The sequence below is a fragment of the Burkholderia ubonensis genome (genome assembly GCF_902833085.1).
GTDB classification, from domain to species: Bacteria; Pseudomonadota; Gammaproteobacteria; order Burkholderiales; family Burkholderiaceae; genus Burkholderia; species Burkholderia ubonensis.
Genome location: NZ_CADFEB010000009.1, coordinates 56679 through 113037, shown reverse-complemented (window position 1 = coordinate 113037; position 56359 = coordinate 56679). Strand labels below are relative to the sequence as shown.

Sequence of the window (56359 nt, the reverse complement as noted above, 5' to 3'; positions counted from 1 at the left end):
CGCAAGCAGCCGCTGCACAACGAGACGATCGACGTGGGGCAGTGGGTCGGCACCTGCCGCGAACTGCTGAAGACGTCGCTCGGCTCGAAGTCGTCGCTGACCGTCGCGATCGAGCCCGGCGTATGGCCGATCCGCGTGGACGTGGCGGAGCTCGAGCTCGCGGTCATCAACCTCGCCGTCAATGCGCGCGACGCGATGCCGATCGGCGGCCGCTTCACCGTCGGCGCGCGCAACGTGACGCTGCGCCGTGAGGACGGCTTTCCGCTGACCGGCGATTTCGTGCAGATCTCGCTCGACGACACGGGCTCGGGCATGGCGCCCGACGTGCTCGCGCGCGCATTCGAGCCGTTGTTCACGACGAAGCCGCACGGGATGGGCACGGGGCTCGGGCTGCCGCAGGTGTTCGCGTTCTGCGAGCGTTCGGGCGGACTCGCGACGATCGACAGCGCGGTGGGCGCGGGCACGTCGGTGCGGCTCTATCTGCCGCGCGCGAACCCGCTGGAAGTGACCGCCGCCCGGCCGCCGGCCCCCGTCGTGGTGCCGGTGCAGGACGCGAGCCCGCCGGCGGGCCTGCACGTGCTGCTCGTCGAGGACAACGGCGAAGTCGCCGCCGGAACGGAGGCGCTGCTCACGCTGCTGGGGCACCGCGTGACCTACGCGGCGACCGCCGACGACGCGCTGAGCCTCGTCGAAGCAGCGCCGGCGAACGACGGCTTCGATCTCGTGATTTCGGACATTCACATGCCCGGCCGCCTGAACGGCATCGATCTCGCCGAAACGATCGGGCGGCGGCCGGAGAAGCTGGCCGTGATCCTCGTGACGGGGTATGCGGAGGAGCTCGACCGCACGCGCGGCGTGAACGTGCGCGTGCTGTCGAAGCCGTTCGACATTGCGCTGCTCGACGAGATCCTGCACGGCATCCGCGACGCGCGCGATGCGCGGCACGAGGCCGGCGTCTAACGGAACGCGCCGGCCCGCGGCCGGCGCTTCCCTGACCTCAGGCCCCCTTGTTCAGGCGCACCCACGTGGCGTAGCGGTCGACGAAGCCCTGCAGGAACTTGCGCGTATCGTCGCTGACGATCCTGCCCTCGTCGTCGATGCGCGTCGGGTCGTGCTTGATGAACATCTCCGGCTGCCCGAGCGTCGCGACGTCGAGATACGCGAGCACGTTGCGCAGATGCTGCTGCGACAGGGCCGTGCCGGTCGCGCCCGGCGACGTGCCGAGCACCGCGCCCGGCTTGCCCGCCCACGAGTTCGCGCCCCACGGGCGCGAGCCCCAGTCGATCGCGTTCTTCAGCACGCCGGGAATCGACCGGTTGTATTCCGGCGTGACGAACAGCAGGCCGTCGGCCGCTTCGATCGCCTGCTTGAAACGCTTGGCGACTTCCGGGAAGTCCGCGTCGTAGTCCTGGCTGTACAGCGGCAACTCGCCGATCTCGACGAATTCGAACGCAAGGTCGGCCGGCGCGAGCGAGATCACTGCGCGTGCGAGCGCGCGGTTCCAGGATCCGCGTCGCAGGCTGCCGACGATGACCGCAATGCGATGTGCCATGACTGTCTCCTTCCGATGGGTGTGGAATGAAATCGATTGCTTCAGGATAGGCGGCAAAGGTCTGTTTATAGGCAGGCCAGCCCGCGAGCCGTCCCACGGGGCCATCCGGCCGACTTTCCACAAGGTTTTCCACAGAAATTGTGGATAACTTTGTCGACATGCCCGGCTGTTGCACATGACCGGTCGCGCGCCAACGTTTGCGCGACGCCAACCTGTCGGCAAGCATAGCGCACGAATTCAGGAACAATGACACGGATTGCGGGCAGGCGCGACGCCCAGTAAGCTGCTCGCACCGCGCGGCGCGGCGACCTGTGGCGCGCGCGGCTTCCTCCCGAGAGATTCCCGACGATGCCGTCCGCGTACGACGAACCCGCCTATCTTGCACAACTGCGGCACGACCTGCTGCGTTTCGCGCGCCTGCAGCTGCGCGACGCCGATGCGGCCGAGGACGCAGTGCAGGAAGCGCTGACCGCCGCGTGGACGCATGCGGGGGATTTCGCCGGCCTGTCCGCGCACAAGACCTGGGTGTTCGGCATTCTGCGCAACAAGCTGATCGACGTGCTGCGCGCGCGGCAGCGGACGGTGAACCTGTCCGCGCTCGACGCCGAACTCGACGGCGAATCCGCGCTCGAGCGCGAACTCTTCAAGGACAACGGACACTGGGCCGCGCATGCGAAACCGCGGCCGTGGCCTCGACCGGAGACGCTGCTGCAGCAACAGCAGTTCTGGATGCTGTTCGAGATCTGCCTGAACCATCTTCCGGAGCAGATCGGACGCGTGTTCATGATGCGCGAGTTTCTCGATGTCGAGATCGACGACATCTGCAGCGAGTTGACGTTGACGACCAATCATTGCAGCGTGCTGCTGTACCGCGCGCGCACGCGCTTGCGCACCTGCCTGAGCGAAAAGGGGCTGACGACCGAAGATGCTACCGGGGAAATGTAAGGATGTGACGCGCCTGTTGTCGGATGCGCTCGACCGGCGTCTGACGGTCCACGAGCGCGTGCAGGTGCGCGTGCATTTGCCGACCTGCAGCGGCTGCCGGCAATACCGCGAGCAGATCGCGCTGCTGCGCACGGCGGCGAAGGCCGCGGCGGGGCAGGGGGACGAGGAGGCGTGACGGCTTCGCCGGCTTCGGGCTGACGCCGGCGGTCGAGAAACGCGACGTGCGCATCGGCGTTGGTCGTCGAGCGACGCTGCCGGTGATTCCTGCCGTTGACGCGTGCCGGCGTGATACCCGCCGCGTATCGCGCCGATAGATCGCGGTGTCGACGCAGCCGATCCGGCCGCACGTCGAGCACGCATCGATCATCCGGAGCATCCGCGCCGGTTCGGCACAATAAGAAAAATACGCGAAATTAGAATTATTCGAACAATTCGCGCACCGATTCAGGCGGGCGCCCGATGGCGGCCTTGCCCTTGTACACGACGATCGGACGCTGAAGCAGGATCGGATGCGCGGCGATCGCCTCATAGGCTTGCACATCGGTCAAATTCGCGCGACCGAGATCGAGCGCCTTGTACGGCTCCTCGTTGTCACGCAGCATGTCGCGAACCGGACGCGCGAGCTGACGATGCAGCGTTTCCAACTCCTCGACCGTCGGAGGCGTCTTCAGATACTCGATGACATTCACGGGCATGCCGCTCGGATTCAGCGCCTCGACAAGCGCCAGCGTCTCGCGCGATTTCGAGCATCGGGGGTTGTGGTAGATCGTGATCATCATTCGGACCTGGGTGATAGGGTCTCGTATTGTAGCCAGTCCTCACAGCGTGCTGGACGCGAGGAGTAAGGTTGCCGCACTCCGCATCGACGTCTTGGACGCTTGCTGGTTGCCTGCTCTCGATTCCAATGCGGGGCCACGGAATGTCGGGACATTCAATAGTGTCCCTTCTCTTTATGCGCATAAACCCAACGATGCGTGATGCCCTCTATCGCCGTGGAAGGATTGCGTGGCGTGCGATCGTGTCCGGCAGGGGAGTGTGCGTCTGGCACCGTCCGATGGTCTCGAGTCGCAGCACCGTGGCTCGACTGCCTGTTACACCACGACTGAGAGGACGCTGATCGGTGGCCGGTTTATGCGCATAAACGACATATGGACCACACAAGGCCTGACACGCGCCGCGCCAATGCCATACGTGAGAGCCGCTCACCAGTCTGAGGTCCGCTCGTGGGGCTGCTCCACCGGGGCGATCGTCACGAATCCCCCCAATGCATGAGTGGAAGGGCGCCTTCGATTTATGCGCATAAACTCCGTCGGCCGTTGCCACACGATGATTCCGTTACACGTCGACGCGTGGCACGCATCGACCGATTGACCTGCCAATGACCTGACCACCGTTCGCCACGCCGTTCGCATACCTCAGAGCGACAAAACCATGCGGCCATCTTCACGCGCCACCCCGGCAAGCGCGCCCATCCCCGGCCTCCACCGGGTCATCGGTTTATGCGCATAAATCGCTCGTCCGAACGGCCAACGCGTAGTTGACGAACAACAGTTTCATTGAAATATAAATATCGTCCTGTAGAATTCCAACGACCAAAAACAGGAGTGAAAATTGGCCGCGGAAATCATTGCAGTCACTCAACAAAAAGGCGGGGTCGGCAAAAGCACGATCGCCATGCACCTCGGCGCCGCATTTCACGAAAAAGGGAAGCGCGTCCTCGTCGTCGACGCCGATGGTCAGAACACCCTGATCCACTGGTCCAGCGCATCGGGCGACAGCGAAACCGGCATCCCTTTCCCTGTCGTGAATCTTGCCGAAGCTGGCGGCCAGATCCACCGCGAGATCAAGAAGTTCATCAACGACTACGACGTCATCGTCGTGGATTGCCCGCCGTCGATCACCGAGAAGGTCTCCGGCGTCGTCTTGCTCGCAGCATCGATCGCCGTCATCCCGACTTCGTCGTCGCCGGCCGATTACTGGTCGAGTGTTGGCCTGGTCAAGCTGATCCAGCAAGCGCAGGTCATGAACGAAGACCTGCGCGCCGTATTCCTGCTGAACAAGACCGAAGAGAAGCGCATGCTGACCCGCGAACTCAAGCGGGCGCTCGAGGAACTCGGCTTCCCGTTGCTCAAGACGCAAATCCCGACGCGGGAAGCGTACAAGCAGGCGATGGCACTCGGTCAGACCGTCCTGCAGATGAACGATCGCGGCGCGAAGCTCGCCGCCGCGGAAATTCGCGCATGCGCCGACGAGATCGTCGCGCTGCTGCCCTGACTTTATGCGCATAAAGGACTCGCATGAAACCTTCCCAATTCGCTAAAGGATTCCAGGCGCGACCGGATATGACGACGAGTGAAAAGCGCACGGCCCTCGATCGGCTGAATGCGATCGACGGTCTCGTCAAATCGGAAACGCCCGCACCTGCAGCACCGAAATCAGCCAAGAAAGACAGCGTCACACCGTCGGCGCCGGACATCACCCTCGATGTGTCGACGGACGAATCGTCCCAATACCGTGCGTGGCGTCTCGAGAACCGCTATGCGCCCGGACAGGTGATCGAACTCTCGCTGAAGGCGATCAAGCACAGCCCGTTCAACCCGCGGCACTTTTATCTGAAATCGTCGATTGCCGAGCTCGCGGTCAACCTTGCGAAGCAGGGGCAGCAACAGGCGATTCACGTGATTCCCGATTACGACAATCCGGGCATGTATTTCGTCAGCGACGGCGGCCGCCGCGTGCGTGCGCTGAAGGAAGCGAACAAGGAATCGGTCAAGGCGATCGTGATTGATCTGCCGATCGGCATCCAGAGCTACAAGCTCGGCTACGACCTGAACGTCCAGCGCGATTCGCAGACCGTGTTCGACAACGCGGTCGTGTGGCGCCGATTCCTCGACGACAAGCACTTCCTGAGTCAAAAGGAACTGGCCGAACATCTCGGGCTCGACGAGTCGACGGTCGCCGTCGCGCTGTCGATCGGCAAGCTGCCGGAAGCGATCATGCAGGAAATGGTCGCGCGCCCCGATCGCTTCGGTTCGAACATGGCGTATCAGGTCGGGCGCTATCACAACGCGCGCGGCACGGATGCGACGCTGCGGCTGATCAACAAGATCGTGTCGGACGACCTGAGCACACGCCAGGTGTCCGACATCGTGAAAGGTCGAGCGGCCGCCCAGGAAACGCCGAAACCCGCCAGCCGTCAGCGCTATGCGCAACGGCTCGAGATCAAGCTCGGCGGCAAGTCGGTCGGCGATCTGAAGTCGTATGGGGAAGACCGCATCGAATTGCGGCTGCGCGGGCTGCCGAAGGAAAAGCGTGACGCGATTCTCGAGCAGCTCGAGCGGATGCTGTTGTCGGACTGATCAGACGCGGCGGGCGCCCGGCGATGCCGGCGCCGCCGCAGGCAGGACGGGCGGCTCAGGCCGCCCGGGATTGATTCAGCGTAAAGGAAAGCAGATCGCCGTCGGTCGGCTCGCCCCAGGTCTTCCGGGCCAGCCAGTCGAAGAAAGCCGTCTCGGTCAGCTTGGAGTCGAGGCCGCGCTTGCGCCAATCGTCGCGCAGATGCGAGCCCATCGTCGGCAGTGCTTCCGATTCGAACGACTCGCGCGCCACCTCGCGCTCCGCTTCACCCTGCTCGTCGTACAGCGCCTTCGCTTCCTTGCGCCGGTACGCGGCATATTCGCTCAGCAGCCGCGCCTTCAGATCGTCCGGCTGCGCCGCGGCAGCCTTGCCCGGCGTCGCGCCGGCCGGCAACGCGTCGACGGCCTCCACCGGCGGCGCATAGCCCTTCTTCAGCGCATCCTTGAACAGCGCAGCCGCGCTGCGCACCGGCGGCAGCGACGTGCTGCGCATCCGCTGCTCCGTCATCTGCAGCGCCGCACGGATGCGGTTTTCTTCGCTATCCGCATACAGCGTCTGCGCTTCCTTCAACGGAATGCCGAGCTTCACCATCCGGTCGACCAGCGTGCTGTCGAACACGTTCGGATGCTCGTCGAGCGCCAGCATCGGCTGCTTGCGTTCGGTGACGCGGAACTGGATCTCCGCGACCCGCCGACCTTCACGATGCTCGATCAGCTCGACGAAGATGTTCGTGACCGCGTTGACCTCCGCAATCGCGGGACGCAGGTAGTCGCGCTTGAAGTACTTGTATTCGCGCTTCGCTTCGTCGCCGGCTTCGGTGTCGGGCGTGCCCGACAGGATCGGTCGCCACCATTCCCACGGCTCGCGCATCGTCAGGTGGCTCGGGTTCGTCAGGTAGCGCACGCAGATCTCGTATAGCGCGAGGCCCGCGCTGCTGCGCAGCTGGCTCTGGAACTGGAGGCTCAGGCGCGCGTACTGGACCGGGTCGAGCAGCTTCTTCTTGATCTTCGGTGCGAACGAGAATTCGACCCACACGCGACGCGTGGCCGGGTCTTCGAGAATTTCCGCATCCGCGATCAGTGTCGAGATCCCCCACTTGCGGCCGGGCTTCTGGCTCGACGTACCGGTGCTCCATTCGACCTGCACCGACACCATGCGGCGCAGGTGTTCCTTCACGAGCGCCGTATCGTTCGAATCGAAGGCGGAGTTGGCAACGATATCCGACAGCAGCGCGCGATAAGTATCGCCCGAGTCGTCGGCCTGTTGGGCCACGGCCAGCAGGACATTGAACAGCTTGCGAGTCAGGAGGGTGATCTTGCCGCTTTTCGGCTGAATGGCGATCGCCTCGACGGCCTTTCGCAATTCGGCTGAACTGGCACTCACCACATCCACATCGGTTTTCTTGGCGCGCTTCGTGGCCATGCGTCTGGTCGGAGGAGAAGTTTCCCGGAAGGATAGCGCCTGTGGTGATGCGCGTCCAGAACGGCATGCTCACCATAGCCGGTGATGCGCGCCGGCAAAACGGCACTCACCCCAATCGGTTCCCGTAAAGGCTCACCAGTCCAGAATCGGCCTGTGCGGGACTCACCTTTACGCGTCGCGGGAGACGCGGAATCACAGTTTTTCGCCTGTGCACGATACGTGCGCCGCACCTTCCCGTATCGGCTCACCTGTGATCTTGTCGCAAATTTGCGACTGCCTTTCGTGAGCGCCGCACAGCGTTTTCACTGCGCCTGACCGAGCGCAGCAAACCTGTGCACAACCGCCTGTATGCATGTACAGGCAAAGCCGGTCGGGCGATCGGCACAGCGTCAGAAGTCCGGACAGACACACGCATTCGGCGCATGAACGACCAGATCCGGCATGGCCTGTGCGTGTTTCGATGCCCATCGCCACCCTGCTTCGACAGCCCGGGCGCGCATTGTACAGTGCACCATCGTCAAAGGCTCCCGAAAACTCTCACCCTCGCCCCCCACAGCCCTGGTGGCCGATCTGTGGCGAACGCCCGTCGCGCGCGGGATCGACCGTTTGCGCCTCCTGCAAACCCTCACCTTACCGACAAAAACGCCACGAAAGCAGACATTCGGACGACTCCCGAAAAACCTCACCGTAACCTCCGCGGTTTCAAAAAACCCAATGCTCTCCGATACTTAGCGAGATTTTCCGATGCCCGCCCCAATGCCAGCAGCCCCCGAAAAGCCTCACCTATCCACAGCGCCCATTCGTACGACAGCTGCGTGACGAGCCCCGAAAAATCTCACCTTTGCCAAAAAAACGCCTGTGAGAACGGGCTCACCATCCAGTGCCGGCGGGGATTTCAGCGGAAGTGGACGCTCACAGCTCCCGAAAAACCTCACCATTGACCATTTTTCGAGCAAATACCGTTCCCGAAAACGCTCACCTTTGGGTCTACAGGCCATTCTTCATTCACGCCCCGAAAAAGCTCACCTCAAGCCGATCCGGCCGGGGAATCCGCCGTTTTGCTCCCGAAAACACTCACCTTTTGGGGATCACAGGTCCACAAATGGACTTTTGCGGTGCAAAATCGCGTTCGCGTCCCGGATGTCCTCACATCAAAACTGTGTGGAATCCCGTGGAATCTCACCTTTCATCCAAATTGCCTAAAAGAAGGGCAGAATCGGCAGGAAACGAAGGTCCCGAAAAGGCTCACCGACACCCTCACAGGCAAAAAACTGTGCTCTCAGGCACAGCAGGCGTTTCGTGGCTGTGAAGCCCCGAAAACCCTCACCTTTGGAAAATCCTGTGATTCACTGTGGTCCTGAATCCGCTCACGACCTTTCCTGCAAGGGCTCACGCAGCCCCCCGAACCCCATCACGTAAGCTCCCGGAGAAGATCACCTTGATTCCCGTAAAGCTTCACCTTTCCGGTCTGAAACCCTTGCTACATAAGGCTGTGCCGTGGCGTTAACGTTTTTAACTAAGGGTTCAAAGGTGTTTACTTCTATTACTCTCAACACTTCGGGGATGGAGTTTTCCACAGACACCCCTTACCCCAATACCCACCGATCCTTGGGACCTGCCGTCATGTGAAACAACGCTGAATTTTCGGTATTGGTTAAAAAACGCTTTCGATACAATCGCTTAGCTCATTTTCTTCGCTTTGTTTCACGGAATCTGCACCCTTCGTCGGTCACAGACGGCCATAGCAGCGCTTTCTGTGCACATCGACGCAAATTCGCAACGTCTGTCAAAAATCAGTATCAATCACTACGTATTTCGTTATGATTGCGACACTCAATGCTTGTGAGAGACGTCATGACCCTGGACGAGATGCGTCAAGTCATCCGAGAAGAGCTGGAATCGTTGCGCGCTGCCGGCGCACGACGCCAGGAGTTGTCGCTGCATGCGTGCAAGCGGCTGTTTTTCGATCTCGGCATCCGGCCGTCAGCCGCCAATGTCCGCGATCTCACCCAGACCGGCAGTGCCAGCGACATTCCGAAGGACATCGACCATTTCTGGGAGCGGATCCGCTCGGCATCGAAGGTTCGTCTGGAAGGCGCCGCGATTCCGAAGGCCGTCGAGGAAAAAGCCGGTGCGCTGCTCGGCACACTCTATGAAGAAGCACTGAAAGTTGCACGCGACAGTCTCGACGCGGACCGTGAACAGGTGCGCACCGACGTCGCGCAGGCTGAACAGCAGTTGCGCGACGCGGCCGTTCGCCAGGAAACGCTCGAAGCGGCCATCGCACGCGGCGAAACCCGCAATGAACAGCTTCAGGCGCGGGTGACCGAGCTCGAAGTTCAGCTAGCGTCCCAAAACACCCACGGTTCGGCAAACGAGGCCACGCTGCTCACCACAGTCAACCGTCTGGAAAAGGATCTGGCAGCGGCCACCGGCCGCGTCGATGCCGAACAGACGCAGAACGCCGCGCTGCGCGACCGCATCGATGCGCTGCAAGCCGAGTTGCAGCAACGAACCGAGCATTACGCGCAGCAGATCAAGGATGCGGTGGCCGAGGCCGAGCGCCGGGTCAAGCCGATGTTGGTCGAGCTGGACTCGTTGCGCAGCATGGCGTCGACGTATCAGGCCGGGCTGCGTGACGTGCAGCGCAAGGAATTCGATTTTCTGCAGCAATTGAGTGCTGCGAAGACTCGCGCGGACCGCCTCGAGGAACAACTGCGCAGCCAGAGCGACGAATTGGCCGCGGCGACGCGCGAAATGAACACGCTGCGTGCGAATCGCGGGATGAATCCGGAAATTGCCGGGTTGATCCGGCGCCTGGCCGATGCCGGCAAGCTCGACGCCGACGCATTCACAGTGATCGGCACGGCACTGGACTCCGATATCCCCGTGCCGAACCAGTGTCCGCACTGCGACGGCGAACCGGAGTTGTCTCACACGGATGAGGGTTTCGAAGTGTCGTGCCCGGAGTGTGAATACGCATCAGGCTCGTGGCCCTCGCGCTTCGAAGCCGTCACCCGTTTTGGAAGCAATTGACCGCGTTCAATCCGGACGCACAGTCAGAGGTGAGGTTTTTCGGGAGGCTTGAGGTGAGGTTTTCCGGGATCGATGAAACGGTGAGGCCCTGCTGCGCAAGGCGCTCACACATCGCTGGCTGCGTCCGGCAAGATCCGGATCAGTGAGATTCGGGCTCGGACGGCACCTCACCCTCGATCAGGCTGTCACGCCAGTTTTTCCACGCACGGTGCAGACGATTCGACGAGATCGGCTGCACGAAGCCCAGCCACGTGCCGACCCGCTCGGGCGGCACGTCGTTCTCGAACAATTCCGCGGCATAGGTGTTGCGCAAGGTCTGCGGGCTTGCGCGCGCGGTGCGCGACGTCGCGATGTCTGCCGCTTCGACGATTGCGTCGACTGCGCGCAACATCGTCGCCTTGTGCATCGGACGCCCCACGTGCGATGCCGGAAAGACGAGGTCGCCCGGAATGTCCTGACGCTTGCGTTCCGCGAGCCACGCATCGAACAGCGCGATCGCGAATGACGCCAGGTGCGTTTCCCGTGCGAAATCGGGATGTGTCGACGGAATCTGCAGCGACATGCCGCCCGGGTTGATGCAACTAATCGTAAGCACGCGGGCTTCGCCGGTCTTCACGCCGGCGCCGAGAAACGCGGCAACGAGCGCGCGGTCGCGACGCTCTTTCCAGTGCGCGGCGCCGGTTACGCCGATCGGTGAAAACAGGTAGGCAAGCAGCTTCGCGCGCTCGGCCGGCGCGAGAAAGCCGGTCGGCTCGTTGTCGCGCGCCTTGCGCCAGGTCGCTTCGCCATCCTGAGCAATGAAGCGTGCCGGGTTGGTCGATCCGAATTCGCTGCGCCGGATATGATCGAGCACGCGCTCGATCAGCCTCAAGTAGCGCATTCGCTGCGTTTTCTTGATCGGCAGCTCGCCGACGAAGTGGGCGATCGACGCGGTGTCGACCGATGCGAGATTTTTCTGATGCGTGCGCAGCCAGGTCAGAAACGCCCCCCACTGCGCGCGATAGACGTCGGCGGACGACTGGCGGTAGTCCTGCATGGCAAGCCATGCGTCGAACGCGGCTTCGGGCGATGCGATCCAGTCCGATGCGTGACGGTCGAACAAATCCTTTTCTTCCGTTGGCAATGGCGTGTGCGTGGATGAAGGAAGGGACATGTTAATTTTTCCGTTAGTTGCGTGCATGGTAGCTCTTTTTGCAAACCCCGGGCGGGATGAGCGGAAAGGCTCGACACACGGGACGCGCATCCGTCGCCGCACTGCATGGCGCTCACTCACTCGACCGCATCGACGGTTGCCGGCAAGCCGCGCCCGGCCCGCAATCAGCCGCGCCAACCCTTGGCCACGCGCGCGGTTTTGACGGACGGGGGACGCACGTCGCGCTTGCTTGCCGCGGCCTCATACGCGATGACCGCGAACGAGAATACGGCCGGCAGCGCGTTGGACTTGCCGAAGTCGGTCGGGTCGTCCGTTTCGGGAAACGTCATGTCCGACGGCCGTTCGAACAATTGACGCATGCCGGCCTCGTGCCGGCTGGCAAACCCGAGATCCGCCAATGCCTCGGCTTCGATCGCGTGCAGCAGGCGCCACGTCAGTGGCACCTGCTGCCGGATGTAGCGCCCGGCAATATGCCGAACGATCTGTTCGAGGTCATGCGCAGCAGCCTTGAAGCTGAGCGCGGCCAAATCTTGTTCTTCGGTCATCGCAGGCTCCTGTCGGCCGGAGTTGGTGCTATAGCGCCTTACGCCGGCCCCATGCTTTGCGGTCGGCCGGAGTGGGCGCTTTAGCGCCTGGGGTGGCCCCATGCTTCGCACTCTGGCCGACGCATATCGGAATGTCCGTATACTGTACAAACATACAGTATTTTCCGCAACTGGCCGTTTGGCTGACTCGACGGCCCGTCAGCGATGAATCACGATCAACAACGCTCTCGCTTCGGCCTTGCCGGGATTGCGGATCGCGTGCGGCGCGTCGGCCGGGTAGCGTGCGGTATCGCCGCTCTTCAGGCGGCGCACGGCCGCCGCGGCCTCGATTTCCATCGTGCCCTGCAGCACGGTCAGGTGCTCGCGCGTACCTGGCTCGTGCGCGTTCGAGACGAGCGCGCCACCGCCCGGCAGCGTCAGTTCGTACCACTCGAACCGGCCGGCGAGATCGATCGGGCCCCAGACGCGCAGCTGGTATCGGCCGTCGTGGCCGGCGAGCGTCGGGATGTCGTGCGGACCGTCGACGCGGATCGTCTCCTGCGACTTCGGCTGCGAGAACAATTCGTCGAGCGTGATGCCGAGCGCGTTCGTCAGCCGCCACGCGACGGCGATCGTCGGGTTCGCCTTGTCGCGCTCGATCTCGGAGAGCATCGACTTCGACACGCCGGCCGCGCGCGACAGGTCGTCGAGCGTGAGCTTGCGTTCGTTGCGCAGGCGCTGGATCTGTTCGCCGACGCGCGGCGGCGTCGCGGCGGCCGGCGGCGGTGCGGCCTCGGCGGGTGTGCGCCGCGAACCGGAGGAGCTTGCCATTTGAATTCCGTTCGCTTAGAGTTGTTCGGTATTTCGAATTTTAGTTCGGAATAACGGAAAAGAGCGGTCAACCGAACGACCGACTATAACAGTAGCAGGCTGCCGGGCCGCCGCCACGAGCGGCGGCCGGCGGGTTGCGATTCATGTCAGGAGCTTTGCGATGCGTGATGCCTTTCTCGCCCAGGTGCGCGGGACGCTCGACCAGATCCGCGCGGACGGTTTCTACAAGACCGAGCGCGAGATCGCGAGCCCGCAGGCGGCAGCCGTGCGGCTCGCCGGCGGCGCCGGCGTGCTGAATTTCTGTGCGAACAACTATCTCGGTCTGGCCAACGATGCGCGCCTGATCGCCGCGGCCAAGGCCGGTCTCGACCAGGACGGGTTCGGGATGGCATCGGTGCGCTTCATCTGCGGCACGCAGACCGTGCACAAGCAGCTGGAAAGCGCGCTTGCCGCATTCCTCGGCACCGACGACAGCATCCTCTATTCGAGCTGCTTCGACGCGAACGGCGGGCTGTTCGAAACGCTGCTCGACGAGAAAGACGCCGTGATCAGCGACGAGCTGAATCACGCGAGCATCATCGACGGCATCCGCCTCTGCAAGGCGCAGCGGTATCGCTACAAGAACAACGACCTCGCGGATCTCGAAGCGAAGCTCAAGGAAGCCGACGCGGCGGGCGTGCGCCACAAGCTGATCGCGACCGACGGCGTGTTCTCGATGGACGGCATCATCGCCGACCTGAAGGGCATCTGCGATCTGGCCGACCGCTACGGCGCACTCGTGATGGTCGACGATTCGCATGCGGTCGGCTTCATCGGCAAGCATGGGCGCGGCACGCCCGAATACTGCGGCGTCGAGGGGCGCATCGACATCATCACCGGCACGCTCGGCAAGGCGCTGGGTGGCGCCTCGGGCGGCTACGTCGCCGCGCGGCGGGAGGTCGTGGAGCTGCTGCGCCAGCGCTCACGCCCATACCTGTTCTCGAATACGCTCACGCCGAGCATCGCCGCGGCGTCGCTCGAGGTGCTCGAGCTGCTCGGCAGCGACGAAGGTGCGAAATTGCGCGAGCGCGTGCGCGAGAACGGCGCGCGCTTTCGCCAGCAGATGACCGAGGCCGGCTTCACGCTGGTGCCGGGCGCGCATCCGATCATCCCGGTGATGCTCGGCGATGCGCAGCTCGCGACGAACATGGCCGATGCGCTGCTCGCCGAAGGCGTCTACGTGATCGGCTTCTCGTTCCCGGTCGTGCCGCGCGGGCGCGCGCGCATCCGCACGCAGATGAGCGCTGCGCATACGCCCGAACAGATCGACCAGGCGGTCGCCGCGTTCGTGCGCGTCGGCAAGTCGCTCGGCATCGTCTGACGGAGACCGCCCATGAAAGCACTTGCAAAGCTCGAACGCGGTCCCGGCCTGTCGCTCACGCGCGTGAAGCGCCCCGAGGTCGGGCACAACGACGTGCTGATCAAGATCCGCCGCACGGCGATCTGCGGCACTGACATCCACATCTGGAAGTGGGACGACTGGGCGCAGAAGACGATTCCCGTGCCGATGCACGTCGGTCACGAATACGTCGGCGAGATCGTCGAGATGGGGCAGGAAGTGCGCGGCTTCGCGATCGGCGATCGCGTGTCCGGCGAAGGCCACATTACCTGCGGCTTCTGCCGGAACTGCCGCGCGGGGCGCCGGCACCTGTGCCGCAACACGATCGGCGTCGGCGTCAATCGCGAGGGCGCGTTCGCCGAATACCTGGCGATTCCCGCGTTCAACGCGTTCAAGATTCCGCCGGAGATTTCCGATGATCTCGCGGCGATCTTCGACCCGTTCGGCAACGCGACGCACACGGCACTGTCGTTCAACCTCGTCGGCGAGGACGTGCTGATCACCGGCGCCGGCCCGATCGGCATCATGGCCGTCGCGATCGCGAAGCACGTCGGCGCGCGCAACGTCGTGATCACCGACATCAACGACTACCGGCTCGAACTGGCGCGCAAGATGGGCGCGACGCGCGCGGTCAACGTCGCGCGCGAGTCGCTGCGCGACGTGATGACCGACCTGCACATGACCGAAGGGTTCGACGTCGGGCTCGAGATGTCCGGCGTGCCGAGCGCGTTCACGAGCATGCTCGAGGCGATGAACCACGGCGGCAAGGTCGCGCTGCTCGGCATTCCGCCCGCGCAGACCGCGATCGACTGGAACCAGGTGATCTTCAAGGGGCTGGAGATCAAGGGCATCTACGGCCGCGAAATGTTCGAGACCTGGTACAAGATGGTCGCGATGCTGCAAAGCGGTCTCGACCTGTCGCCGATCATCACGCACCGCTATGCCGTCGACGATTACGAGCAGGGCTTCGCGGCGATGCTGTCCGGCGAAAGCGGCAAGGTGATTCTCGACTGGACGGCCTGAACGCGTTCCCTGCATTGCGTGCGTCGTCGCGCCTCGCGGCGCGGCATCGGCCGGGGGCACGGAAGCGTCACCGGCCGGCCGTCATCGCAAGATGCTCGGCGATCGGGCCGAGCGCGAGCGCCGGCAGGAACGTCAGCAGCGTGACCAGCACCACGGTCGAGAGCAGCATGCAGACGAACAGCGGCCCGTGCGTCGGCAGCGTGCCGGCGCCGGCCGCGCGTCGCTGCTTGGCCGCGAGGGAGCCCGCGATCGCCAGCACCGGCACGATGACCGTGAAGCGGCCGAACCACATCGCGGCGGCCAGTGACGTGTTGTAGAACGTCGTGTTCGCCGACAGGCCCGCAAACGCGCTGCCGTTGTTGTTCGCGGCGGACGAGAACGCGTAGAGCATCTCGCCGAAGCCGTGCGCGCCCGGATTGCCGAGTCCGGCGACGCCGGCCGGCGTCACGGCCGCGATTGCGGTGCCGACCAGCACGATCGCCGGCGTCGCGAGAATCGCGATCGACACCATCTTCATTTCGTACGCTTCGATCTTCTTGCCGACGTATTCGGGGGCGCGCCCGATCATCAGCCCGGCGACGAACACCGCGAGCAGTACCACCATCAGCATGCTGTACAGGCCCGAACCGGGGCCGCCGAACACGACTTCGCCGGTCTGCATCAGCGCCATCGGCACGAGGCCTCCGAGCGGCGTGAACGAATCGTGCATCGCATCGACTGCGCCGTCGCCGCTGCTCGTCGACACCGTTGCGTACAGGGCCGACGACACGATCCCGAAGCGCGTCTCCTTTCCTTCCATGTTGCCGCCCGGCTGGCTCGCCGACGCGACCGTATCGATGCCGGGCGCATTCAGCGCCGGACCGGCAGCCTGCTCCGCCCGGATCGCCATCGCGGCGGCGGCGACGAACAGCGTCAGCATCGCGGCGTAGATCGCCCATCCCTGCCGGCGGTCCTGAATCATCGTGCCGAACGTGTGGCAGAGCGCGGCCGGAATGATCAGCATCGCCAGCATCTGCAGGAAATTCGCGAACGGTGTCGGGTTCTCGTACGGATGCGCGGAGTTCGCGTTGAAGAATCCGCCGCCGTCGCCGCTCATCAGCTTGATCGATTCCTGCGACGCGACGGGCCCCATCGGCAGCGTCTGCGTGTTGACGACAGACAACTGCGCCGTTTGCGCGGGCGTGTTCGAGGCGGGCGTCGTGCGGTACGGCTGCACGATCGCGACGTCGCGATTCGGCGTGAAATTCTGCACCACGCCCTGCCCGATGAACGCCGCCGCGAACAGGGCCGCCAGCGGAACCAGCACGTAGAGCGTCATGCGCGTCAGGTCGATCCAGACATTGCCGATCGTTTTGCTGCCCCGGCGCACGAGCCCACGAATCAGCGCAAGCATGACGGCCATCCCGCTCGCCGCCGACAGGAACGCCTGCACGCCGATGCCGAGCATCTGCGTCAGGTGGCTGAGCGTCGTCTCGCCCGCATACGCCTGCCAGCTCGTATTCGTCGCGAAGCTGACGGCCGTGTTGAACGCGAGCCCCGGCTCGACGTTCGGCAAGTGCTGCGGATTGAGCGGCAGCCAGACCTGGATGCGCTGCAGCAGGTAAAGCGCAACCGCGCCGAGCGCGTTGAATGCGACGAGCGCGACCGCATAGCGCTTCCAGTCCATTTCCTCGTCGCGGGCGACGCCCGCCAGCCGGTAAATCGCGTGTTCGATGGCGGCGACGCGCCGCAGCGGCCCCGGCAGGTCGCCGAGCGCGATACGGGCGATGGTTGTCCCGAGCGGTTTGACCAGAAAGGTGAGAACAAACAGGAACACGCCGACCTGTGCGCAGGCATTGCCGATCACGCTGCCTCCCAGGCCGGCGCCGCCGGCCTGCATCGAATGGATTGTTTCATTTCAACGCATGCATAACGCGGCGCGCGCCGCTAGCGGAGCGGCTTGTTCTCGATCCAGTGCGGATCGAGCTGCAGGTTGATGAGCACGAGCCAGCGCTTCGGACAGCGCGGCGCGATGCGGACCGGCTCTTCGTCGGGACCGCCGAACGCGACGAACCCGTGTTCGAGCGCATGGCGGTATGCGCGCTGTGCGTCGGCCTGCAGCCAGTAGCTGACCAGCGCGCACGACATGAAGCGGAACAGCAGCAGCGTCGCGGCCTCCGGCGCGAACCCCGCCGAGACGAGCGCGAATTCGAATGCGAGCGTCAGCAGGTGCGCGACGGCAATCGTGACGAGTGCCAGCTTCGCGAGGCCGCGCAGCCGGATCGCGGCGCGAAGGCGCGCGTTGCGCAGCGCGAGCCGCGCGGCTTCGTCCGGCGAGACGGGTGGGTTGGGCGGGATGGACGAGTCGCGTCCCGGGAGCGGGTCGCGCTTCATGATGACGCCGCTTGCCGGCGAACGGGCCGGATCGCGACGGCGCCGTGCATCGCGGCGGTGCGGTTCGTCGCGCCGATCGGCTTGCAAAGCACGGCGCTGTCATACCCGCGGCCCGCGAAGCGCATGACGTCGATCGGCCGGAAGCCTTCGCCGACGCAGAACGCGACGAGCCGGCCGGCCTCTTGCGGCACATCGAGCGCGAGATGGCTGGCCCGGTGCGACGCGCTCCACTGCTCGGCGAACGCGAGCAGCGACCGGCCGATGCCGTGCGCCTGCCAGACCGGATCGACCGCGAGCTCGCGGATCGTCGCGACCCGGCGGCTGCGATACGGATCGCACGGCGAATCGGGATCGGACGGGCGCATCGTCAGCGTCGCGACCAGATGTCCCTTGCTGAGCGCGACGAAGCACTCGCCCGCGAGCGTTCCGGCGGCGGAACGGTCGGCGGCCGGGTACGGAAAGCCCAGCGCGACGAGGGGCGCGAAGGCACGCTGCAGCAGCGCGGTCAGCGACTCGTACGAGTCGATGCGCGGATCGAAACGTCTCAGCACGACGCGCTCGTCGAGCTGCTTCGCGTAAGCGGCGTAGGTACGGGTGCGACGTGCGGGTTCGGAATGCGGCATGACATCCTCAGGCCCAACAAGGTGCACGCAGTGTAGTGAGTCGCGAATGTCGGCATCAAGAAAAAATGTCGTAAAGATTGCGGACCGGCTTCGACGCACGACCACCGTCGCATGCATGTTGTGGTGGAACGATCGTTCTGCATTTTGCTTGACGAGGGAGAATGATCGTTCTACAGTAAACCCATCAACTCGAACCATCACAGATCCGTTTGACCGACCATGACCTCATACGAACCTCAGCCCGGGGAACCGGGCGCGCGCGACCGTCTGCTCGATGCGGCCGAAGCGCTGATCTATTCGGGCGGTATCCACGCAACCGGCGTCGACGCGATCGTGAAACGGTCGGGCGCGGCGCGCAAGAGTTTTTATTCGCACTTCGAATCGAAGGAGGCGCTGGTCGTTGCGGCGCTCGAACGCCGCGACGAACGCTGGATGCGCTGGTTCGTCGATACGACGCTCGCGCGCGGCAAGACGCCGCGCACGCAGCTGCTCGGCATGTTCGACGTACTGCGCGACTGGTTCTTGCAGCCCGATTTTCACGGATGCGCGTTCCTGAACGCGTCGGGCGAGATCGCGGACGCCGACGATCCGGTGCGGATCGTCGCGCGGGCGCACAAGGCGCGATTGCTGGCGTTCGTGCGCGAACGGCTCGACGCGCTGGCCGACGACGCGGGGATCGAGCGCCGCACGCTCGCGCGCGTCGCGCGCCAGTGGCTCGTGCTGATCGACGGCGCGATCGGCGTGGCGCTCGTGAGCGGCGATGCGACGGCCGCCCGGGATGCGCGCGCCACTGCCGAACTGTTGCTCGACGCCGTGTCGCGGCCGTCGAGGTAGCAAGCTGGCCGCGGCTTTGCGCGGCCGAACCCTGACTGGAGAAAACGATGTCTGAATCAGCCGAAGTCCGCCCGCCCGTTCCGCCCTTTTCGCTGAAGACGGCGCGACAGAAGGTCCGCGCCGCCGAGGACGGGTGGAACACCCGTGATCCGCAACGCGTGTCGCTCGCTTATACGCCGCAGAGCCGCTGGCGCAACCGCGCGGAGTTCGTGACCGGCCGCGACGCAATCGTCGGGCTGTTGCAGCGGAAATGGACGCGCGAGCTCGACTACCGGCTGATCAAGGAGTTGTGGGCGTTCGACGGCAACCGCATCGCGGTGCGGTTCGCGTATGAATGGCATGACGATGCCGGCAACTGGTTCCGCTCGTACGGCAACGAGAACTGGGAGTTCGACGACAACGGCCTGATGGCGCATCGCCACGCGAGCATCAACGACATGCCGATCCGCGAAGCGGACCGGCTCTTTCACTGGCCGCTCGGCCGCCGTCCGGACGATCATCCGGGCCTGTCCGATCTCGGTCTGTAAGCGCGTCGCACAGTCGGACGCGGCGGCTGTGCGATCGAATGGTGAGGAAATGCGGGAGCAGGTTCGTTCAAGGTGAGCGTTTTCGGGAGCGGGTGAAAACGCCATCGCATCAGTCGCTTCGGTGGCGCACCGGCACGACGTGCTGTTCACCGGTCGCGTTCAGTGCGAATACGCGATGTGACGCTGCCGAAATGCATGGTGGTGCGTATCCGCACGCCGTGTTTCTCACCGCGGGCCGCATTCCGGTCGAACGGAAGCACCCGTCGGTGCGCGTCGATACACCGTGCATCTCACCCATGTGCAAGATCGGCACGTCACCGCGCCAAGCGTGCGGCGCGTCGTGCCGATCACCTCACCTCTGTTGCATACGGCGCAGCGTCGCCCAGCCCATCACCGGTCATCCCGCAATCCGCGCCGCGACCGCTTCGCCCACGTCCTGCGTGCCGGCGCTGCCCGCGAGATCGCGCGTATGCGGCCCCGTGCGCAGCACGTCCTCGATCGCGGCGACGATCGCGTCGTGTGCGTCGCGTTCGCGGCCGGCGCCGTTGCCGAGGAAGTCGAGCATCATCGCCGCCGACCAGATCATCGCGATCGGGTTCGCGATGAATTGCCCCGCGATGTCGGGCGCCGAACCGTGCACGGGCTCGAACAGCGACGGAAACGCGCGATCGGGGTTGAGGTTCGCGGACGGCGCGATGCCGATCGTGCCCGTGCATGCGGGGCCGAGATCCGACAGGATGTCGCCGAACAGGTTCGATGCGACGACGACGTCGAAGCGGTCCGGCTGCAGCACGAAGCGCGCGCACAGGATGTCGATGTGCTGCTTGTCCCAGACGATGTCCGGATAGCGTTCGGCCATCTCGGCCGCCCGTGCGTCCCACCACGGCATGCTGATCGCGATGCCGTTGCTCTTCGTCGCGACCGTCAGGCGTTTCGCGCGCCGCTGCGCGAGCTCGAACGCGAACTTCAGCACGCGCTCGGTGCCGTGCCGCGTGAAGATCGATTGCTGCACGACCACCTCGCGGTCGGTGCCTTCGAACATCGTGCCGCCGACCGACGAGTATTCGCCTTCGGTGTTCTCGCGCACGATCATGAAGTCGATGTCGCCGGCGCGGCGGCCGGCGAGCGGCGACGGCACGCCGTCGAACAGGCGCGCGGGGCGCAGGTTGATGTACTGGTCGAACTCGCGGCGGAACTTCAGCAGCGAACCCCACAGCGAGATGTGATCGGGCACCGTCGCGGGCCAGCCGACCGCGCCGAACAGGATCGCATCCATGCCCATCAGCTGCGCTTTCCAGTCCTCCGGCATCATTCGGCCGTGCTGCGCGTAGTAGTCGCAGCTCGCCCATTCGATGTGCGTGAAGTCGAAGCGGATGCCGAAGCGGGCCGTCACCGCGTCGAGCGCGCGCAAGCCTTCGGGCATTACTTCACGGCCGATGCCGTCGCCGGGGATGACGGCGATTTTGTAAATCCTGTCGCTCATGCGAATGCTCCTCCAGATCGATTCGGGCCGCCGCGGATCACGCGCGCAGCAGCGGACACCCCCATTCTATTTGTTTCCGTTCGGATTAAAATCACCGAAATAGTTAATCGACTTTCCACGAATCGTGAACAAATCGCCGAACCTGGACGACCTGCGCGTATTCAGCGTCGTCGTCCGCCTGACGAGCTTCAGTGCGGCGGCCGAGCAGCTCGGCGTGTCGCCCGCGTATGTCAGCAAGCGCGTTGCGCAACTGGAAGCGCAGCTCGGCACGCGGCTGCTGCACCGCTCGACGCGCCGTGTCGCGGTGACGGAAGCCGGCGAACGCGTGCTCGCGCGTGCCGAGAAGATTCTCGACGACGTCGATCATCTCGTCGAGGACGTGTCGACCACGCGCACGGTGCCGCGCGGCACGCTGCGCATCTCGAGCAGTTTCGGCTTCGGCCGGCACGTCGTCGCGCCGGCGCTGCTCGCGTTCACCGAGCGTTATCCGCAACTGAACGTGCGGCTCGATCTGTTCGACCGGCTCGTCGACGTCGCGGGCGAAGGGTTCGACCTCGACATCCGGATCGGCGACGAGATCGCCGATCACCTGATCGCGCGCCGGCTCGCGTCGAACCATCGCGTGCTGTGCGCGTCGCCCGCCTATCTCGTGCGGCGCGGCACGCCGCGCACGCTCGCGGACCTTTCGTCGCACGAATGCCTCGCGATCAAGGAGCGCGATCATCCGCTCGGCGTGTGGCGCATGAACGTGCGCGGCGAGACGCAGACCGTGAAGGTCGGCGGCGCGCTGTCGACGAATCATGGCGAAGTCGCCGTGCAATGGGCGCTCGCAGGGCGCGGGGTCGTGCTGCGGTCGATCTGGGAAGCGGGGCCGCTGATCGCGCGCGGCGCGCTATGTCGCGTGCTGCCGGACGCAACCCAGCCCGCGAACGTGTGGGCCGTCTATCCGCAACGGGTCGCGACGTCGGCGAAAGTGCGCGTGTGCGTCGACTTTCTCGCGGATGAGTTCGCGCATCTGAACGACACGGCGAACGACGGCGTCGCGTGATGCGCGCCAAAGGTGAGCTTTTGCGGGATCGTGATTCAGTGCCGCCCGCACCGGGTCACAGCCGGTTGTCCCGCGCCAGCATGAGCACGCGCGCCCAGCGCTGCGCGTCACGCTTGTCCGTCATCGGCAGCTTCCATTCGCCGCGCGCGGCATCGCGGACCTGCACGACGAGATGCCAGCGCCCGCCGATCGGTGCGGCCTGGCAGCCGTCGAGCTGCGACAGCGTATAGCGGCCGTCCGCGCCGTCGTGCGACAGCCACAGCAGCCCCTGCGTCGCGGACACGCGCAGTTCGCCCCACGCGCGATGCACGACATGGGTCCAGCCTTCTTCCTTCGTGTTCGGCGCGATGTCGCGGCGGCGTCGGACCCACCACACGACCAGCGCCGTCAGCAGCGCGGCGGCAAGCACCGCGGCGGCCACCGCGACCGGCTCGCCGAACCGCGCGGCGATCACGTGAAACGTATGAACCGCGCCCCATGCGAGAGCGATGAGCGCGAACAGGGCAATGAAAATCGGCATGTCGGATTCGGAAAGAGAAACGGACCGGCGCAGGCAGTGCGCCGGTCCGTCCGGGCACGACGTCACCGCCTGCGGTGAATGTCGTGCGTCACGAAGCCCGCGTCGTTGACGGGCAACGCGAGGCCGTCCTTGACGGCGAGCGTCTTGCGGATGTCGTCGAGCCCCGCGGCCCAGTGGTCGCGCATCGTCGACAGACCGAACTGGTAGTCCTTGTAGTGATGCTCGTACGCCTTCTGCTGATAGATCAGGTGCTGGATGTTGTATTTCTTCCCGCACGACATCGCTTCCGCCTCGATGCACCACGGATCGGTCTTGCGCTGCTCCTCCGGCACCATGTCGAGCACCTGGCGCAGCACGTTGCGATAGCGCTGTTCGCGCTGCAGCGTATCGGTGACGAAACGCGTGCGGCTCGAGTACTGGACGTCCTTCGTGCGCTCGGCGACGTCGGCCAGCGAGCGCGGCAGCGGCCCGCGCGCGCTCCACAGGTCGACCTGGAACGCGAGCGTGTCGCGGCGCGGGCGCGCGCGCAGCACTTCCATCAGCGGCGTGTTCGACACGACGCCGCCGTCCCAGTAGTACTCGCCTTCGATCTCGACCGGCGGGAACGCGGGCGGCAGCGCGCCGGACGCCATGAAGTGCTCCGGCTCGAGGCGGATGCGCGCGTTGTCGAAATAGACGAAGTTGCCGGTGCCGACGTTGACCGCGCCGACCGACACGCGGGTCTCGCCCGAGTTGATGCGGTCGAAGTCGCACAGCTTGAGCAGCGTCGAGCGCAACGCGGACGTGTCGTACCAGCTGACCTTGTCCGGATGATCGGACACGCCCGGCAGAGGCGGCGGGAAGCGCGGCGCGAAGAAGCCCCGCTGGCCCTGCATCATCGCGCTCGCGGCTTGCGATGCGGTGAAGAACGTGCGGATCTGGTCGATGCTGTTGAACAGCGCGAACTCGAATGCCGCGGGGACCGCCGGAAAGAACGCCGGCTGGCAGATCGTTTCCCAGAACTGACGCAGCCGCTCGACGCGATGCTCGGGCGCATTGCCCGCGATCAGCGCGGTGTTGAGCGCGCCGATCGAGATGCCCGCGATCCAGTCGAGCGGAATGCCCGCTTCGTGCAAGCCTTCGAACACGCCGGCCTGATAGGCGCCGAGCGCGCCGCCGCCCTGCAGCACGAGTGCGATCGTCTCGTAGGGAAGCGTGCGGGCGGCGACCGGCGCGCCGGCCTCGTGATGCAGGTCCGCCGCATCGACGGCCTGCCTTTCGGTGCGGGCGTGCGGTTTCACCATACTTTGCTCCGAGAAACCCCGCCATTGATGGCGGGAAGGAAAGGAGTGCGCTTGACAGGCAGCTTCTTCCACGAGTTAGGATGGCCGGCATGATCCTTGTCTATCGCTACCGGGTGAAGTCGCTCAACGGACTCCTTAATCAGCAGAGCCGAGCGGTGAACTACGTGTGGAACTTCTGCAATGACACGCAGAAGCACGCGCTCAAGTGGCGCAAGACGTGGCCGACGGGTTTCGACCTGAACGTGCTGACGACCGGCAGCAGCAAGGCACTCGGCATCCATTCCGGCACGGTCAACGCGACGTGCGAGCGGTACGCGAAGTCGCGCAGCCAGCACCGCCGTCCTTACCTGCGCTATCGCGGCCGGAAATCGCTGGGCTGGGTGCCGCTGAAGGGCCGCGACCTGAAGCGCGAAGGCGATGCGTTTCGCTTTGCCGGCAATACCTTCCGTGTGTTCAATAGTCGCCCGCTTCCTGAAGGCAAGATCAAGGAAGGCACCAACTTCGCGCAGGATGCGCGCGGCAACTGGTTCCTCAACATCGTGATCGAGATACCCGATGTTCCGGCGCGCCCGATCCGTTCCGGCGTCGGCATCGATCTCGGCCTGAAAGACTTCGCCACACTTTCGACCGGCGAGAAGCTGCCGAATGACCGGTTCGGCCGACGCGCGGCCGACAAGCTCGCGACAGCGCAACGGGCGCGCAAGCACAAGCGGCATATCGCGAAGCTGCATGCCAAGGTGGCGAATGCCCGCGCCGATTTCCAGCACAAGCTCGCACTCGATCTGGTGCGGCGCTTCGATTACATCGCGGTCGGCAACGTGTCGGCCGCGAAACTCGCCAGAACCAGGATGGCGAAAAGCGTCTACGACGCAGCCTGGTCGTCCTTCCGGGACAAGCTCCGTTACAAGGCGATCGCGCACGGAGCCACGTTCGAGGAAGTGGACGAAAGCGGTTCGACCCAGTCCTGTTCGGCGTGCGGATCGAAAGACAGCACGACGCGGCCGAAAGGTATCGCGGGACTGAGAATAAGAGAGTGGACCTGCAGTGGCTGTGGTGTCGTGCATGATCGAGATACCAACGCTGCGTTGAACATTCTCCGACGCGGACGTGCATCGCCAGTCGTGGGAATTGCCCGCCTTTAGGCGGGCGGGGACGTCAATGCATGTACCACCCGTGGCTGACAATGAACGACTGGCCGGTCAGCGCGGCGCTCGGGAACGCCGACAGGAACAGCACCGTCTGCGCGACGTCCTGCACCGTCGTGAACACGCCGTCGACCGTGTTGCCGAGCATCACCTTCTTCACCACTTCGTCTTCGCTGATCCCGAGTTCCTTCGCCTGCTCCGGAATCTGCTTGTCGACGAGCGGCGTGCGCACGAAGCCCGGGCACACGACGTGCGAGCGCACGTTGTGCTTCGCGCCTTCCTTCGCCAGCACGCGCGCAAGCCCCAGCAGCCCGTGCTTCGCGGTCACGTAGGCCGACTTCAGCGGCGACGCCTCGTGCGAGTGCACCGAGCCCATGTAGATCACGACGCCGCCGCGATCGTCCTTGTACATGTGCTTGAGCGCCGCCTTGGTGGTCAGGAACGCGCCGTCGACGTGGATCGCCTGCATCTTCTTCCAGTCGGCAAACGAATAGTTCTCGATCGGGTTGACGATCTGGATGCCCGCGTTCGACACGAGGATGTCGACCGAGCCGAACGTTTCGGCCACCTTGTCGATGCCGCTGTTGACGGCGTCCTCGTTCGTCACGTCCATCGCGACGCCGATCGCCTTGCCGCCCGCCTGCTTGATTTCCTCGGCCACGGCGTTCGCGCCGTCCTGGTTCAGGTCGGCGATCGCCACCGCCGCGCCCGCCTTCGCCAGCTCCAGTGCGATTTCCTTGCCGATGCCGCTTGCGGCGCCGGTGACGACTGCGGTCTTGCCATTCAGATTGCTCATGTTCGGGATTCCGTAATCAAGGGTGAAAAAGGTGCAAGGGGTGGAAAAGGACGGCGGAAGTTACTGCGCGAGGTAATCGTAGACGACTTCGCCGAGCCCGAGCGTCAGATCCGCGACGATATGCCGGGCCTCGACGATCTCGAGCACCGGCAGGTCGGCGACCGGCGCGAGCGCATGCGGCGACAGCTCGAGCGAGGCCGGGCCGGTCCATGCGCCTTTCATCTGGATATCCTGCATGTAGTAGCGCACCAGCTCGCAGACGCGCGCCGTGCCGTCGACATGCGGAATGATCTTCAGCAGGAAATTGGGGCTGGCAAGGCGCTTGGCCTGCTCGGCGATGTCGAGCTCGCGGTGCTTGTAGCCCATCGTGCCCGTCGCGACGCGCACCTTGCCGTAGTCGAGCGTGCCGAGGATGTGATCGGTGTTCACTTGCAGCGTGGGCGACGCGAGCTTCTTCGGGAAGCCCCACAGCTCGCGGCCGCCGGCGATCGGCGGATGGTCGTCGAGGTACATCGCGAGCGTGTAGCTGCCCGGCTGGCCGTTGTATTCGACGGGGATCACCTGGCCGCTTTCGGTGTAATCGCCGAAGCCGGTGGAGTCGGCCATGCGAATGAATTCGTAATGCACGAGCGGCTCGGTGACCTGCAGGGGTTCAGGCACGATTTCGCGCAGACGGTCCGGATCGGTGCGATACGTGATGATCAGAAACTCACGATCGACGAAACGGTAAGGGCCCATCGGGAAGGCAGGGCTGGTCAACGGCATCGCAAACGCTTTCGATCGGACATCGCTGGGTTTCATGCGGACTCCTTGTTGTTGATCGGCTTCGTTGATGAGTGCACGTAATCGTATGCCTGCGCGCCGTCGTTGTGCGATGCCGCAACTGGAATAAATTGTTGCACGAATCGATGAATTGACTACGCAAATGTTGATGCGAACGGCGCAAATAGCCCGATGGGCGCTCAGCGCACCGATCATCGCGGGTGTCGATGACGCCGCGATGTGACCGAAGGTGAGCTTTTTCGGGGTGCAAGGTGAGTCTTTACGGGAAACGCTCTGCGCGAAATATTTCAATTGTGTGAACTTGTGTTGCAAAGCACGCTCTAAGCGCGTCCTTGCGGCCGGATGGCCGGGCATCGCCCGTCGCGATGCCGGCCCTCGTTAAGCATTGCTTAAGCGAGCCGCTCTTAGCATCGGACGTGACCGGATGACCGGTCGCGCATTCCCGCCCCACGTCTCCCGATACATGCAGAACCTCAATCTCACCCTTTTTTCCGCGATCAATGCCGGCACGGCGCCGCAACCGGGCGTCGCGAAGCTCGCGATCTTTGCCGCCGACTGGCTCGTTTATGCGATTCCGGCGATGGTGCTGCTGACCTGGCTGTTCGGCGTGCGCACGACGCGGCGCCAGGCCATCGAAGCCGGCGTCGGCGCGTGCGTGGCGCTCGCGCTTGCACAGGTGCTGTCGCATTTCTGGTTCTCGCCGCGGCCGTTCATGGCCGGCGTCGGCACGCAGTTGATCCCGCATGCGCCGGACGGCTCGTTTCCGAGCGATCACATGACGTTCGTCTGGAGCGTGGCGGTCGGCATGCTGCTCGGCGGCGCGACGCGCGTGACGGGCCTCGTGATGGCGGCGATGGCCGCCGCGATCGCGTGGGGGCGGATCTATGTCGGCGTCCATTGGCCGTTCGACATGGCGGGCGGCGTGCTGGTCGGCACCGCAGGCGCGCTGGCCGCGCACCTGTATGCGCGACCCGTCACGGCGATGCTCGAACGCATCGGCGAGTCGGTGCATGCGGTGGTGATGGGGCGTCTGCACACGCCGTAACCGGGAAGGATCGGGCCGGGGCGGTCAGCCCGGCGTTCTGGCCGATTCGGCCGCCGCCGGGGCAGCGCCGCCGTGCAGCTCGGCCGTGTCTGCCGGCTGCCGCGCGGCGTCGCGCTCGAGCGCGCTTTCGTTGAGGATCGCGCACATCGCGACGAACAGCGCAAGCGCGACGGCCGCGAGGCCGCAATAGCCGGCAATTTTCAGGTGACGAAGGAAAGGCGCAGCATGGTTTTCATTTGTCATGACCGGGCGCTCCTGGGGCGGACAGCGTCGACTGCCTGACGGCGGCGTCGCAGACGTAGGTATATACCAGCCGCCGCGCCAATGCCAGGCTGTCCGCGCGCCGGACGCCGGAACGCTTGTGTCGGGAGTCCGAATTTCGGGAGCCCGTCGCCGGATGCCCGTATGCCGGCTGCCCGTCGCCGGCTGCCCGTATGCGTCAGTCGTCGAGCGATTCGTGCACCGCGCTCGCGCCGCGCTTCCAGTAAGCCGCCGCACGAATCCGCGCCTTGTCGACGCCCCGCTCGCCGGTCAGATGCTGCCGTACCGCGCGCATCGCGAGCGCTTCGCCGGCCGCCCACACGTAGCCATCGCCCGTCGGCAGCGGCAGGTCGCGGACGGCGTCCAGTAGCGCGTCGCCGCCGGCCTGCGCTTCGTCGCGGAAACGCCAGATCTCATGCAGTTCCGCGCGCGTGTCGAATGCGATTTGCGCGCGGGGGTCCGCGACTTCCAGCACGACCGCCGCGTGAGAGCCCGCGGGCAGCTCTTCCAGGCGTCGGGCGACGGCCGGCAGCGCGGTGTCGTCGCCGATCAGCAGATGCCAGTCGAAACCGGTCGGCACGACGAACGAACCGCGCGGGCCGCCGATGGCGAGCCATTGGCCGACGCGCGCCTGCGCGGCCCACTGCGACGCCGGGCCCGGGTGGTTCAGCACGAATTCCAGATCCAGTTCGCACTTCGTACGATCGAAGCGCCGCGGCGTGAAGTCGCGCGCGACGGGCTTCGGCTCACCGTCGGGGAACACGGGGCCGTCCGGGCCCAGGCACGGCAGTGCGGGGCGTTCGGCGCCGGGCGGCGGCAGGAACACCTTCACGTGATCGTCGAACGACGCCGATTCGAAATCCGCGAGATCGGGGCCGCTCAGCGTGACGCGCAGCAGGTGCGGCGTCACCGCGTGAAGGCGCACGACCTGCAGCAGGCGGAACTTGAGGGGGTGACGCACGCGCGTCACGGTGAGGTCGGGGTTGTGTTGCATCAATCTGCGCTCCTTGCTGAAACGATGCGGCTTACTCGCCGGTGCGGCCTTCGATGTCGGCGGTCGCGCGCCGCAGGATCGCGGCGATGCGGCGCTGCTCGTCGGCGGACGCGCCGCTCCTGTGCAGCAGCGCATGCTTCAGCGCGACGCGCGCCTCGACGAACTCCGGCAGCCAGCCGCCGTGCGACTCGTCCGTCGTTTCGCCGGCCGTTTCGCCGGCGAACGCGCGGCGCATGAATTCCATCTTGCGCGCGAGATGGGTGAGGCGTGCGAACAGCATGTCGATGCGTTCGCGCTGCGCGTCGAGGTGCGCGCGGCCGGCGTCGGTGAGCGCGTAGGGCTTGCGGTTGCCCTCCGCCTGCGACGCGACGAAGCCGACCTCCTCCAGGTAGGTCAGCGCCGGGTAGACCATGCCGGGGCTCGGGCTGTAGAAGCCGTTCGAGCGCGTGTCGAGCGCCTTGATCAGCTCGTAGCCGTGGCTCGGCTGGTCGGCGAGGAGCGCCAGCAGCATCAATTGCAGGTCGTCGGCGCTGAACTGGCGGCCGCGCGGCATCGCGTCGTCGCCGCCGAATCCCCCGAAACCGCCGGGGCCGCCGCCAAAGGGCCCGCCGCCGCCGAACGGATCGCGGCCGCGGCGATGGCGGCCGATCGCGTGCCATAAACCGGTGAACCAGGCCGGGGCGGATTGCGCACCGTACCCGTCGCAACGGGCGTGGCCGCGGAAGTGACTGTGTCGCATGATCGAGTCCTATATGTCGAAAAACATATCTAAAGATATATATCGAAAGATAGGAAGTCAATGCGGAATATTTGGGGTTGGATGGGCTGGACTTGCCGCGAGCTTTACGTGCGCTACGTCAATTCGCCAACGCAACCCGCAGATGAAGACGTATTCGCAGCTCCAGTCAAACGGGAATGCGTCCCCATATTCGAATGACTTAGGCACGAACGCACCGCGTTGAGGACTTTCATCCCGCTCCTGCTCCTCGTACATCTGCGTTGCTGTCCGCCGATCCCGTTTCGGCCGACGTGTGTCTGCAATCAATCACTGACGCAGTTGTTCTGCCTACGCGTCGATGACGCTTTTGCTGGCGCGTTTCGGATACTTTTGCTCGCCTGTCGATGGCCCTCGAAGCCATCGCCGGATCGTGTTTCCGGACAGCCCTGTACGTCGAGAAATGTCCCGGAGAGAGACGCCATCGCGGATGGTGCATCCGCCGGTGAGATTGCCCCCGAAAATCGAGTTCCTTTACGCCATTGAGGGCACGAAACGCAGTGTGCTCGACAAACCAGAACGCGCCGGCTATGGATACGACCCGTGCTGGCCGGCGCACAAGAGGCGCACCTCCCAGCGGGCTACATTGCTGCCATCGAACGGGTCGAGTCAATCGAAGACACCGATTCGGCTAGAGTCGCGAGAGAAGGCGGCATATACCAGGACAAAGTCGCACAGCGAGGATGATCGTTCGCTATGCTGCCGGTGACAACGCACCTATTCCATCCGATACACATGAGCACAACTGCACGGACCATTCTCAAAGCCATTCTGAGCATCCCCATTGCCTTTGGGCTCGCCTATCCCCTTATCTATCCCACGGAAGACGGAGGCGTTCTCAGCGAAATAGAGATGCTTGGGACAGTCGGTGGCATCGTCGTCATCGCAGTTTTCCTGGCTCTGGTCTATGCCTACGCGAGCGACCTCAGGACCACCCTGAAATCGGTCAACCGAGGATCGCGTGTGGCCGAACCCAACAGCGTCTGGTTTATGTTCCTCTTGCCATACAACTTCATCGAGGACTTCTTCATTATTTCCAACGTTGCGAAGTCCCTGGAGGCGGAGTCTCGTATCAATCCGGCTCTGTCGGGTTTGCGCTCGTTCGGCCGGATCAGCGGCATCGGGTGGTGTCTTGCTCAGGTTCTTTCGTTAATACCCGATACCATTGGCTACATCGCCAGCGGAGTTGCGGTTTTCCTCTGGGTTTGGCACTGGATGTTTGTGCGCCGAGCGAACAAGATGCTCGCCGGCAGCCAGGTCCATGTGGCTACTCTACCTGGACGGACAGGATCGTAGCCCTCCTTGGAAGCCAGATCGCGTACCTCTGCACATCCCGAAGCGTAAGACCGACAATGCCAGGATTCGGATGAGAGGCAGCCCTGCCCTACAGGTCTGATCGCACTGCGACGATCTGCTCTGCACTGAAGCGTTTGCGTTTCATCGTTCACATCTAGCGCTTCGCGCGCGTGTCCGACGGCCGTTCGTTGAACGCTTTCCGGTAGTCCGTGGCGAACTGCCCGAGATGCGCGAATCCCCAGCGCGTCGCGATATCGGTGACCGAGGCCGTTTCATCCGGATCCTGCAGCGCCATTCTCACGCGCCGCAGACGCACGTCCTTCAGATGACGCATGACGCCGACATCGCGCCATTGCTGGAATGCACGGTGCAGCGTGCGGACGCTGCAATGCGATGCCGTCGCGATGTCGGTCAGCGTCAGCGGTCGCTCAGCGTGTTCCTCGATGAACGCGACCGCGCGTCTCACGCAGGCGGATGCAATGCCGCCTTCCGCAGGCAGCGCATCGGTCAGCTGTTCGCCGACCAGGCTCATCAGCAGGATTTCTTCCGCCCGCGGGAGTTGCATCGCTCTGAGCGCGGCCGGCGTGTCGGGATCGAGCAACTGCCTGACCAGTTGAACCGACGCGAGCCAGCGGTCGCGACGCGGCGCATCGAACAGCGCCGGCACGGGAAGCGCGGCCGGCGGCTCGCGCCCCGCGATGCTGCGCCAGATGTCCGCGATGCGGCCCGCGTCGATGCGCACGCCGAGTTGCACGTTGTCCGCGCTATAGCGGAATGCCGACCGCGCATTCGACGCGACGAGCACCGTCGATCCGGTGCCGCCCACCTGTTCGACCCGGCCGCTCCGGGCTTCCGAGTGTCCCGCGAGCGTGGTGAGCACGAGCGCGAAATCGCCGCAGATCTCGGGCTGGATCGAAATGTCGGTGCCGTATGCGAACCACGTCAGCGCCATGCCGTTGCCGTCGAGCTTGAACATCGTGACGGGCATCGTGCGGCGTTCGCCAGCCGTGAACCGATATGGACGATAGATGCGGCCGATCCTGGTGCGTGCGTGCTCCAGATCGTCGGACTGGAACAGCAGCGCGCCACGCGGAATATCACTACCGGGCAAGAGCGGCGGGAAATGCAACGTCGGCGGGGGTGGACAGGGAAGGTGGCCGTTCATCATCGGGCTCCTGGTAGCGGGCCGCTCGTTGTCACGGACAACGAAAAATGGCGCTTTTCTGATACTGGCGGCGCAACCGCGATAGTCACCCGCAAATGTTCCGGGAATGATGGGACCGTGTGCGACGCTCGGTCGCGGCGAGCGACCCGGATGCCCGGACAGGGCTCAACGCCAAAAGCATTGAGCATTATACGGATTCCCCCTTGGCACGTGCCCCGCCCGCGATACATCCGCCCTTCCGCGGCCCGCCGAGACGGCGAACGTGACGACGCGCCGGTGCCGGAAAGCGTCGCGTTTTCAATACCCGCATTCAAAACAAGAAAGCTATCCGTGGGCCTTTAAAAAGGTCGTCGGAAACGCCGGTTTGTCGAAGCCCGCGTTCCTGCGATGACAAGGTCCTGCGAGACAAAAGGAGATGATGTTCATGCGTCAGATCAATCTGCATGCGCTGGCCGACGGCGCCAGGCTCGGTCCCTTGCATTACATGGTTCTTTTCTGGTGCGCGTTGATTATCGTGTGCGACGGGTACGATCTGGCCGTTGCCGGGATCGCCTTGCCTTCGATCATGAAGGAGATGGGCGTCAATCCGGCGAAGGCCGGCTTCATGATGAGTTCCGCGCTATTCGGCATGATGTTCGGCAACATCGTGTTTGGCACGATTGCGGACCGGATGGGCCGCCGACGGGCCATCGCCGTCTGCCTGACGCTGTTCAGCGTCTTCACCGCCGCCGCCGGATTGGCGACGACGCCCTTCCTGTTCGGCGCCGCCCGCTTCATGGCGGGTGTCGGCATCGGGGGCGTGATGCCGAATGTCATTGCCCATATGACGGAGTACGCACCGCGGCGGATTCGCAACACGATGGTCGCGGTGATGTTCAGCGGCTATTCGATCGGCGGCATGCTGGCCGCGATGATGGGCAAGGAAATGATCGAGCATTGCGGGTGGCAATCCGTGTTCATCGCCGCGGGTGTGCCGGTGTTGCTGGTCCCGTTGATCCTGAAATGGATGCCCGAGTCGATGCCGTTCCTGATCGAGCGCGACAGGAAGGAGGAGTTGGCGTACATCGCCGGGAAACTCGATCCGACTTACCAACCGGAGCCGGGCGACCAATATCGCGTGCCGAGCGCAGACAAGGTCGACAGTGCGCCGGTTCGGCATCTGTTTGCCGACGGCCGGGGATTCAGCACGATCATGTTCTGGATCGCTTGCTTCATGTGCCTGTTCATGGTGTATGCGCTCAGCTCGTGGCTGACCAAATTGATGGCGAACGCCGGGCACAGCCTCGGTTCCGCACTGACCTTCGTGCTGGTTCTGAATTTCGGGGCGGTGATGGGCGCCATCGGTGGCGGCTGGCTTGCGGATACGTTCCAGGCCAAGCGAGTGCTGGTCCTGATGTATCTGCTTGCCGCGGCGTCGATCACGATGCTCGGCTACGACGTGCCGACCGTGTGGTCGTTCGTACTGGTCGGGCTTGCCGGCGCCACGACCATCGGAACCCAGATCGTCAACTGCGCGTATGCCAGCCAGTTCTATCCGATGGCGATCCGTTCGACCGGAGTCGGCTGGACGCTGGGTGTCGGTCGTGGCGGCGCCATTCTTGCGCCGATTGTGATCGGCATCCTGGTGGAATTCGGACTGTCGCTCGAGCAGAACTTCATGGCGATTGGCTTGCCCGCGCTCGTCGCCGCCATTGCGGTTGGCCTGATTGATCATCGACGTTCGGCATCGCGTGAGGCGCACTCGGCAACCGGAGGCGGCACGCAGGCGTCGCAGGGTTGATCGACCTTGCCGCATCGGAAATTGCGCACGCGGAACGTAACGAAGGGCGCGCGGGTCTTCGGCAAATGATGGCGCGTTTTCGATACGGATGGCGCCGCTGCGATAGTCCGGGGGCGAGCATTCGTGGAACCATGGCTGATGCGTGCCGCGCAGCCGGCACGTCCGTCTATCCTGTAAGCCGATGAGGACACGAACATGACGACGCTCTATCGCGGCATGAACCGCGCAGCGCTCGACGCTGCTTACAACAACGTCGAGGCCATTCCCGATTTCCCGGCCGTTCTGGCCGATTTTCAGGCGCGCAGCGCCCAGCTATACGAGCAGGCATCGTGCCGCCGTGACCTTCGCTATGGCGACAGCCCGCGCGAACGATACGACTGGATCGCATGCGGGCAGCCCGCTGCACCGACGCTCGTATTTATCCACGGCGGCTATTGGCAGAATTGCGCGAAGGAAGACTTTGCGTTCATCGCAAGCGGCCCGCTCGCGAACGGGTTCAATGTCGTGCTTGCCGAGTACACGCTGGCGCCCGACGCTTCGATGACGCAGATTGTCGGTGAGATCGGCCGCTTGCTCGATCACCTTGCCGCTGATCGCGACGCGCTCGGGACGAGGGGGCGTCCGCTCGTGCTGTGCGGCCATTCGGCCGGCGGCCACCTGACTGCGATGTATCGCGGGCATCCGGTTGTGACGAGCGCGCTGCCGATCAGTGCGCTCGTCGATCTGGAGCCGATCAGCCTGTCATGGCTCAACGACAAACTGAAGTTGTCGGCCCGGGAGATCGATGAATTCAGCCCGTTGAGACATATCGGAAAGGGTGTGCCGACGATGGTCGCGGTCGGCGGCGCGGAATTGCCGGAACTCGTGCGGCAGTCGGACGAATATGCGGCCGCGTGTGCGGCCGCCGGAGAGGCGGTCGAATTGCTCCACGTACCGGGCTGCACGCACTTTTCGGTACTCGAGACACTCGCGCGTCGCGACGGGTGCCTGGCGCAGGCGCTCGTGACGGTCGCAGGGCGGTGATGCCGGCTGGTGGACGTGGTCTCCCACGGCAGGTCGCTTGATATCGTTTTTCTTCAACAATTTCAGATTGGTGATGACTGCGTGAGCAGTTCAAACGTTATGGCCTGCCCGCCGAATTTTTCTATTTTTTGAGCCGGGCAATTTCCTGATTCGGGGTTCACGGCAGACCAGCGTCGCCATATAGCCGGATCCATCAAGACGGGTTCGTCCCTTGTCTTACAAAACGCCTTAAGTTTGATACCATACCGCCAATATTTGTATGGCGGCTGTATTGTTTCTGTATGGGTTCGGACTCAAGGAGCGAAGCAGGAATGATGGTGCTGGCGCCTGGCGCAAACACCGCTTTAGGGGCACCTCAATGTTCCTGGACGCTGGAATGCGCGAACACCTCGGCCTTCGGGGAATATGCTGCAGTCGCTCTAATCCCGGTTGACGACAAGCGTCAGCCCAAGGGGGACGCGGCCCTGTTCCAGGTCGAACGAGGCTGGATGGAATGGAGCGGCAGCCAGGAGAGAATCGGCTGCCGCCTGAACCTTTCCGCACTTCCGGCCGGCGCGGACCGCGTACTCGTCGTCGTGTACACCTTCTCGGCCATCGGCCCGGTGCGCGAGCTCCGCTCCCTTCGCCTGCAGGTCGACGACCAGATCGAGTTCAGCCTGAACCTCTCCGAGAACGGCGAATCGGCGATCATCATCGGCGAGTTCTACTGCCGTAACCAGCAGTGGAAGTTCCGCGCGCTGGCCGAAGGCTCTGCCTACGGACTCTCCGCCCTCGGCCGCAGGATCGGGCTGGCTGTCGACGACGCCCATCCCGATCGGCGTCCACGCTCCTCCGATTCGTGTCGCGCTGCCAGCGGCACCGGCTTCGCCATCAGCGCGACGCACATCCTCACCTGTGCGCATGTCATCGAGGACATGCAGGAAATCCATATCGCTTCCCTCGAGGGCCGACATCGCGCGGAGCCCGTGGTGGTGGACCGCCGCAACGACCTGGCGCTGCTGCGCGTCCAGGGGGCGCCCGTCTTCAAGCAAGTCTTCTTCAGGGACGGCACGGGCTGCGACCTCGGCGAGCAGGTGGTCGCGATGGGCTTCCCGCTGGCCGGCCTGACCGGCGGGGGCGTGCAGGTCACGCAGGGTGGTGTCTCCGCGCTGTTCGGCCTGCACAACGACGCCAGCCTGCTGCAGTTCACGGCCCCGATCCAGCCCGGATCGAGCGGCAGCCCGCTGTTCGATACGTCCGGTGCGGTCGTGGGGATGGTCACCTCGACGGTGCCGGATGCCCAGAACATGAATTTCGCGGTGAAGGCCGGCCTCGCGCTGGCCTTCCTGGATGCCTGCGGCGTCGTCGCCTCCAGAACCCCGTCAGGCAAGACCTTCACGACAGCCCAGATATCCCGCGAGGCCCAGCAATTTCTATGGCGCATCGAGGCGCGGAATCCATAGAAGCACTTTGACTCGAGTCCCAAGGAAGCGGCGTCGGGTTCGCCACCTCGCGCCAATCTAGGAAGCAGCTATGGAAAGCCATGTCGTACCCGTGTCCCTCCGCGCGCAGCTGATGCGGGGACTGCTCGAAGTCAACGTCGACGATGCCGTGCTGCCTCCGTCCGCCCTGTTCGGCTTCGCCGAGCGCCGTAACCCCAAGCGGGCCTTCCTGTTCGTGTCCAAGGTCCTGGGCCGGCACATACCGGTTAGCCCGTTCGTCATGTCCGCCAGCTTCGAGAGCCTGGCGGCGGAGATCCCGGCGGACCTGCCGGGCCCGGTGCTCGTGATCGGCATGGCGGAAACCGCCGTCGGGCTCGGCGCCGGCGTGCACCGTGCATTGAGCGCAACGCGGCCCGATACGGTCTACCTGGTCAGCACCCGCCATCCGCTCGGCACCGAACTCTTCGCGCGATTCGACGAAGAGCATAGCCACGCCAGCGCCCATCTGATCCACATGCCGGTCGAGGCCGAAGTCCGGGAGATGATGCTCGAGGCCAGATCGCTGGTGCTGGTGGACGATGAAGCCTCCACGGGCAAGACCTTCGTCAACCTGCATCGCGCGCTGGTGGAGGCCGGCCTGACGAAGATCGAGCGGGTCGTCACCTGCGTCCTGACCGACTGGTCCGCGGGGGCCGTCGGCAAGGCCATCGGCGAATCGGCCACGTCGGTGTCGCTGATGAAGGGTTCCTACCGGTTTCATGAAGACCCGTCCGCGCCGCTGCCGGTCATGCCGGACGTGGGCGCGGTGTCCGTCGGGGAATGGCGGCTCTGCCCTCGGAACGACTGGGGACGCCTGGGCGTGCGCAACGTGGAAGACACCCTCGCGCCGGACCTTCAGGCCGCTCCGGGCGAGAAGATCATCGTGATCGGCACCGGCGAATTCGTGTGGCGGCCCTTCCTGCTGGCGGAGCGCCTGAAGCGCGCCGGCGCGGATGTCTACTTCAGCTCCACCACCCGTTCCCCCATCGCCCTGGGCCACGCGATCGAGCACGCGCTTTCGTTCCCGGACAACTACGGCCTCGGCATCCCGAACTTCCTCTACAACGTGAAGCCCGGCCAGTTCGACCGGGTGCTGATCTGCACCGAAACCCCTGCGCAGGCGCTGCCCGCCGAGCTGGTCGAGACCCTGGGCGCGGAGGTCATCGTCGATGAGCAGTAAGCGTCCGCTGGTGCTCGTCGATCTCGACGACACCCTGTTCCAGACCGCACGCAAGATGCAGGAAGGCACCCCGCGCACCCCGGCAACCGTCGATGTCGACGGCCAGCCAAACGGCTACATGACTCCGGTGCAGCAGGCTTTCGTCAACTGGCTGCTGGCATCGGCCGACGTCGTTCCGGTCACCGCGCGCAGCGTCGAGGCCTACCGCCGCGTGAAGCTGCCGTTCACGCACGGCGCAATCTGCTCCCACGGGGGCGTGATCCTGCGCGCTGACGGCACGCTCGATCAGGACTGGCACGGCCAGATGGCGGATGCGCTCCGGGCTTTCCAGGATCGTCTGCCGGCGCTGAGCGAAACCACGCTGCGGATCGGGCGGGAGCTTGGCCTTTCCCTGCGCGGCTGGGTTGTGGCTGAGCATGGGCTGTGTCACTACGTGGTGACCAAGCACAACGAATCGGACGACGCCGTGCTTTCCACGGTGCTCGCAGAAGTTCAGGCCCGAGGGCTGCTGGACGCCATGCACATCCATACCAACGGCAACAATCTGGCCTTCCTGCCCGACGGGCTGGCCAAGCGACTGGCCGCTCGGGAATGGCTGCGCCGCGACCGCGAACGCAACGGCGAACGCCCGGTGCTGGGCTTTGGCGACAGCATCACCGACCTCGGGTTCATGGACCTCTGCCACATGTGGGCCACGCCGGCCCGGAGCCAGTTGGCGAAGGCAGCGGAGGGCCTGATCCATGCGTGATCCTTTCGCCTCCCTCATGACCGTCGGCAGCGGCAGCTATGCCCCGGACGACGTGCATTTCCTGCTGCAGCGCATGCAGATGCAGGTGACGGACGTTCGGGAGAAGGAGCGTCTGATCCAGACGAACCGCAAGCACTACTCCGAGATGATCAGCATGGAGCATGCGCCGACCGAGCTGCACCAGCGCCTCTATGCGCGCGCCCTGGCGCAGAACGGCAAGCGCATGGCCGCTGACGTGCAGTCGCTGGCGCTGGCCTTGAATGCCGCCTATGCCGGCGCGAGCATCGCGCTCGTCTCCTTCGTGCGCGCCGGACTGCCGCTTGGCGTCCTGCTGCGCCGCGCTCTGGCGGCGATGGGGCGCAACGCGCGCCACTACGGCGTCAGCATCATCCGCGACCGCGGCATAGACACGATTGCCCTAGAAGCGATCATCCGTCTCCACGGTGCGGAGAACATCGTTTTCGTGGATGGCTGGACCGGCAAGGGCGCGATTTCCGGCGAACTCGCGCGCGCGCTCGGCGCGGACCAGCGCTTCCCGGAAGATCCGCGCCTCGTCGTGCTGGCGGACCCGTGCGGCCGTGCGTGGCTGGCAGCGTCGGCAGAAGACTGGGTGATTCCGTCCGGCATTCTGGGCGCCACTGTATCCGGCCTCGTATCGCGTTCCATCTGGCCGGCGCAAGGCGGTCTGCATGGCTGCGTGGTGTACGACCATCTGCATGAGCACGACGTCACCCGCGACTTCATCGAGCAGATCGAGACCGCGCGTTGCGCATTGGGCGAGGTGCCGCAGGCGTCGCCGTGGACTGCCGATCAGCGCCTGAAGCTGCAGGCGGAGGCCGACAGCGTGGTGCATTCGCTCGCGGCGCGCTTCGGGATCGCCAACCTGAACCGCGTGAAGCCCGGCATCGCCGAGGCGACGCGCGCCGTCCTTCGCCGCGTGCCCGACCGCGTCCTGGTCCGTGATCGTGGCGACAGCGACGTGCAGTTGCTGATGCACCTCGCCGAGCGCGCCGGCGTGACCGTCGAAGAAGCGGGTTCGGTCCTGGGCCCGTACCGTGCAGTGACGCTCATCCGGAGTGCGAACGAATGAAAGCCATTTCGCCGTTCGCCCTCGGGGCGACCCTGTACATGCCGGCCACCCGCAGCGACATTCTGGAAGTGGTCTTCGGCCGCAAGCTCCCCGAGCTTCGCTCGCTCGTGGTGTGCCTGGAAGACGCCGTGGCGGAGATCGATGTCGAGCACGCGCTGGGGAACCTGCAGGCGCTGCTCACGCAGATCGACGCTCGCGGCGGACGTCCTGCGGAAGGTCCGCTCGTGTTCGTCCGGCCCCGCGACGTGGGCATGGCGGCCGTGCTGAACGACTGGCCGTTGATGAAGCACGTGGACGGCTTCGTGGTGCCGAAGCTGACCTTGAAGCGCCTGGGCGCCTGGGAGAAAGCGGTCAGCAACCCGGACCTGCTCCTCATGCCCACGCTCGAGACGGCCGACGTCTACAACCCGGGTGCAATGGTGGAGCTGGGCCAGGCGCTGAAAGCCAGCCTGAACGAACGCATCATCGCGCTGCGGATCGGCGGCAACGACCTCATGGGCTGCCTTGGGCTGCGCCGCAACCCGGCCAGGACGCTCTACGACACCCCGATGAGCTATGTGATCCCGATGCTGGCCGGTGTCATGGGCGCGCAAGGTTTTTCGCTGACCGCGCCGGTGTTCGAGCAGCTCGCCACGCCGACACTCCTGCAAGCCGAACTGGAGCTGGACATCTGTCACGGACTGGTGGGCAAGACGGCCATTCACCCGCGCCAGATCAGTCTCATCCAGGACACGCTTCGCGTCGGCCTGGAGGATCTCAACGCCGCCAGGCTGATCGTCGATCAGGGCGCGCAGGCCGTGTTCAAGCACAACGACGCGATGTGCGAACCCGCCACCCATCACAAGTGGGCAGCCAACATCCTCGAGCGCGCCAAATGGCTTGGGGTCAGGCCTGCCGAGGCCGGCGGCGGCGAGCCCAGCATCCGCCTGGCGGAGGCCAACTGATGCCGGCGACATTTTCATTCCGGGCGGCGGCGGGCCCGCCCGCGGCTCAAGAAATCGGGCGCCGGGAGAGCGCCTCGACCTCTCGATCCCGACCGAACACCGAAGATCAACAAGGAGCGTAATCATGGCACTCACCCTGAGCAAGAATCAGAGCATCTCGCTGGAGAAAACGGCCGGCACCGGCCTGAGCAACGTCAGCCTGGGCCTGGGCTGGGACCCCGTGAAGCCCAGCGGCTTCCTCGCCAGGATGCTGGGCGGCGGTAACGACTCGATCGACCTCGATGCTTCGTGCATCGTTCTGGATGGCGACTACGCGCCCATCGACGTCGTCTGGTTCCGCCAGCTGGAATCGAAGGATGGCTCGATCGAACACTCCGGCGACAACCTGACCGGCGACGGCGATGGCGATGACGAAACCATCTTCGTGGACCTGCAGCGCCTGCCGGCCAAGGCGACGCATCTGGTCTTCACGGTGAACAGCTTCCGCGGCCAGACCTTCGATCAGGTCGAGAACGCGTACTGCCGCATCCTGAACGAAACCAGCAACACGGAGCTCGCGCGCTTCAACCTGGCCGAGAAAGGCCGTCATACCGGCGTGGTGATGGCCAGCCTGAGCCGTGCGAGCGGCGGCTGGGAGTTCAAGGCGATCGGCCAGTCCACCAATGGCCGCACCGCCGAAGACCTCGTCAACCTGGCCGTTCAGGCGGTGCGCGCATGACCACGCTGCTGCCTGGCGGCAATGCGCCGGTCGCCACCGGCCAACTTCGCGTCGACATCAACTACGCGCCGATCCCGGGCGCCGATATCGACATCTCCGCATTCGCGCTGACCACCACGGGCAAAGTCCGTGGCGACGGCGACATGTGCTTCTACGGGCAGACCAGCATCCTGGGCGGGGCCGTCCAACTGACCGGCAGCGCCGCGGGTCGCGCCGAGTTCACGCTGGACCTCGGCCGTCTCGACCCCGCGGTCGAGAAGGTTGCGTTGACCGCAACCATCTACGAGAACAAGGCCGCCTTCGACCGCGTGTCGACCCTGGCGCTGGCCGTCACCGGCGGCATCGAGGCCCAGATTCCGACCGGCGGCATGAGCGAGACGGCGCTGATCCTCGGCGAGTTCTATCTCCGTCAGGGCGCCTGGAAATTCCGCTGCGTCGGTCAAGGCTTCGCGGGCGGCCTGGAGCCGCTGGCCAAGCACTTCGGCGTCGACATTGCCGCGCCGGCGCCGGCTTCCGCGCCGGGGCCGGCCCCTGCCGCTGCGCCGGCCCCGGCCCCTGTTCCTCCGGCGCCGCCGAAATCGACGGTCAGCCTGAGCAAGGTCACGCTGGACAAGACGCGCTCCAGCATCAGCCTGGACAAGCCGGCAGCCGGTTTCGGCGAGATCAAGGTGAACCTGAACTGGAACCGCGGCAGCGGCAACGGCGGTGGCCTGCTGGGCGGCATCTTCGGCAAGAGCAATTCCGTCGACCTCGACGTCGGCTGCCTGTTCGAACTGCAGGACGGCTACAAGGGCGTCGTCCAGGCACTCGGCAACGCCTTCGGCAACCTGAATGACGAGCCTTACATCCAGCTCATGGGTGACGACCGCACCGGCTCCGTCGCGGGCGGCGAATGGCTGCACATCAACGGCAGGCAGTGGAGCGAGATCAAGCGGATCCTGGTCTTCGCGTTCATCTACGAAGGTGCCCCCAACTGGAAGGCGACCGACGGCGTGGTGACCGTTTTCGTGCCCGGCCAGCCCGAGATCGAGGTGCGGCTGAACGAGGAAGGCGGCCGCCACGGCATGTGCGCGATCGCGCTGCTGGAAAACGTGGGCGGCGCGGTCAAGGTCACCCGCCAGGTCGACTTCCACCGTGGGCATGACGATATGGACCGTGCCTACGGATGGGGGATGCGCTGGCGCGCCGGCTCCAAGTAACGAGATATCCGGCGGGGCCGAGGCGCCCCGCCCAACGAGGAGGAAACCATGCTCGAGTGGCTGAAAACCAACGCGGCGAAAGCGCGCGAAACCTTGACGACGGAAGTCGCCAAGTTCAAGAACCGGACCTTCATGGAAGCGGTGGCCAATGGCTGCGCGCTGATCGCCGCGGCCGACGGCGTGATCCAGTCCGAGGAGAAGATGAAGATGGTCGGCTTCATCAACAACTCCCCGGAGCTGAAGGTCTTCAACCTGACCGATGTGATCAAGGTCTTCACCGACGCCTGCGCGAAGTTCGAATTCGACTTTCAGATCGGCCAGGCCGAGGCGCTGAAGGTCATCAGCAAGATCAAGGGCAAGGACGGCGAAGCGCGCCTGCTGGTGCGGGTGTGCATTGCCATCGGCGGCTCGGACGGCAACTTCGACGACAAGGAGAAGGCTGCCTGTCGTTTGATCTGCCTGGAACTGGGCCTGAACCCGGCAGATTTCGAGCTCTGACGCACTGTCCACTCGGCCATGCGCAAGCATCGGCCGACAACCCGTAACCCGTAGCAACCACAAGGAGCTGTACGCATGGCACTGACTCTTCAAAAAGGCGGCAACCTCTCCCTGTCCAAAGAGGCCCCTGGCCTGACCAAGATCCTGGTCGGCCTGGGCTGGGACCCGCGCGCCACTGACGGCACCGAGTTCGACCTGGACGCCAGCGCCTTCCTGCTGGGCGCCAACGGCAAAGTCCGCGGCGACGCCGACTTCATCTTCTACAACCAGCTGAAGAGCCCGGACGGTTCCGTCGAGCACACCGGCGACAACCGCACCGGTGCGGGCGACGGCGACGACGAGGTGATCAAGGTCGACCTGAGCCGCGTGCCGGCCGACGTCGACAAGGTTGCCTTCACCGTCACCATCCACGACGCCGACGCTCGCAAGCAGAACTTCGGCCAGGTCAGCAACTCGTTCATCCGCATCGTCAACGAGACCAACGGCGCCGAGGTCGTCCGCTACGACCTCGCCGAGGATGCTTCGGTCGAAACCGCGATGATCTTCGCCGAGCTGTACCGCCACAACAACGAGTGGAAGTTCCGCGCCGTCGGCCAAGGCTACGCCGGCGGCCTGCGCGCGCTGGCCAACGGCTACGGCATGAGCTTCTGATCGCGCAACGCAACTCAATTCAACTGAACAAGGAATCTCACCATGGCTGTCAGTCTGTCCAAAGGCGGTAACGTCTCCCTGTCGAAAGAAGCTCCGGGCTTGAGCGAAGTGCTGGTCGGCCTGGGCTGGGACCCGCGCGTCACCGACGGCACCGAGTTCGATCTCGACGCCTCCATCTTCGTCACGGGCGACAGCGGCAAGGTCCTGAGCGATGCCGGCTTCATCTTCTACAACAACAAGAAGTCCGCCGACGGCTCCGTCGAGCACCTCGGCGACAACCGTTCCGGCCAGGGCGAAGGCGATGACGAACAGGTCGTCGTCAAGCTGACCGGCCTGGCGGCCGACGTGAAGAAGCTGGTGTTCGCCGTGACCATCCACGACGCCGAAAGCCGCAAGCAGTCCTTCGGCCAGGTGTCCAACGCCTACATCCGCGTCGTGAACAAGGCCGATGGCAAGGAAATCGCCCGCTACGACCTGTCCGAAGATGCGTCCACCGAGACCGCGATGATCTTCGGCGAGCTGTACCGTCACAACGACGAGTTCAAGTTCAAGGCGATCGGCCAGGGTTTCGCCGGCGGCCTGAAGCCCCTGGCTGAAGCCCATGGCGTGAACATCGGCTGACGACCGTCGATGGAGAAAGCCCCGGCGGTCTGAACTGACTGACGGCCGGGGTTGACTGGGCCGGGTTCCGTATTGCACGGGACTCGGCCCTCTTTGCTTTGACTCGATCCGCGTTACCCGCCGACCCGGTGATACACGAAGCCCGCATTCGTTCCGCCACCCCGAACGACCGCGATCTGAATGTTGAGATGCGCCATCGCCTCGAGATATCGGGCGTTGTTCAAGGCTCCGGTAACGAGCGGCGCAAATCCCGCGCTCGCGGCGATCTCCGCGACTGCCGCATTGGCCTCGGCATCGTCGCCCGCGATGAATGCGGTCACCGCATGTCCGGCGCGATCGATGCGCTCCGGCGTCATGATGTCGGCGAATACCGTGTTGAAACACTTCACCAGGCGAGCGCCCGGCAGCAAGCGGCCGATCTGCTGCGCGGCGGAGCCGTCGCCGCCCAGCGGGAGGGGCGACCAGTCGTCGCGCAGCGCGTTCGTTGCGTCAACGACGATCTTGCCGGCCAACAGCTCGGCAAGCGGCGGCAACACCTCGGCGCATGCCTGATAGAGGACCGCGATGACGACGACGTCTCCGTGCGCCGCCGCTTCCTCCAGCGACGCTACCCGGTAACGCGCCCGAGGCCGCGCCCGTCCGGGGTCGCGCAGCCCGACCACCACGTCATGTCCGGCTGCGACGAGCAGCTCGGCCAGATTCCCGCCGAAATTCCCGCCACCGAGAAATGCGATCTTCATGGTCATGTTCCTCACGATTGCGTCAGTGGCATCATTCTTTCAATGATGGTTTCCGCAATCAATTAGGTACCTGAAGGTAACCATGTCGAAGAAGATCGAACTGCCGCCGGATGCGTTCCTGAAGGTTTGCCCGTCCCGCGCGGTGCTGTCACGCATCGGGCAGAAATGGACCGTGCTGACCATGGTCGCGCTGCAGAACGGGCCGATGCGTTTCGGCGACATTCGGCGCCGCCTCGAGGGCGTGTCGCAAAAGATGCTGACCCAGACGCTGCGCGCGATGGAGCGCGACGGCCTGATCGAGCGGAACGTCTATGACGAACTGCCGTTGCGCGTCGAGTACATGCTGAGCGGGCTGGCGCTCACGCTTTTGCCGCTCGTCGTCGCGCTGAAGGCCTGGGCGGAGGAAGCGCTGCACGCGATCGAGGCGAACAACGATGCGTTCGATCGCAAATATCCGGCCTGACGTCGTCGGCGCTGCGCGCAAGCCAAAGCGCAGCGCCGACACCCGCCGAAACCGCTACGGCATCAACCGATCCAGCAGCGGCGACCGGAAGATCCGCTGCGGGTCGTAGCGTTCGAGGGTCGCACGCGCCGCGTCCCAGTTGCTCGCGGCGGGCTGGCCCGCACTCTGCAGATTCGGGATCGTGGTGGTGATCATCGTGTCGTCCTGCCACGCGGCCGTGTCGGTGTAGGCCCAGCCCTTCGACCATTCGGGACGCACCGTCGCGTACGCGCCGCTGTAGTTCGCGAGCATCCACTGCTCGATCTCGCGATAGAAGCGATCGGCGGCGGGCGTGCCCGGCAGCGTCAGGATGTCGAACCAGACGGCGACGTCCCATTCCGGATGGTCGGGCCGCGGCTTGAGCGCGGACAGCGTCGGGACCACCGCGCCGGCGCCTGCATCGGCGGGCTTGTCGAGGCCGGTGATGCGGATCTCGACGGGACCGTTCATCGGGTATTCGCCGCGCGCCTTGTACGCATCGATGCGGTTCTGATAGTACTGGACGAACTCGTTGACCACGCGCTGCACGTCGGCGCGCCGCGCGAGCACCGCGTAGCCGTTCGCCGTGACGCGCAGCGTCGTCGGCCGGATGTACTGCAGCACGGTGCGCGACCAGCCCCAGATGTCCACGCTGAGCGTGAGCCCGAGACCGGCGGTCGTGATCGCGTATTGCGTCTGGCCGAACAGCGGCGTGAGCGAGCCCTCGCCGCCGATGATGATCCGCTTGACGAGATCCGACAGCGATTGCGGGATCGAATCGGAGAACGGGTAGTTGTACGGCTGCGTGACGGCGCGCGACAGCAGCGGCTTGCTGGGCGTCAGGGTCCAGACCTTGAGCCACGGGCAAGTCGTGAACGGGAACCAAATCGCTTCCAGCCGGCCCGACTGATCGAGAAACGACGCGACGGTGCGGCCCTGCGACGCGTTGGCCGAGAACAGTTCGGAGGCCGGAATGTCGATGAAGCTCTGGCAGCGCAGCCGCTGGTTCGGCCCGGCCGCCAGCGTGACCTCGACGACGAGCGCCCGGCCGATGTGCGCGAGGAACGCGCCGATGTCGGGATCGTTGCGCTGGAACGTGCGCAGCGCGTATTGCCGGCTGGCGGGATCGAACACGACCGCGGTCAGCGAGATTACCAGGTTGCTCAATGAGCCGTAGGTGTGGCCGGGCTGCAAGGTTTCGCCGGCCGCGGGCACGGCGGTGCCGTGCGCGTCGATCGCGAGCGCGCCGCCGAGCGTAATGTCGCCCGGCGCGGGCGCGGCGACGACGCCGAGGCCGTAATCCTCGAGCTTCGCGAGCAGCGTCTCGAGCGAGACGCCCGTTTGCGCGGTGACGCGCGCCGGCCGCGTCGACGTGTCGACGGACACCGCGGTCAGCGACTTCGTCGTGTCGAGCAGCACGAGGTTCGTGGGGGCGACGCCCGGATCGAGCGTCAGCGGCGACCAGTTGTGCATGTAGCCGCGCGGACGCACCCGGTAGCCGTTCGCGCGCGCCCAGTTGACCGTCGCGACGACGTCGTCGGCGGAGCGCGGCGCGGCGGTCCATACGTCCTGCACGACGATCTCGCCGCTCCAGTTCTGGAACGCCTGCTTGTAGAGCGGAATGTCTCCGGGGAAGCCGGGCGGCGTCGCGCCGGCCGTCGCCGCGTTCGCGGCAACCTGATAGATCGGCGTCCAGCCGGCAACGACACCGGCAGCCGCGAGCTTGGCCATGTCGGCGAGGAACGCGCGACGCGGCTTGGATTCGTCTCGGAAGTCGTGATTCAAGGTGTGCTCCAACTATTGGAATTGTTTTGCAGATGGAAAGGCCAAAGACAACGAGTTGAGACTGCGGATGGTGCTGTTTCGGCGGAACGGATGCGCGTGCAGATTCGCGCGTTGGCTGGCCGGGAGTGAAAAACGATGCGCTCTGGAATATCTCGAAGCGCTATATCCGACGATCGTCAGAATAATGATGGTCCGGGAATGCCTGTTTTCATGGTTTCGGATTATTAAATAAATTCGGAAGCAGTTTTAAAACAGTTGATAATTCGATTTTTACGGCCCGACAAGGTTAGCAACTTGTATTCGATGCGGCAAGTCATGGAGTGATCGAGGGGAATCGGGTTGTATCGCCATGATTATTGCAGTTTCGATAACACTCGAAACAATCGTTTCCGCGAGAAGTTTTGTGTCAAGAAACGATCATCTGATTTATGCGTGTTCTGCAACGTCGATGTCATATTCATCGGAAATGCTATCCGGGCCGTCCCACGGGGCTGGACGCGTGATCGAGCCGACGCGGAGCGGCAGGCGAACGGTTCATGTCGGGTTGCGTGGCAGATTGAATCGATCGTTGAATGAGTCGAAACAGTTCGCTGGAAAGAGACGGCCTGGCGTTTGTCGATGCGTGTCTCATGCTGATCGCGCTAATCCTTAATTGTTCTGAATAAGACGTCTTTGCGGTGGATGTTTTAGCGCAAAAACAAGAGTTTTCTACCGAATTTCGTCGCGTGCAAAGGAAAATTTTCCCGATTCGACGGCGGTTGAATACGTGAGTCGCTTGGAAATCCCCGGAAGTTCAGTGGCCGAGCTGTTTAGTTATATAAAAAGAAACATTTTACTAAATGCAAAATTTTAAATTCATCGTTATCATGCTCGACTAGGATCTGCCTGAGCCAAATTCAATGGGAATAATCGTTTCGTTTTGCGGAAACGATTTTCCGCCGGGCCTGTCTGCCGGGCGGCCAATCAGCAAAGCTCAATGACGGAAGTCGTCTCAGCGGTTTTTCGCAGCATTTGCCAGTAACGATCGTTGATCAACGCGACGCCGCCGGCATGGCGCCGTCGAACACGGAGGAACATCGTGCCTGCTTCACGCTTGTCATCGGCCTTGTCGATCGTCGATGACGGGGCAGCGGTCGCCGCGCCTGAAGATCGATCGTATGCGCACCGCGTCTTCTGGATCGCGGGCTATGCACGCTCGAGCGACGGCGCGCGGCGCGTCTCCGAGCATCTCGGCACGGGCTGGCGTGTGTGCGAGCTGGACGCCGACCCGTCGTGCGATGCGCCGCCGACCGTCGAATGGCTTGCCGCGCGCCTGCTCGAGCGCATCGTCGCGCTCCAGCCGCGCGGGCCGTACCGCCTCGCGGGCTGGGCGTCCGGCGGCCTGCTCGCCTACGAAGTGGCGACCCAGCTGGCCGGGCGGGACGAGACCGTCGCGTTTCTCGGCGTCGCGGATGCGTCGCTGTCGACGGTGGACGCGGCCGGCCGGCCCGGGCATGCCGCCGACGCGCCGGCCGGCGAGCGTCTCGTCGAACTGGTCGCCGAATCGAATGCAACCGTTGGCGTTGCCGCCCGTTCGCGCGACATGCGGCGGGCCGAATGGCTGCGGCTGTTCGATGGCGAAGCGGACGGCGGCCGAGCGAATGGCGGCGGCGCGCGTGCGATCGATCCGCGCGACCTGTTCGCGGACGCGGCGACGTCGGATTTTGCCGAGATCGCGTCCCGGTGCCGCGACGCGGGGCTGCTGCCGCCCGGCTTGCGCGGCCTGAGCGATGCGCAATTGCAGCGATGGCTCGACCGCTGGGCGGCGCTCGATCATGCGTTCGCGCACTACGAACCGTTTCCGCTGTCGATGCCGGTTCACTGGTTCGAGCTGCGCAGTGCCGGCGCCGTCGCAGCGCTGCCGGATCGCGCGGACGGCTGGGCGGCGCGGCTCGAGCCCGGCGAGATCCGCGTGATTGACGTGCCGGCGCAGCACGCGTCGGCGGGCGGCGCCGCGCCGGCGCTCGGCCGCGCGATCGCGCATGCGCTGCAGGACGAGCGCCGCGCGGCGGCCGGCGGCAGCGAACGGAACGCGCGCCCGCCGGAGACGGGCTATTCGCCGCACCTGCCGATCCAGTGCGGGGCGCCGGGCCGCCGGCCGGTCGTGCTGATTCCGGGCGCAGGCGACAACGTCGCGACGTTCCTGCCGTTCACGATCGCGGTGGAGCAGGGCTGGCCGATGCACGGCCTTCAGCCGCGCGGCTTCGACGGCGTGCTCGCGCCGCACGTGAGCGTCGACGCCGCGGTGACCGCGTACCTGCCTGTCGTCGAACGGCTGGCGGCCGACGCGCGCGAGCCGGTGCATCTGATCGGCCATTCGTTCGGCGGCTGGATCGCGATGGAAATCGCGTGCCGGCTGCAGGCGCGCGGCCGCCCGCCCGCGTCGCTGACGATCGTCGACACCGAGGCGCCGGCGTCGGCAGGCCGGCTGGGGCGCCAGTACACGTTCGCGAGCGTCGTGTGGAATCTCGTCCGCGCGCTCGAACAGGCCACGGGCCGCCCGCTCGGCATCGAGCGCGATGCGCTGTTTCGTGCGGACCGGCGCGGGCAATGGGCGATGCTCCATCGCGGCATGGTCGACGCCCGCATCCTTCGCAGCGGCTCAGGGCTGCACGACGTGCGGGGTATCGTGCGCACCTACGGGACGGCGCTGCGCACCGCGTACCGTCCGGCCGACGTCTATGCGGGGCGCGCGACGCTCGTGCTCGCTGCCGACGGTGACGACGCGGAGCGCGGCTTCGTGCCCGAGGACGTGCTGTCCGGCTGGCGGCGCTTCGCGCCGCGGATGGCCATGTGGCGCTGTCCTGGCAATCACTACACGATGATTCGGCCGCCGCACGTCGAGCGCTTCGCGCAATGGTGGCAGCAGACGGTGCGCGGCGACGGCGATCCTGCCGTGGCCGCCGCCGGGGCCGCGCTCGGACTGGCATCGAACTGACATGAAGAAAAGGCGCGCTGTCCGGCGCAAGCCGGACGGCGCGCGATGGCAGCGGAGACGCATCGCGATCCGCGCCGCGCGCGACTGCGCCGGCGGCGCGCCGCTGCCTTCAGGCACGCAATACAAGGAGAGTCAGATGGTCGAAATCTTCGCGAAGCTCGGAAAGGTGATTTCGAGCGCGGGAAGCGAGCGGTTCGCATCCGACATGCACGCGCTGCTGGCCGAGTCGATTCCGCTCGCGATCACCGGGATCAGCGAATGGACGCTCAACGAACCGGAGGGCAAGGTCGTCGACGTGCAATCGCTCGGCGCGTCCGGCGCATCCCGCGACGATCCGCGGATGGTGCCGCACGCGGCGCAGGTCGAGCGGGACCCGGCCGGGCATCCGCTGCTGAACTGGATCGTGAGCGCCAGCGACCGGCAGCTGATTCACATCAACCCGCCCGCGTGGCGCGGCGACGGCAGCAACATGATGCCGCTGCGCGAGACGGGCGCCGGATTCCAGTGTCATCTCGTGTCGCGCAAGGCGAATCGCCGCTACGTGATTTCGCTGCATCGAACGTCGTCGCATCGCGACTTCTCGTTGCAGGAGATGTCGTTCCTGAAGAACTTCGCCGATACGCTGCTGCCGCTCGTCGAGTGGCACGCGTCGACGTGGCGTCACGGCACGGTCGCAAGCGCGGCGCCGCGCGATCCGGCAGCGGGCGCGCCGGGTGTCGAGGCGTTGCGTCGCGACTTCGAATCGCGGCTCGCGCGCTCGGCGGTCGTGCTGTCGGCGCGCGAAAGCGAAGTGTGCCTCGGCCTGCTGGCGGGCAAGATGCTGCGCGAGATGGCGGGCGAGCTCGGCCTGAAGGAGAGCACGGTCGAGACCTACATCAAGCGCGCGGCGGTCAAGCTCGGCATCAGCGGGCGGCACGGGCTCAGGAAGTGGATGATCGACGAACGCGCGTGCGCGTCGGCTGCGTGACGAAGAACTGTATGACGGACCGCTGCGGGGCCGCCGGCGATCGCGACGACCGCATGTGTCCCGGCTTTCCGTTGCAGACAATTCGGCCCACGGGTGCTTCAATCGACGTGCCGGGCGGCGTGCCCGGCGCGCCTGTTCCGTCATCGATCGCCTGGAATCCCTTCATGCACGAATCGACCGCCGCCGCGCTGGACGAGTCCGACTCGGTCCTCGACTTGCGCGTGCTGAGCACGATCCGCGTGTTCCGGCATCTCGCCGCGAGCCTGCCGGGGCCGGTTCGCCTTTGTCTGTTCGACGATGCGTCCGATCGCCCGGCGTCCGATGCGCGCGACGCCCAGCGCGTCGTCGCGATCGCGTTCGCACGCATCGGCGCGCGCGACGTGCGGTTCGAAGCGGACGGCGCGGCACGCCTGTCGTCGTTCGAACTGTTGATGAGCCGGCGCATCAGCGCGGCGTTCGATTACCGCTACGATCACTTCGACACGCCGCAGCGCCTGGCCTGCGCGCAGCGCGAGGCGGAAGACTTCGACTTCGATGTGCTGAGCGCCGGCATCGAGCGGGTGCGGATCGTGCGCGAGGCAGGCGTTTCGCTGTCCGCATACGCGGGCTCGCATCGCGACCGGCCCGCGGTCGTGCTCGCGCTGCCGTGCGGGATGCCGCTCGACCTGTGCCAGCGCTGGTTCGACGCGCTCGCCGAGCGCCACTTCGTGCTGACCTGGGAGACGCGCGCGCTGTTCGGCGCGTGCGATGCGTTCGATGCGGCCCGCACCGACATCGACGCGCAGGTCGACGACCTGTTCGCCGTGATGGACCGCTTCGGCGTCGATCGCGCGCATCTGATGGGCATCTGCGGTGGCGCCGTCGTCGCGTTGCAGGCGGCGCTCGCGCAGCCGGCGCGGGCGGTGTCGCTGAACCTGTGGTACGGCGACTACAACCTGTCGGACGACGCGCTGCGGACGCTGCATCAGCGCAACTGCGCGTGGCTGATGGAGGCCGCCGCGCAGGGGCGCGACGTCGCGCAGGATCTGCAGCGCAGGTTCGCCGATCCATCGACGCTCGTCACCGTTCCGGCCGAGATCGCGCACGCGGCGCTCTATCCGTATGCGAATGCCGAGCTGATGTATCGGTATGCGAAGTTGAGCGATGCGCTCAACAAGGTCGACGCGCTTGCGTTGCTGCCGCGCGTCAGCGTGCCGACGATGGTCGTCGCGGGCGACGACGACGAGATTGCGCATTGCGGCGGGTCGGTGTTCGCCGCCGGGCGGATTCCGGGCGCGCGGCTCGAAGTGGAGGTGGGCGGCAGTCATCCGAAGCTGTTTCGTGCGTCGCCCGTGTCGGCGGCGCGCGCGCTCAAGTTTCTTGCGGGTCACGCGTGACGCGCGAGGCGCTCCCTGTCCGATTGCGTCGCCGCGGGCACGTCTGTCACGGACAGCCGGGACAGTCGTTGACGAGAAGAATCTTGCGAAGCGGCCGATCGATCAATCATTGCCTCTGCTTTGCGAAATAATTTAATTCAGTAGTGCGATTCGTAATTTTCTTGATGTTGATGATATCGGTTCCGCGCAAAGATTTGAATGATCCATCTAGCTTCACACGCGCCATGCATTTAGAATGCCGCCAAGCTTGCAAGATTATTACTTCGGGTTCGAAATTGTTTACTTTTGAATTCGGAATCCTGATTTTATTGCGTTGAAATGAATTGATTGAATTGCTTTCGTCGTGCTTGTTCGTTTTTAAAAAATGGCGCGACGAAATACCTGCAAGTGAATCAACAGGCCGTCATGTGAATGACCGGGTGCGCCGTACGTCACCCGGGGGTGACATGCGCCTGCCGCTTCGACAACCCCTTTTTGCCATCGCGATTCAGGCTGCACGGAACGGGCGCGAGCATAGCGTCCGGCCGCTGCCATGCCGTTATCGCGGACTTTGAACTCACACTCTTGCGAGCGCTGACAATGGACGACTTTTGCCGCGCGAACTTGCCCCCGATCGAGGATTGGCCGAAATTCGTCTTTGATTTGCCGGGGCTGCAGTTTCCGCATTTCCTCAATTGCGCCGCCGCGCTGCTGGATGCCGCAGTCGAGGAACGGGGCTGGGGGACACGCGTTGCGATCACGACCGAAGCGGGCGTGACGTGGTCGTATCGCGAATTGCGCGATGCGAGCAACCGGATCGCCAACATGCTGGTTCATGATGCCGGCCTGGTGGCCGGCAACCGGGTGCTGCTGCACGGCACCAATCACCCGTTCCTTGCCGCGGCGTGGTTCGGCGTGGTCAAGGCGGGCGGCGTGGTCGTCACGACGATGCCGAAGCTGCGCGCGGGCGAACTGTCGACCGTCATCGATCGGGCCAAGGTCACGCACGCGATCTGCGAAGCCGCGCTGTCCACCGAACTCGACGCGGCGATGACGCGCATGCAATGGCGTGGCGATGTCCGGCGCTACGAGACGGCCGACATTCATCCGGGCGACGGCTGGCTCAGCGGCTATTCGGATGAATTCACGGCTGCCGGGACGCGCGCGGACGATCCCTGCCTCATCGCGTTCACGTCGGGGACGACCGGGGAGCCGAAGGCCACCGTCCATTTTCATCGCGACGTGATGGCGGCCTGCCACTGCTTTCCGCAGCACGTGCTCAAGCCCACGGCGAATGACGTCTTCTGCGGATCGCCGCCGCTCGCGTTCACGTTTGGCCTCGGCGCGCTGCTGCTGTTTCCGGTCAGCGTCGGCGCGAGCGTCGTGCTGCTGTCGAAAGCGAGCCCGGAACGCCTGCTGTCCGCCGTCGCCAAGCATCGGGTCAGCATCCTGTTTACGGCGCCGGCGGCCTATCGGGCCATGCTCGGCCATCTCGACAATCACGACGTGTCGTCGCTGCGCAAATGCGTGGCGGCGGGTGAAGCGTTGCCGGCATGGACGCGCGAGGCCTGGCACAAACGGACCGGCATGCACCTGATCGACGGGATCGGGGCGACCGAGATGCTGCATATCTTTGCGTCGACGGGCGACACCGAGTCGAAGCCCGGCGCGATCGGCAAGGCGGTGCCCGGCTACCGCCTGGCGATCGTCGACGAGCAGGGCCAGTGTCTGCCGCCCAACCAGATCGGCTATCTGGCCGTGCAGGGCCCGACCGGGTGCCGCTACCTGAACGACGCGCGGCAACGCGACTACGTCAAGCACGGCTGGAACCTGACGGGCGATGCCGCCTATCTGGACGACGACGGCTATCTGTTTTATCAGGCGCGCGCGGACGACATGATCATCAGCTCCGGCTACACGGTGTCGCCCGGCGAAGTGGAGCAGGTGTTGCTGCGCCATCCCGACGTCGCCGAATGCGCGGTCGTCGGACAGATCGACGAATGGGGCGGCACGCTCATCTGCGCGCACGTCGTGCTGCAGCCGGGAGTCGACGGCTCGGAGGCGCTGACGACGCAGCTGCAGCAGCACGTGAAGGGCGTGATTGCGTTGTACAAGTGTCCGCATCGGGTTGCCTACCACGCCGGCGGTTTGCCGCGCAACGAATCGGGCAAGTTGCGGCGCGCCGCGCTCAGGCAGCAGGCCAATGGCGCGATGCGTTCTCCGAATCACCCTGTCCGAAGCGAGCAAGCGCTATGAAAATTCTTGGAGCCGCGGTGGCCCTGCCGGGCGCGGCGACCGCCGCGCAACCCTATGCCAACGATTACGCGATCAAGGCGGCCAGGCAGGCGCTGCTGCAAGCCGGTTGCCTGCCGTCGGAACTGGACCTGATCGTCAGCCTGTCGATTTCGCCCAGCCGGGTCGCGGACGCGCCGTCGATCGCCGGGCCGCGGCTCGCGCACCCGGTGCAGCGCGACCTGCGTGCGCGGCATGCGGTCGTGTTCGACCTGCTCGACGCGGACTGGACGCTTGCCCTCGATCTCGCGCAGAGCCATTGCCGGCAGCTCGGCTATCGGCGCGCGCTCGTCGTTCGCGCGGAAGCGCTGGCGGACGTCGAGCAGGTCGCCACGAGCGGCTTCGCCGACGGCGCGGGCGCGATCGTCCTGACGCCTTCCGGCCATGAACGCGGTTATGCGAGCAGCTACGCGGACCTCGAGTCGCCCCCGTTCGCGACGCTCGATGCGCTTCCCGCGCGGCGCGTGAACGGCGCCCTGTCTCTGGCCCGGTTCGAGAGCCGATTCGATCACGCAACCGGCCGATTCGACGGCGAACCGGCCAATGCGGCCGCCGCGGTGCGCGCAATGGTCGACGAGGTGCAAAGCCGCATCGACCGGCGTGCCGCCACGCTGTTTTGCGAATCGTGGCTGAGCGGCTGGCCATCGATTGCCGCCGGCGCGGGGGGCGAATGGCGCGTCGATGTCGACGCCGGCCCGGCGGACGTCCCGAACCCGTTCCAGCTGCCCGCGTGGCTCGCGTCCCGCGTCGCAGATTCGATGTCGTTGCGTGACGATGAACATACGGTGGTCGCCATGACGCTGGATCCGTTCCGGCCGCGCATCGCCTGCAGCACGATGGAGGTCTGATGGTGCACAACGTCCGTATCGCAAGTCTCGCCTGCCGCTTGCCGGCACGCCAGGTACCCAACGACGATCCCGTCTTCGCGGGCGTCGAGCCCATTCCGGCGGAATGGTGGCAGTTCTGGGGCATCGAATCGCGCTACATGATCGATCCCGATGCCGGCGAATCCGAGCTTGCGCTGGCCGAGCACACGGCGCGCGACGCGCTCGCCCGTGCCGGCGTGGAGCCCGCCGAGCTCGATCTGGTGCTGTTCAACATGACGTCGCCGTTCGTGTCGCACGCCGACGGCCGGCGCCGTTTCGCGCCGCGGCTGGCGCGTGCGCTGCGCGACCGGCTCGGCGCGACGCGCGCGCTCGACGCCGATGTCGAGATGGAATGCGCGAGCTTCGTGCTGCAACTGCAGATCGCCACCAATCTCATCAAGCAAGGGCGCGTGAAGCGGGCGCTGGTGTGCTCGTCGGAGCGCATGTCGGCGGTGGTCGACTACACCAGCAAGTCGTCGACGAACTTCGGCGATGGCGCGGCCGCGGCCGTGCTCGTCGCCGAGCCGGCCGATCCCGACGGCGCCAATTGGCTGGATGCCGCGTATCACAGCGATGCAACGCGCTACGACATCGCGACGATGCAGTGGCGCAACGCTCGGACTCCAGCCGACGACGCGGCGGTCGACGATGCGGCAAACAACGCCGACAACCCGTTCGGCGTGTATTTCACGCTCAGGCCCGAAGCGCAGGAGGCGATCTCGCGTTTCATTCCGGTGGCCGTTCCCGATATCGTCGAGCGGCTGTTGCATCGGAGCGGGATCGGCGTCGCCGACATCGACGCGATGGTGTTC

Annotated in this window: 53 protein-coding genes and 1 pseudogene (2 of these 54 only partly in view); 33 read left to right on the top strand and 21 right to left on the bottom strand. The window is 65.1% G+C overall.

Annotated features, from left to right (window positions below; genetic code table 11):
• Nucleotides 1–960: the 3' end of a hybrid sensor histidine kinase/response regulator gene (locus HWX31_RS24725; RefSeq protein ID WP_174960786.1), read on the top strand. 1293 nt of this gene lie to the left of the window's left edge; 960 of the gene's 2253 nt are visible here — the last part of the coding sequence; the start codon falls outside the window, past its left edge; it ends in the stop codon at nt 958–960.
• 37 nt (nt 961–997) lie between these two features.
• Here the strand turns inward: HWX31_RS24725 and HWX31_RS24720 are convergent, their stop codons facing one another.
• A complete protein-coding gene (locus tag HWX31_RS24720; protein ID WP_174960784.1) occupies nt 998–1552 on the bottom strand; it encodes an NADPH-dependent FMN reductase in 555 nt (184 codons plus the stop codon).
• A gap of 348 nt (nt 1553–1900) precedes the next feature.
• Here HWX31_RS24720 and HWX31_RS24715 point away from each other — a divergent pair, with 348 nt between their 5' ends.
• Complete coding sequence (locus HWX31_RS24715; RefSeq protein WP_174960782.1) at nt 1901–2497, top strand: RNA polymerase factor sigma-70; 597 nt, start codon at nt 1901–1903, stop codon at nt 2495–2497.
• The gene (locus HWX31_RS24710; protein WP_174960780.1) at nt 2478–2672 is read left to right on the top strand and encodes a zf-HC2 domain-containing protein; all 195 of its coding nucleotides are present in this window, start codon (nt 2478–2480) and stop codon (nt 2670–2672) included. The genes HWX31_RS24715 and HWX31_RS24710 overlap by 20 nt, the downstream gene beginning before the upstream one ends.
• Nucleotides 2673–2916: 244 nt before the next feature.
• On the opposite strand, the gene arsC is transcribed toward HWX31_RS24710, so the two are convergent.
• Nucleotides 2917–3273 (bottom strand): arsenate reductase (glutaredoxin), encoded by a 357-nt coding sequence (gene arsC, locus HWX31_RS24705; RefSeq protein ID WP_174960882.1) that lies wholly within the window; start codon nt 3271–3273, stop codon nt 2917–2919.
• A gap of 835 nt (nt 3274–4108) precedes the next feature.
• Between arsC and parA the strand changes: the two genes are divergently transcribed.
• Both parA and HWX31_RS24695 read left to right on the top strand, forming a co-directional pair.
• Nucleotides 4109–4771, top strand: a complete 663-nt coding sequence (gene parA, locus HWX31_RS24700; RefSeq protein ID WP_174960778.1) for a ParA family partition ATPase — start codon at nt 4109–4111, stop codon at nt 4769–4771.
• A gap of 23 nt (nt 4772–4794) precedes the next feature.
• On the top strand, nt 4795–5856 hold the full coding sequence (locus tag HWX31_RS24695; RefSeq protein ID WP_059750338.1) for a ParB/RepB/Spo0J family partition protein: 1062 nt from the start codon (nt 4795–4797) through the stop codon (nt 5854–5856).
• A 55-nt stretch (nt 5857–5911) separates the two neighbouring features.
• On the opposite strand, the gene HWX31_RS24690 is transcribed toward HWX31_RS24695, so the two are convergent.
• Entirely contained in the window at nt 5912–7276 is a 1365-nt protein-coding gene (locus HWX31_RS24690; RefSeq protein ID WP_042584726.1) for a replication initiation protein, read from the bottom strand.
• 1854 nt (nt 7277–9130) lie between these two features.
• On the opposite strand from HWX31_RS24690, the gene HWX31_RS24685 reads away from it, so the two are divergent.
• Nucleotides 9131–10312, top strand: coding sequence for a DNA-binding protein (locus tag HWX31_RS24685; protein ID WP_174960776.1), 1182 nt, complete (start codon nt 9131–9133; stop codon nt 10310–10312).
• Nucleotides 10313–10451: 139 nt separating this feature from the next.
• On the opposite strand, the gene HWX31_RS24680 is transcribed toward HWX31_RS24685, so the two are convergent.
• From HWX31_RS24680 to HWX31_RS24670, 3 genes are all read right to left on the bottom strand, one after another.
• Nucleotides 10452–11465: a tyrosine-type recombinase/integrase gene (locus HWX31_RS24680; protein WP_174960774.1), complete on the bottom strand. Its 1014-nt coding sequence runs from the start codon at nt 11463–11465 to the stop codon at nt 10452–10454.
• A 164-nt stretch (nt 11466–11629) separates the two neighbouring features.
• Entirely contained in the window at nt 11630–12010 is a 381-nt protein-coding gene (locus HWX31_RS24675) for a DUF2471 family protein (protein ID WP_174960772.1), read from the bottom strand.
• Nucleotides 12011–12208: 198 nt separating this feature from the next.
• Complete coding sequence (locus HWX31_RS24670) at nt 12209–12820, bottom strand: helix-turn-helix domain-containing protein (RefSeq protein WP_174960770.1); 612 nt, start codon at nt 12818–12820, stop codon at nt 12209–12211.
• Between the two features lie 160 nt (nt 12821–12980).
• On the opposite strand from HWX31_RS24670, the gene HWX31_RS24665 reads away from it, so the two are divergent.
• Complete coding sequence (locus tag HWX31_RS24665; protein WP_174960768.1) at nt 12981–14180, top strand: glycine C-acetyltransferase; 1200 nt, start codon at nt 12981–12983, stop codon at nt 14178–14180.
• A gap of 12 nt (nt 14181–14192) precedes the next feature.
• The gene (gene tdh / locus HWX31_RS24660) at nt 14193–15221 is read left to right on the top strand and encodes an L-threonine 3-dehydrogenase (RefSeq protein WP_059610648.1); all 1029 of its coding nucleotides are present in this window, start codon (nt 14193–14195) and stop codon (nt 15219–15221) included.
• Between the two features lie 67 nt (nt 15222–15288).
• Here tdh and kdpA read toward each other — a convergent pair whose 3' ends face one another.
• From kdpA to HWX31_RS24645, 3 genes are read right to left on the bottom strand one after another with little or no spacing between them, the layout of a single operon-like run.
• Nucleotides 15289–17100: a potassium-transporting ATPase subunit KdpA gene (gene kdpA / locus HWX31_RS24655; protein ID WP_174960766.1), complete on the bottom strand. Its 1812-nt coding sequence runs from the start codon at nt 17098–17100 to the stop codon at nt 15289–15291.
• A 47-nt stretch (nt 17101–17147) separates the two neighbouring features.
• Nucleotides 17148–17594, bottom strand: coding sequence for a hypothetical protein (locus tag HWX31_RS24650; RefSeq protein WP_174960764.1), 447 nt, complete (start codon nt 17592–17594; stop codon nt 17148–17150).
• The gene (locus HWX31_RS24645) at nt 17591–18217 is read right to left on the bottom strand and encodes a GNAT family N-acetyltransferase (RefSeq protein WP_174960762.1); all 627 of its coding nucleotides are present in this window, start codon (nt 18215–18217) and stop codon (nt 17591–17593) included. Before HWX31_RS24645 ends, HWX31_RS24650 begins: the two co-directional genes overlap by 4 nt.
• A 219-nt stretch (nt 18218–18436) precedes the next feature.
• Here HWX31_RS24645 and HWX31_RS24640 point away from each other — a divergent pair, with 219 nt between their 5' ends.
• Together HWX31_RS24640 and HWX31_RS24635 are read left to right on the top strand one after the other, a co-directional pair.
• Entirely contained in the window at nt 18437–19051 is a 615-nt protein-coding gene (locus HWX31_RS24640) for a TetR/AcrR family transcriptional regulator (RefSeq protein ID WP_174960760.1), read from the top strand.
• Nucleotides 19052–19098: 47 nt separating this feature from the next.
• Nucleotides 19099–19578, top strand: coding sequence for a nuclear transport factor 2 family protein (locus HWX31_RS24635; RefSeq protein ID WP_174960758.1), 480 nt, complete (start codon nt 19099–19101; stop codon nt 19576–19578).
• Nucleotides 19579–19975: 397 nt separating this feature from the next.
• Here HWX31_RS24635 and HWX31_RS24630 read toward each other — a convergent pair whose 3' ends face one another.
• Nucleotides 19976–21061: a tartrate dehydrogenase gene (locus tag HWX31_RS24630; protein ID WP_174960756.1), complete on the bottom strand. Its 1086-nt coding sequence runs from the start codon at nt 21059–21061 to the stop codon at nt 19976–19978.
• A 124-nt stretch (nt 21062–21185) separates the two neighbouring features.
• On the opposite strand from HWX31_RS24630, the gene HWX31_RS24625 reads away from it, so the two are divergent.
• Nucleotides 21186–22109: a LysR substrate-binding domain-containing protein gene (locus HWX31_RS24625; protein ID WP_174960754.1), complete on the top strand. Its 924-nt coding sequence runs from the start codon at nt 21186–21188 to the stop codon at nt 22107–22109.
• Nucleotides 22110–22164: 55 nt separating this feature from the next.
• Here the strand turns inward: HWX31_RS24625 and HWX31_RS24620 are convergent, their stop codons facing one another.
• On the bottom strand, nt 22165–22629 hold the full coding sequence (locus HWX31_RS24620; RefSeq protein WP_059653326.1) for a hypothetical protein: 465 nt from the start codon (nt 22627–22629) through the stop codon (nt 22165–22167).
• A 62-nt stretch (nt 22630–22691) separates the two neighbouring features.
• Nucleotides 22692–23909: a DUF3734 domain-containing protein gene (locus tag HWX31_RS24615; RefSeq protein ID WP_059610655.1), complete on the bottom strand. Its 1218-nt coding sequence runs from the start codon at nt 23907–23909 to the stop codon at nt 22692–22694.
• A 92-nt stretch (nt 23910–24001) separates the two neighbouring features.
• Here HWX31_RS24615 and HWX31_RS24610 point away from each other — a divergent pair, with 92 nt between their 5' ends.
• The gene (locus HWX31_RS24610) at nt 24002–25054 is read left to right on the top strand and encodes an RNA-guided endonuclease InsQ/TnpB family protein (protein ID WP_174960880.1); all 1053 of its coding nucleotides are present in this window, start codon (nt 24002–24004) and stop codon (nt 25052–25054) included.
• A 13-nt stretch (nt 25055–25067) separates the two neighbouring features.
• On the opposite strand, the gene HWX31_RS24605 is transcribed toward HWX31_RS24610, so the two are convergent.
• Entirely contained in the window at nt 25068–25853 is a 786-nt protein-coding gene (locus HWX31_RS24605) for a 3-hydroxybutyrate dehydrogenase (protein ID WP_174960752.1), read from the bottom strand.
• 60 nt (nt 25854–25913) lie between these two features.
• Nucleotides 25914–26654: an acetoacetate decarboxylase gene (locus HWX31_RS24600; RefSeq protein WP_059615360.1), complete on the bottom strand. Its 741-nt coding sequence runs from the start codon at nt 26652–26654 to the stop codon at nt 25914–25916.
• 445 nt (nt 26655–27099) lie between these two features.
• On the opposite strand from HWX31_RS24600, the gene HWX31_RS24595 reads away from it, so the two are divergent.
• On the top strand, nt 27100–27681 hold the full coding sequence (locus HWX31_RS24595) for an undecaprenyl-diphosphatase (RefSeq protein ID WP_059615358.1): 582 nt from the start codon (nt 27100–27102) through the stop codon (nt 27679–27681).
• Between the two features lie 24 nt (nt 27682–27705).
• On the opposite strand, the gene HWX31_RS24590 is transcribed toward HWX31_RS24595, so the two are convergent.
• The 4 genes and pseudogenes from HWX31_RS24590 to HWX31_RS35415 form a co-directional block, all read right to left on the bottom strand.
• Nucleotides 27706–27924, bottom strand: a complete 219-nt coding sequence (locus tag HWX31_RS24590) for a hypothetical protein (RefSeq protein WP_059613710.1) — start codon at nt 27922–27924, stop codon at nt 27706–27708.
• Nucleotides 27925–28120: 196 nt separating this feature from the next.
• A complete protein-coding gene (locus tag HWX31_RS24585; protein ID WP_174960750.1) occupies nt 28121–28936 on the bottom strand; it encodes a siderophore-interacting protein in 816 nt (271 codons plus the stop codon).
• Between the two features lie 31 nt (nt 28937–28967).
• Nucleotides 28968–29675: a PadR family transcriptional regulator gene (locus HWX31_RS24580; protein WP_174960748.1), complete on the bottom strand. Its 708-nt coding sequence runs from the start codon at nt 29673–29675 to the stop codon at nt 28968–28970.
• An 84-nt stretch (nt 29676–29759) separates the two neighbouring features.
• Nucleotides 29760–30176, bottom strand: a pseudogene (locus HWX31_RS35415) (IS21 family transposase); the annotation flags it as partial.
• A 270-nt stretch (nt 30177–30446) separates the two neighbouring features.
• Here HWX31_RS35415 and HWX31_RS24575 point away from each other — a divergent pair.
• Nucleotides 30447–31007: a hypothetical protein gene (locus HWX31_RS24575; protein WP_244143838.1), complete on the top strand. Its 561-nt coding sequence runs from the start codon at nt 30447–30449 to the stop codon at nt 31005–31007.
• Nucleotides 31008–31161: 154 nt separating this feature from the next.
• Here HWX31_RS24575 and HWX31_RS24570 read toward each other — a convergent pair whose 3' ends face one another.
• Nucleotides 31162–32172, bottom strand: coding sequence for an AraC family transcriptional regulator (locus HWX31_RS24570; protein WP_174960744.1), 1011 nt, complete (start codon nt 32170–32172; stop codon nt 31162–31164).
• 424 nt (nt 32173–32596) lie between these two features.
• Here HWX31_RS24570 and HWX31_RS24565 point away from each other — a divergent pair, with 424 nt between their 5' ends.
• From HWX31_RS24565 to HWX31_RS24510, 12 genes are all read left to right on the top strand, one after another.
• Nucleotides 32597–33952 carry an MFS transporter gene (locus tag HWX31_RS24565; protein ID WP_174960742.1) on the top strand — a complete coding sequence of 452 codons (1356 nt, stop codon included), beginning with the start codon at nt 32597–32599 and terminating at the stop codon, nt 33950–33952.
• 195 nt (nt 33953–34147) lie between these two features.
• Nucleotides 34148–34975: an alpha/beta hydrolase gene (locus HWX31_RS24560; protein WP_174960740.1), complete on the top strand. Its 828-nt coding sequence runs from the start codon at nt 34148–34150 to the stop codon at nt 34973–34975.
• Nucleotides 34976–35286: 311 nt separating this feature from the next.
• On the top strand, nt 35287–36417 hold the full coding sequence (locus HWX31_RS24555) for a trypsin-like peptidase domain-containing protein (protein ID WP_174960738.1): 1131 nt from the start codon (nt 35287–35289) through the stop codon (nt 36415–36417).
• A 70-nt stretch (nt 36418–36487) separates the two neighbouring features.
• Entirely contained in the window at nt 36488–37615 is a 1128-nt protein-coding gene (locus HWX31_RS24550; RefSeq protein ID WP_174960736.1) for a phosphoribosyltransferase domain-containing protein, read from the top strand.
• Nucleotides 37605–38363, top strand: a complete 759-nt coding sequence (locus HWX31_RS24545; protein WP_174960734.1) for an HAD family hydrolase — start codon at nt 37605–37607, stop codon at nt 38361–38363. The genes HWX31_RS24550 and HWX31_RS24545 overlap by 11 nt, the downstream gene beginning before the upstream one ends.
• Nucleotides 38356–39453 carry a cysteine protease StiP family protein gene (locus tag HWX31_RS24540; protein WP_174960732.1) on the top strand — a complete coding sequence of 366 codons (1098 nt, stop codon included), beginning with the start codon at nt 38356–38358 and terminating at the stop codon, nt 39451–39453. The genes HWX31_RS24545 and HWX31_RS24540 overlap by 8 nt, the downstream gene beginning before the upstream one ends.
• Nucleotides 39450–40397 (top strand): HpcH/HpaI aldolase/citrate lyase family protein, encoded by a 948-nt coding sequence (locus tag HWX31_RS24535; RefSeq protein WP_174960730.1) that lies wholly within the window; start codon nt 39450–39452, stop codon nt 40395–40397. The genes HWX31_RS24540 and HWX31_RS24535 overlap by 4 nt, the downstream gene beginning before the upstream one ends.
• 124 nt (nt 40398–40521) lie before the next feature.
• Nucleotides 40522–41115, top strand: coding sequence for a TerD family protein (locus HWX31_RS24530; RefSeq protein ID WP_174960728.1), 594 nt, complete (start codon nt 40522–40524; stop codon nt 41113–41115).
• Nucleotides 41112–42314, top strand: a complete 1203-nt coding sequence (locus HWX31_RS24525) for a TerD family protein (protein WP_174960726.1) — start codon at nt 41112–41114, stop codon at nt 42312–42314. Before HWX31_RS24530 ends, HWX31_RS24525 begins: the two co-directional genes overlap by 4 nt.
• Nucleotides 42315–42362: 48 nt before the next feature.
• The gene (locus HWX31_RS24520) at nt 42363–42812 is read left to right on the top strand and encodes a tellurite resistance TerB family protein (RefSeq protein WP_174960724.1); all 450 of its coding nucleotides are present in this window, start codon (nt 42363–42365) and stop codon (nt 42810–42812) included.
• A 75-nt stretch (nt 42813–42887) separates the two neighbouring features.
• Nucleotides 42888–43463 carry a TerD family protein gene (locus HWX31_RS24515; RefSeq protein WP_010093298.1) on the top strand — a complete coding sequence of 192 codons (576 nt, stop codon included), beginning with the start codon at nt 42888–42890 and terminating at the stop codon, nt 43461–43463.
• Nucleotides 43464–43505: 42 nt separating this feature from the next.
• Entirely contained in the window at nt 43506–44084 is a 579-nt protein-coding gene (locus HWX31_RS24510) for a TerD family protein (RefSeq protein WP_059715939.1), read from the top strand.
• Between the two features lie 113 nt (nt 44085–44197).
• On the opposite strand, the gene HWX31_RS24505 is transcribed toward HWX31_RS24510, so the two are convergent.
• Nucleotides 44198–44830, bottom strand: a complete 633-nt coding sequence (locus HWX31_RS24505; protein ID WP_208456091.1) for an NADPH-dependent F420 reductase — start codon at nt 44828–44830, stop codon at nt 44198–44200.
• Between the two features lie 76 nt (nt 44831–44906).
• Here HWX31_RS24505 and HWX31_RS24500 point away from each other — a divergent pair, with 76 nt between their 5' ends.
• Nucleotides 44907–45287: a winged helix-turn-helix transcriptional regulator gene (locus HWX31_RS24500; protein WP_174960722.1), complete on the top strand. Its 381-nt coding sequence runs from the start codon at nt 44907–44909 to the stop codon at nt 45285–45287.
• Between the two features lie 54 nt (nt 45288–45341).
• Here the strand turns inward: HWX31_RS24500 and HWX31_RS24495 are convergent, their stop codons facing one another.
• Nucleotides 45342–47036: a cholesterol oxidase substrate-binding domain-containing protein gene (locus HWX31_RS24495; RefSeq protein WP_174960876.1), complete on the bottom strand. Its 1695-nt coding sequence runs from the start codon at nt 47034–47036 to the stop codon at nt 45342–45344.
• 1132 nt (nt 47037–48168) lie between these two features.
• Between HWX31_RS24495 and HWX31_RS24490 the strand changes: the two genes are divergently transcribed.
• The 6 genes from HWX31_RS24490 to HWX31_RS24465 form a co-directional block, all read left to right on the top strand.
• On the top strand, nt 48169–50067 hold the full coding sequence (locus tag HWX31_RS24490; RefSeq protein WP_244143837.1) for a thioesterase domain-containing protein: 1899 nt from the start codon (nt 48169–48171) through the stop codon (nt 50065–50067).
• A 136-nt stretch (nt 50068–50203) separates the two neighbouring features.
• Nucleotides 50204–51034, top strand: a complete 831-nt coding sequence (locus tag HWX31_RS24485; RefSeq protein WP_174960721.1) for a LuxR family transcriptional regulator — start codon at nt 50204–50206, stop codon at nt 51032–51034.
• Nucleotides 51035–51198: 164 nt separating this feature from the next.
• Nucleotides 51199–52410: an alpha/beta fold hydrolase gene (locus tag HWX31_RS24480; RefSeq protein WP_174960719.1), complete on the top strand. Its 1212-nt coding sequence runs from the start codon at nt 51199–51201 to the stop codon at nt 52408–52410.
• A gap of 579 nt (nt 52411–52989) precedes the next feature.
• On the top strand, nt 52990–54645 hold the full coding sequence (locus HWX31_RS24475) for an AMP-binding protein (RefSeq protein ID WP_174960717.1): 1656 nt from the start codon (nt 52990–52992) through the stop codon (nt 54643–54645).
• Nucleotides 54642–55529 (top strand): beta-ketoacyl-[acyl-carrier-protein] synthase family protein, encoded by an 888-nt coding sequence (locus HWX31_RS24470; protein ID WP_174960715.1) that lies wholly within the window; start codon nt 54642–54644, stop codon nt 55527–55529. Before HWX31_RS24475 ends, HWX31_RS24470 begins: the two co-directional genes overlap by 4 nt.
• Nucleotides 55529–56359 carry the 5' portion of a 3-oxoacyl-ACP synthase III family protein gene (locus HWX31_RS24465; RefSeq protein WP_174960713.1) on the top strand. It continues 300 nt past the right edge of the window, so 831 of the gene's 1131 nt are visible here — the first part of the coding sequence; the start codon lies at nt 55529–55531; the stop codon falls past the right edge of the window. Before HWX31_RS24470 ends, HWX31_RS24465 begins: the two co-directional genes overlap by 1 nt.

Coding starts and splice junctions, on each gene's coding strand:
- HWX31_RS24520 (WP_174960724.1), top strand. CDS start 42,363: ATGCTCGAGTGGCTGAAAACCAACGCGGCGAAAGCGCGCGAAACCTTG.
- HWX31_RS24500 (WP_174960722.1), top strand. CDS start 44,907: ATGTCGAAGAAGATCGAACTGCCGCCGGATGCGTTCCTGAAGGTTTGC.
- HWX31_RS24530 (WP_174960728.1), top strand. CDS start 40,522: ATGGCACTCACCCTGAGCAAGAATCAGAGCATCTCGCTGGAGAAAACG.
- HWX31_RS24695 (WP_059750338.1), top strand. CDS start 4,795: ATGAAACCTTCCCAATTCGCTAAAGGATTCCAGGCGCGACCGGATATG.
- HWX31_RS24720 (WP_174960784.1), bottom strand. CDS start 1,552: ATGGCACATCGCATTGCGGTCATCGTCGGCAGCCTGCGACGCGGATCC.
- arsC (WP_174960882.1), bottom strand. CDS start 3,273: ATGATCACGATCTACCACAACCCCCGATGCTCGAAATCGCGCGAGACG.
- HWX31_RS24585 (WP_174960750.1), bottom strand. CDS start 28,936: ATGCAACACAACCCCGACCTCACCGTGACGCGCGTGCGTCACCCCCTC.
- HWX31_RS24715 (WP_174960782.1), top strand. CDS start 1,901: ATGCCGTCCGCGTACGACGAACCCGCCTATCTTGCACAACTGCGGCAC.
- HWX31_RS24640 (WP_174960760.1), top strand. CDS start 18,437: ATGACCTCATACGAACCTCAGCCCGGGGAACCGGGCGCGCGCGACCGT.
- HWX31_RS24605 (WP_174960752.1), bottom strand. CDS start 25,853: ATGAGCAATCTGAATGGCAAGACCGCAGTCGTCACCGGCGCCGCAAGC.
- HWX31_RS24495 (WP_174960876.1), bottom strand. CDS start 47,036: ATGGCCAAGCTCGCGGCTGCCGGTGTCGTTGCCGGCTGGACGCCGATC.
- HWX31_RS24510 (WP_059715939.1), top strand. CDS start 43,506: ATGGCTGTCAGTCTGTCCAAAGGCGGTAACGTCTCCCTGTCGAAAGAA.
- HWX31_RS24475 (WP_174960717.1), top strand. CDS start 52,990: ATGGACGACTTTTGCCGCGCGAACTTGCCCCCGATCGAGGATTGGCCG.
- tdh (WP_059610648.1), top strand. CDS start 14,193: ATGAAAGCACTTGCAAAGCTCGAACGCGGTCCCGGCCTGTCGCTCACG.
- HWX31_RS24645 (WP_174960762.1), bottom strand. CDS start 18,217: ATGCCGCATTCCGAACCCGCACGTCGCACCCGTACCTACGCCGCTTAC.
- HWX31_RS24680 (WP_174960774.1), bottom strand. CDS start 11,465: ATGTCCCTTCCTTCATCCACGCACACGCCATTGCCAACGGAAGAAAAG.
- kdpA (WP_174960766.1), bottom strand. CDS start 17,100: ATGCAGGCCGGCGGCGCCGGCCTGGGAGGCAGCGTGATCGGCAATGCC.
- HWX31_RS24670 (WP_174960770.1), bottom strand. CDS start 12,820: ATGGCAAGCTCCTCCGGTTCGCGGCGCACACCCGCCGAGGCCGCACCG.
- HWX31_RS24535 (WP_174960730.1), top strand. CDS start 39,450: ATGAAAGCCATTTCGCCGTTCGCCCTCGGGGCGACCCTGTACATGCCG.
- HWX31_RS24555 (WP_174960738.1), top strand. CDS start 35,287: ATGATGGTGCTGGCGCCTGGCGCAAACACCGCTTTAGGGGCACCTCAA.
- HWX31_RS24505 (WP_208456091.1), bottom strand. CDS start 44,830: ATGACCATGAAGATCGCATTTCTCGGTGGCGGGAATTTCGGCGGGAAT.
- HWX31_RS24690 (WP_042584726.1), bottom strand. CDS start 7,276: ATGGCCACGAAGCGCGCCAAGAAAACCGATGTGGATGTGGTGAGTGCC.
- HWX31_RS24580 (WP_174960748.1), bottom strand. CDS start 29,675: ATGCGACACAGTCACTTCCGCGGCCACGCCCGTTGCGACGGGTACGGT.
- HWX31_RS24650 (WP_174960764.1), bottom strand. CDS start 17,594: ATGAAGCGCGACCCGCTCCCGGGACGCGACTCGTCCATCCCGCCCAAC.
- HWX31_RS24610 (WP_174960880.1), top strand. CDS start 24,002: ATGATCCTTGTCTATCGCTACCGGGTGAAGTCGCTCAACGGACTCCTT.
- HWX31_RS24525 (WP_174960726.1), top strand. CDS start 41,112: ATGACCACGCTGCTGCCTGGCGGCAATGCGCCGGTCGCCACCGGCCAA.
- HWX31_RS24635 (WP_174960758.1), top strand. CDS start 19,099: ATGTCTGAATCAGCCGAAGTCCGCCCGCCCGTTCCGCCCTTTTCGCTG.
- HWX31_RS24595 (WP_059615358.1), top strand. CDS start 27,100: ATGCAGAACCTCAATCTCACCCTTTTTTCCGCGATCAATGCCGGCACG.
- HWX31_RS24540 (WP_174960732.1), top strand. CDS start 38,356: ATGCGTGATCCTTTCGCCTCCCTCATGACCGTCGGCAGCGGCAGCTAT.
- HWX31_RS24665 (WP_174960768.1), top strand. CDS start 12,981: ATGCGTGATGCCTTTCTCGCCCAGGTGCGCGGGACGCTCGACCAGATC.
- HWX31_RS24685 (WP_174960776.1), top strand. CDS start 9,131: ATGACCCTGGACGAGATGCGTCAAGTCATCCGAGAAGAGCTGGAATCG.
- HWX31_RS24590 (WP_059613710.1), bottom strand. CDS start 27,924: ATGACAAATGAAAACCATGCTGCGCCTTTCCTTCGTCACCTGAAAATT.
- HWX31_RS24565 (WP_174960742.1), top strand. CDS start 32,597: ATGCGTCAGATCAATCTGCATGCGCTGGCCGACGGCGCCAGGCTCGGT.
- HWX31_RS24630 (WP_174960756.1), bottom strand. CDS start 21,061: ATGAGCGACAGGATTTACAAAATCGCCGTCATCCCCGGCGACGGCATC.
- HWX31_RS24620 (WP_059653326.1), bottom strand. CDS start 22,629: ATGCCGATTTTCATTGCCCTGTTCGCGCTCATCGCTCTCGCATGGGGC.
- HWX31_RS24515 (WP_010093298.1), top strand. CDS start 42,888: ATGGCACTGACTCTTCAAAAAGGCGGCAACCTCTCCCTGTCCAAAGAG.
- HWX31_RS24485 (WP_174960721.1), top strand. CDS start 50,204: ATGGTCGAAATCTTCGCGAAGCTCGGAAAGGTGATTTCGAGCGCGGGA.
- HWX31_RS24480 (WP_174960719.1), top strand. CDS start 51,199: ATGCACGAATCGACCGCCGCCGCGCTGGACGAGTCCGACTCGGTCCTC.
- HWX31_RS24560 (WP_174960740.1), top strand. CDS start 34,148: ATGACGACGCTCTATCGCGGCATGAACCGCGCAGCGCTCGACGCTGCT.
- HWX31_RS24575 (WP_244143838.1), top strand. CDS start 30,447: ATGAGCACAACTGCACGGACCATTCTCAAAGCCATTCTGAGCATCCCC.
- HWX31_RS24570 (WP_174960744.1), bottom strand. CDS start 32,172: ATGAACGGCCACCTTCCCTGTCCACCCCCGCCGACGTTGCATTTCCCG.
- HWX31_RS24600 (WP_059615360.1), bottom strand. CDS start 26,654: ATGAAACCCAGCGATGTCCGATCGAAAGCGTTTGCGATGCCGTTGACC.
- HWX31_RS24550 (WP_174960736.1), top strand. CDS start 36,488: ATGGAAAGCCATGTCGTACCCGTGTCCCTCCGCGCGCAGCTGATGCGG.
- HWX31_RS24470 (WP_174960715.1), top strand. CDS start 54,642: ATGAAAATTCTTGGAGCCGCGGTGGCCCTGCCGGGCGCGGCGACCGCC.
- HWX31_RS24710 (WP_174960780.1), top strand. CDS start 2,478: ATGCTACCGGGGAAATGTAAGGATGTGACGCGCCTGTTGTCGGATGCG.
- HWX31_RS24675 (WP_174960772.1), bottom strand. CDS start 12,010: ATGACCGAAGAACAAGATTTGGCCGCGCTCAGCTTCAAGGCTGCTGCG.
- HWX31_RS24545 (WP_174960734.1), top strand. CDS start 37,605: ATGAGCAGTAAGCGTCCGCTGGTGCTCGTCGATCTCGACGACACCCTG.